The 57671-nt window shown below is 72.3% G+C and carries 48 protein-coding genes and 1 pseudogene (1 of these 49 running past the window's edge); 29 read left to right on the top strand and 20 right to left on the bottom strand.

Features of this window, described 5'->3' with window-relative positions:
- The 3 genes in view from ABZ948_RS23310 to ABZ948_RS23300 are tightly spaced (at most 4 nt apart) and all read left to right on the top strand, a layout consistent with a single transcriptional unit that may run on beyond the window.
- Positions 1-332, top strand: the 3' portion of a protein-coding gene (locus ABZ948_RS23310; RefSeq protein WP_359762437.1) for an RNA polymerase sigma factor. Its footprint begins 316 nt before the window's first position; only the last 332 of its 648 coding nucleotides appear in the window; the start codon falls outside the window, past its left edge; the stop codon is at positions 330-332.
- Positions 329-940 (top strand): hypothetical protein, encoded by a 612-nt coding sequence (locus ABZ948_RS23305; protein ID WP_359762435.1) that lies wholly within the window; start codon positions 329-331, stop codon positions 938-940. Before ABZ948_RS23310 ends, ABZ948_RS23305 begins: the two co-directional genes overlap by 4 nt.
- A 4-nt stretch (positions 941-944) precedes the next feature.
- Positions 945-2276 (top strand): acyltransferase family protein, encoded by a 1332-nt coding sequence (locus tag ABZ948_RS23300; protein WP_359762433.1) that lies wholly within the window; start codon positions 945-947, stop codon positions 2274-2276.
- Here ABZ948_RS23300 and ABZ948_RS23295 read toward each other — a convergent pair.
- Together ABZ948_RS23295 and ABZ948_RS23290 are read right to left on the bottom strand one after the other, a co-directional pair.
- The gene (locus tag ABZ948_RS23295) at positions 2158-3900 is read right to left on the bottom strand and encodes a pyruvate dehydrogenase (RefSeq protein WP_359762431.1); all 1743 of its coding nucleotides are present in this window, start codon (positions 3898-3900) and stop codon (positions 2158-2160) included. The genes ABZ948_RS23300 and ABZ948_RS23295 overlap by 119 nt on opposite strands.
- Before the next feature lie 66 nt (positions 3901-3966).
- On the bottom strand, positions 3967-5748 hold the full coding sequence (locus ABZ948_RS23290; protein WP_359762429.1) for a protein phosphatase 2C domain-containing protein: 1782 nt from the start codon (positions 5746-5748) through the stop codon (positions 3967-3969).
- A gap of 211 nt (positions 5749-5959) precedes the next feature.
- Between ABZ948_RS23290 and ABZ948_RS23285 the strand changes: the two genes are divergently transcribed.
- Positions 5960-6442: a DUF456 domain-containing protein gene (locus ABZ948_RS23285; RefSeq protein ID WP_359762428.1), complete on the top strand. Its 483-nt coding sequence runs from the start codon at positions 5960-5962 to the stop codon at positions 6440-6442.
- 4 nt (positions 6443-6446) lie between these two features.
- Here ABZ948_RS23285 and ABZ948_RS23280 read toward each other — a convergent pair whose 3' ends face one another.
- From ABZ948_RS23280 to ABZ948_RS23255, 6 genes are all read right to left on the bottom strand, one after another.
- Positions 6447-6941, bottom strand: coding sequence for a methylated-DNA--[protein]-cysteine S-methyltransferase (locus ABZ948_RS23280; protein ID WP_359762426.1), 495 nt, complete (start codon positions 6939-6941; stop codon positions 6447-6449).
- Positions 6938-8353: a DNA-3-methyladenine glycosylase 2 family protein gene (locus tag ABZ948_RS23275; protein WP_359762424.1), complete on the bottom strand. Its 1416-nt coding sequence runs from the start codon at positions 8351-8353 to the stop codon at positions 6938-6940. Before ABZ948_RS23275 ends, ABZ948_RS23280 begins: the two co-directional genes overlap by 4 nt.
- Before the next feature lie 72 nt (positions 8354-8425).
- A complete protein-coding gene (rsgA, locus tag ABZ948_RS23270) occupies positions 8426-9532 on the bottom strand; it encodes a ribosome small subunit-dependent GTPase A (RefSeq protein ID WP_359762422.1) in 1107 nt (368 codons plus the stop codon).
- 203 nt (positions 9533-9735) lie between these two features.
- Entirely contained in the window at positions 9736-11229 is a 1494-nt protein-coding gene (locus ABZ948_RS23265) for a cellulose binding domain-containing protein (protein WP_359762421.1), read from the bottom strand.
- Positions 11230-11457: 228 nt separating this feature from the next.
- Positions 11458-12786: a radical SAM protein gene (locus tag ABZ948_RS23260; protein WP_359762419.1), complete on the bottom strand. Its 1329-nt coding sequence runs from the start codon at positions 12784-12786 to the stop codon at positions 11458-11460.
- A gap of 139 nt (positions 12787-12925) precedes the next feature.
- A complete protein-coding gene (locus tag ABZ948_RS23255) occupies positions 12926-13933 on the bottom strand; it encodes a hydroxyacid dehydrogenase (protein WP_359762417.1) in 1008 nt (335 codons plus the stop codon).
- A gap of 159 nt (positions 13934-14092) precedes the next feature.
- Between ABZ948_RS23255 and ABZ948_RS23250 the strand changes: the two genes are divergently transcribed.
- Entirely contained in the window at positions 14093-15349 is a 1257-nt protein-coding gene (locus ABZ948_RS23250) for a D-arabinono-1,4-lactone oxidase (protein ID WP_359762416.1), read from the top strand.
- Positions 15350-15720: 371 nt separating this feature from the next.
- Here ABZ948_RS23250 and ABZ948_RS23245 read toward each other — a convergent pair whose 3' ends face one another.
- Positions 15721-16062, bottom strand: a complete 342-nt coding sequence (locus ABZ948_RS23245) for a helix-turn-helix transcriptional regulator (protein WP_359762414.1) — start codon at positions 16060-16062, stop codon at positions 15721-15723.
- A 225-nt stretch (positions 16063-16287) separates the two neighbouring features.
- Between ABZ948_RS23245 and ABZ948_RS23240 the strand changes: the two genes are divergently transcribed.
- From ABZ948_RS23240 to ABZ948_RS23200, 9 genes are all read left to right on the top strand, one after another.
- Positions 16288-16953 carry an ANTAR domain-containing protein gene (locus tag ABZ948_RS23240; RefSeq protein WP_359762412.1) on the top strand — a complete coding sequence of 222 codons (666 nt, stop codon included), beginning with the start codon at positions 16288-16290 and terminating at the stop codon, positions 16951-16953.
- A gap of 181 nt (positions 16954-17134) precedes the next feature.
- Positions 17135-18394: an ROK family transcriptional regulator gene (locus ABZ948_RS23235; RefSeq protein WP_435857577.1), complete on the top strand. Its 1260-nt coding sequence runs from the start codon at positions 17135-17137 to the stop codon at positions 18392-18394.
- A gap of 220 nt (positions 18395-18614) precedes the next feature.
- Entirely contained in the window at positions 18615-19877 is a 1263-nt protein-coding gene (locus ABZ948_RS23230) for an ABC transporter substrate-binding protein (RefSeq protein ID WP_359762410.1), read from the top strand.
- 20 nt (positions 19878-19897) lie between these two features.
- The gene (locus ABZ948_RS23225; protein ID WP_359762408.1) at positions 19898-20866 is read left to right on the top strand and encodes a carbohydrate ABC transporter permease; all 969 of its coding nucleotides are present in this window, start codon (positions 19898-19900) and stop codon (positions 20864-20866) included.
- Positions 20863-21744, top strand: coding sequence for a carbohydrate ABC transporter permease (locus ABZ948_RS23220; RefSeq protein ID WP_359762406.1), 882 nt, complete (start codon positions 20863-20865; stop codon positions 21742-21744). Before ABZ948_RS23225 ends, ABZ948_RS23220 begins: the two co-directional genes overlap by 4 nt.
- Before the next feature lie 12 nt (positions 21745-21756).
- Positions 21757-24630: a glycoside hydrolase family 2 TIM barrel-domain containing protein gene (locus ABZ948_RS23215; RefSeq protein ID WP_359762404.1), complete on the top strand. Its 2874-nt coding sequence runs from the start codon at positions 21757-21759 to the stop codon at positions 24628-24630.
- 138 nt (positions 24631-24768) lie between these two features.
- A complete protein-coding gene (locus tag ABZ948_RS23210) occupies positions 24769-25764 on the top strand; it encodes an ABC transporter ATP-binding protein (protein WP_359762488.1) in 996 nt (331 codons plus the stop codon).
- 1 nt (position 25765) lies between these two features.
- On the top strand, positions 25766-26569 hold the full coding sequence (locus ABZ948_RS23205; protein ID WP_359762402.1) for an ABC-2 family transporter protein: 804 nt from the start codon (positions 25766-25768) through the stop codon (positions 26567-26569).
- Position 26570: 1 nt separating this feature from the next.
- A complete protein-coding gene (locus tag ABZ948_RS23200; protein WP_359762400.1) occupies positions 26571-27377 on the top strand; it encodes an ABC transporter permease in 807 nt (268 codons plus the stop codon).
- Here ABZ948_RS23200 and ABZ948_RS23195 read toward each other — a convergent pair.
- A complete protein-coding gene (locus ABZ948_RS23195) occupies positions 27367-28659 on the bottom strand; it encodes an MFS transporter (RefSeq protein ID WP_359762397.1) in 1293 nt (430 codons plus the stop codon). The genes ABZ948_RS23200 and ABZ948_RS23195 overlap by 11 nt on opposite strands.
- Positions 28660-28850: 191 nt before the next feature.
- On the opposite strand from ABZ948_RS23195, the gene ABZ948_RS23190 reads away from it, so the two are divergent.
- Positions 28851-29618: a hypothetical protein gene (locus ABZ948_RS23190; protein WP_359762394.1), complete on the top strand. Its 768-nt coding sequence runs from the start codon at positions 28851-28853 to the stop codon at positions 29616-29618.
- 27 nt (positions 29619-29645) lie between these two features.
- Here ABZ948_RS23190 and ABZ948_RS23185 read toward each other — a convergent pair whose 3' ends face one another.
- The gene (locus ABZ948_RS23185; RefSeq protein WP_359762392.1) at positions 29646-30158 is read right to left on the bottom strand and encodes a hypothetical protein; all 513 of its coding nucleotides are present in this window, start codon (positions 30156-30158) and stop codon (positions 29646-29648) included.
- Positions 30155-31855, bottom strand: coding sequence for a PHP domain-containing protein (locus ABZ948_RS23180; RefSeq protein ID WP_359762390.1), 1701 nt, complete (start codon positions 31853-31855; stop codon positions 30155-30157). The genes ABZ948_RS23185 and ABZ948_RS23180 overlap by 4 nt, the downstream gene beginning before the upstream one ends.
- Positions 31856-31961: 106 nt before the next feature.
- Here ABZ948_RS23180 and ABZ948_RS40955 point away from each other — a divergent pair.
- A pseudogene (locus tag ABZ948_RS40955) lies at positions 31962-32732 on the top strand (exonuclease/endonuclease/phosphatase family protein); the annotation flags it as partial.
- 18 nt (positions 32733-32750) lie between these two features.
- Positions 32751-33422, top strand: coding sequence for a jacalin-like lectin (locus tag ABZ948_RS40950; protein WP_435857580.1), 672 nt, complete (start codon positions 32751-32753; stop codon positions 33420-33422).
- 78 nt (positions 33423-33500) lie between these two features.
- Here the strand turns inward: ABZ948_RS40950 and ABZ948_RS23170 are convergent, their stop codons facing one another.
- Positions 33501-34241 (bottom strand): DUF6193 family natural product biosynthesis protein, encoded by a 741-nt coding sequence (locus tag ABZ948_RS23170; protein WP_359762386.1) that lies wholly within the window; start codon positions 34239-34241, stop codon positions 33501-33503.
- 143 nt (positions 34242-34384) lie between these two features.
- Between ABZ948_RS23170 and ABZ948_RS23165 the strand changes: the two genes are divergently transcribed.
- A complete protein-coding gene (locus ABZ948_RS23165; protein ID WP_359762385.1) occupies positions 34385-34972 on the top strand; it encodes a TetR/AcrR family transcriptional regulator in 588 nt (195 codons plus the stop codon).
- Positions 34965-35951: an aminoglycoside phosphotransferase/kinase family protein gene (locus tag ABZ948_RS23160; RefSeq protein ID WP_359762383.1), complete on the top strand. Its 987-nt coding sequence runs from the start codon at positions 34965-34967 to the stop codon at positions 35949-35951. The genes ABZ948_RS23165 and ABZ948_RS23160 overlap by 8 nt, the downstream gene beginning before the upstream one ends.
- 6 nt (positions 35952-35957) lie before the next feature.
- Here the strand turns inward: ABZ948_RS23160 and ABZ948_RS23155 are convergent, their stop codons facing one another.
- Both ABZ948_RS23155 and ABZ948_RS23150 read right to left on the bottom strand, forming a co-directional pair.
- Positions 35958-37649 carry a DUF2264 domain-containing protein gene (locus ABZ948_RS23155; protein ID WP_359762381.1) on the bottom strand — a complete coding sequence of 564 codons (1692 nt, stop codon included), beginning with the start codon at positions 37647-37649 and terminating at the stop codon, positions 35958-35960.
- Between the two features lie 69 nt (positions 37650-37718).
- Entirely contained in the window at positions 37719-38762 is a 1044-nt protein-coding gene (locus ABZ948_RS23150; RefSeq protein ID WP_359762379.1) for a rhamnogalacturonan acetylesterase, read from the bottom strand.
- A gap of 191 nt (positions 38763-38953) precedes the next feature.
- On the opposite strand from ABZ948_RS23150, the gene ABZ948_RS23145 reads away from it, so the two are divergent.
- Positions 38954-40615 carry a rhamnogalacturonan lyase B N-terminal domain-containing protein gene (locus ABZ948_RS23145; protein ID WP_359762377.1) on the top strand — a complete coding sequence of 554 codons (1662 nt, stop codon included), beginning with the start codon at positions 38954-38956 and terminating at the stop codon, positions 40613-40615.
- A gap of 6 nt (positions 40616-40621) precedes the next feature.
- Here the strand turns inward: ABZ948_RS23145 and ABZ948_RS23140 are convergent, their stop codons facing one another.
- Together ABZ948_RS23140 and ABZ948_RS23135 are read right to left on the bottom strand one after the other, a co-directional pair.
- Positions 40622-42034 carry an RICIN domain-containing protein gene (locus ABZ948_RS23140; RefSeq protein WP_359762375.1) on the bottom strand — a complete coding sequence of 471 codons (1413 nt, stop codon included), beginning with the start codon at positions 42032-42034 and terminating at the stop codon, positions 40622-40624.
- Position 42035: 1 nt separating this feature from the next.
- Entirely contained in the window at positions 42036-43127 is a 1092-nt protein-coding gene (locus ABZ948_RS23135; RefSeq protein WP_359762373.1) for a glycoside hydrolase family 43 protein, read from the bottom strand.
- 162 nt (positions 43128-43289) lie between these two features.
- Here ABZ948_RS23135 and ABZ948_RS23130 point away from each other — a divergent pair, with 162 nt between their 5' ends.
- From ABZ948_RS23130 to ABZ948_RS23105, 6 genes are all read left to right on the top strand, one after another.
- Complete coding sequence (locus tag ABZ948_RS23130) at positions 43290-43475, top strand: DUF1737 domain-containing protein (RefSeq protein WP_351334985.1); 186 nt, start codon at positions 43290-43292, stop codon at positions 43473-43475.
- Between the two features lie 45 nt (positions 43476-43520).
- The gene (locus ABZ948_RS23125) at positions 43521-45635 is read left to right on the top strand and encodes an autotransporter-associated beta strand repeat-containing protein (protein WP_359762371.1); all 2115 of its coding nucleotides are present in this window, start codon (positions 43521-43523) and stop codon (positions 45633-45635) included.
- A 99-nt stretch (positions 45636-45734) separates the two neighbouring features.
- Positions 45735-46883 (top strand): Gfo/Idh/MocA family protein, encoded by a 1149-nt coding sequence (locus tag ABZ948_RS23120; RefSeq protein ID WP_359762369.1) that lies wholly within the window; start codon positions 45735-45737, stop codon positions 46881-46883.
- Positions 46849-48381 carry an NUDIX domain-containing protein gene (locus tag ABZ948_RS23115; protein ID WP_359762367.1) on the top strand — a complete coding sequence of 511 codons (1533 nt, stop codon included), beginning with the start codon at positions 46849-46851 and terminating at the stop codon, positions 48379-48381. Before ABZ948_RS23120 ends, ABZ948_RS23115 begins: the two co-directional genes overlap by 35 nt.
- Positions 48378-49613, top strand: a complete 1236-nt coding sequence (locus tag ABZ948_RS23110; protein ID WP_359762365.1) for an aminotransferase class III-fold pyridoxal phosphate-dependent enzyme — start codon at positions 48378-48380, stop codon at positions 49611-49613. Before ABZ948_RS23115 ends, ABZ948_RS23110 begins: the two co-directional genes overlap by 4 nt.
- A 70-nt stretch (positions 49614-49683) precedes the next feature.
- Positions 49684-50328, top strand: coding sequence for a GNAT family N-acetyltransferase (locus ABZ948_RS23105; protein ID WP_359762363.1), 645 nt, complete (start codon positions 49684-49686; stop codon positions 50326-50328).
- A gap of 12 nt (positions 50329-50340) precedes the next feature.
- Here the strand turns inward: ABZ948_RS23105 and ABZ948_RS23100 are convergent, their stop codons facing one another.
- Both ABZ948_RS23100 and ABZ948_RS23095 read right to left on the bottom strand, forming a co-directional pair.
- Entirely contained in the window at positions 50341-51459 is a 1119-nt protein-coding gene (locus ABZ948_RS23100; protein WP_359762361.1) for an aminoglycoside phosphotransferase family protein, read from the bottom strand.
- Between the two features lie 9 nt (positions 51460-51468).
- Positions 51469-52857 (bottom strand): amino acid permease, encoded by a 1389-nt coding sequence (locus ABZ948_RS23095; protein WP_359762359.1) that lies wholly within the window; start codon positions 52855-52857, stop codon positions 51469-51471.
- A gap of 135 nt (positions 52858-52992) precedes the next feature.
- On the opposite strand from ABZ948_RS23095, the gene mmuM reads away from it, so the two are divergent.
- Complete coding sequence (mmuM, locus tag ABZ948_RS23090) at positions 52993-53913, top strand: homocysteine S-methyltransferase (protein WP_359762357.1); 921 nt, start codon at positions 52993-52995, stop codon at positions 53911-53913.
- Positions 53914-54065: 152 nt separating this feature from the next.
- On the top strand, positions 54066-55133 hold the full coding sequence (locus ABZ948_RS23085) for a LacI family DNA-binding transcriptional regulator (protein ID WP_359762355.1): 1068 nt from the start codon (positions 54066-54068) through the stop codon (positions 55131-55133).
- A gap of 24 nt (positions 55134-55157) precedes the next feature.
- Here ABZ948_RS23085 and ABZ948_RS23080 read toward each other — a convergent pair whose 3' ends face one another.
- Positions 55158-56177, bottom strand: a complete 1020-nt coding sequence (locus tag ABZ948_RS23080) for a helix-turn-helix transcriptional regulator (RefSeq protein ID WP_359762353.1) — start codon at positions 56175-56177, stop codon at positions 55158-55160.
- 97 nt (positions 56178-56274) lie between these two features.
- Here ABZ948_RS23080 and ABZ948_RS23075 point away from each other — a divergent pair, with 97 nt between their 5' ends.
- Positions 56275-57510, top strand: coding sequence for an FAD-dependent oxidoreductase (locus ABZ948_RS23075; RefSeq protein WP_359762351.1), 1236 nt, complete (start codon positions 56275-56277; stop codon positions 57508-57510).
- The last annotated feature ends 161 nt before the right edge of the window (positions 57511-57671 follow it).

The following is a 57671-nucleotide window of genomic DNA, read 5'->3' as shown; positions in this document are numbered from 1 at the left end:
TGGAGCCCGACGACATCGCCCGCATCGAGGACCGACTCGACGCGGAGAGCCCCGGGCGGCGCGCCCTGGCCGCCCTGGCGAGACTCCCCGAGGGCGAGCGGGCCGTCGTGGAACTGATCGCGGTGGACCAGCTGACGGTGACCGAAGCGGCGGCCGCGCTGGGCATCCGCCAGGTCACCGCCCGGGTCCGGCTGCACCGCGCGCGCAAGGCGCTGCGGGAGGAGTCCCCGGCCGGCACCGCCCGCAAGCCTCCCCCGGCCGTACCGGCACGTCCCACGGGGCCGGAGACGCCGGACACATCGCTGCTGCACGTCGCAAGGGGAGAAGCATGAGCACGAGGACGACGTTCGAGGACCGGCTGCTGGACGGGCTGAAGTCGGAGATCGAACGGCGCGAGGCCGCAACGCGCCGGGCCCGACCGGCCGCGACCGGAGCCGGCCAGGACAGCCCGGCGGCCTCCCCGCGCCCGCTGTTCCGTCCGCGCCGGATGGCCGTCGTCGCGCTGGCCTGTGCGGCGGCCTGGCTCGCCGCGGTGGTCGTGCCGGGCTCGCCGGCCGACTCGCCCGCGTACGCGGTGGCGCCCCGCGGGGACGGCAGTGTCCGGCTCACGGTCAAGGACCAGGACATGAGTGTCGAGGCGCAGTACGAGCTCGCGCGGAAGGTGAGTTCGTGGGGCGTGCACGTGACGGTCGACGTGCTCCCCGCCGGCCAGGTCTGCGAGCGCAGCAGGGTCACACCGCTCGCGGGGGTCGACCGCCGGGGCGAACGCGTCCTCATCATCCCCATGAAGGCCCGCTGGGACGTCACCCTGCGGCCGGGCAGCGTCCTGGCCTTCGAGAACACCAGGGGCGCGTCCCGGCCGCGCGCGGTCGAGTTCTACCGGACCAGGGCCGAGGCCGTGCCCTGCGTTCCGGTGCGGGTCACGCTGCCGGAGGACTAGCCGCATGACCCTCGCCACGACCGGCCCGGCACGCCTGGGCTGGCTGGACGCGCTGCGCGGCCTCGCGGCTCTCGTCGTGGTGTTCGACCACTCGTCGTACACCTTCCTGGCGGACTTCCGGCGGGAGCTGATGCCGCAGTTCAACACCAGCCGCTACGGCATCATGGTGTTCTTCCTGGTGAGCGGCTACATCATCCCCGCGTCGCTGGAACGCCGGGGCTGCGTCCGGACGTTCTGGATCGGGCGGATCTTCCGCGTGTACCCGCTGTGGGCGGCCGTCGTCACCGTGTACCTCGCCGTCGACCTCCTGGGCCTCGCGGAGGGGCGTGGCCTCGACGGGCAGGGCGCCGCCGCGGTGGCCGTCGCCCACGTCACCCTGCTGCAGGAGCTGCTGGGGACGCCCAACCTCCTGCTCGTCCTGTGGACCCTCTCCTACGAGATGTGCTTCTACCTGCTGGTCGTCGCCCTGTTCACGGTCCGTCTGCACCACAGGTCCGCGTCGGTCGCGGTCGCCCTGGCGGTGCTCGCCGCCGTGAGCGCGGCGGCGGGAGCGGTGCTGCCGGCCTCCGCCCTGTCCGGCAGGACCGGCACCGGCCCGCTCATCGCGTGCGCGTCGGTCGCCATGGTGGTCGCCATCGGCTGCGCGAGCTACGGACCACCCGTACTGCGGGTGTTCGGGGGTGTGCTGGGCGGGGTGCCGGCGCTCGTGCTGGTCCCGTTCAACGGCACGATCCCGCTGTGGGAGGGTCTGGTGATCCTCGCCGTGATGTTCCTCGGCACCGCCGTCCACCGTGCCGAGAACGGCCAGATCACCTGGCGGCGCGCGGCGGGCGCCGCCCTGGTGGTGGTCGCCTGTGCCGTGGCGAGTGCCTGCCGCTACGGCGACGGCGACCACTTCACGCGGCGCGGCTGGATCACGGCGTTCCTGCTGGCCGCGCTCACCTTCGGCGCCGGTCTTGCCGTGCGCCGCCGGGCGATACCGCGTGTGCTGGCCTGGCCGGGAACGATCAGCTACTCGGTCTACCTGGTGCACCCGGTGCTGCTGGCCGTGATCGACAGCACCGCCGGCCGCCGCCGGCAGGACCAGCTCGCGCTGGAGGTGGCGTTCTACGCCGTGCTGCTGCCCCTGTGCGCGCTGACCCACCGGTACGTCGAGGCGCCGGGCCAGAACTGGGGCCGCAGCCTCGCCCGTCGGCTGCGGCCCCGGTACGACACCCCTATGGACGCGGCACGTTCCGCAGGTTGGAGCGGGCCATCTGGAGCATGCGGCCCACGCCGCCGTCCAGGACGATCTTGGAGGCGGAGAGGGCGAAGCCGGTCACCATCTCGGCCTTGATCTTCGGTGGGATGGACAGGGCGTTGGGGTCGGTGACGACGTCGACGAGGGCCGGGCCCTTGTGCTTGAAGGCGTCCTTCAGGGCCCCGGCGAGGTCCTTGGGCTTCTCGACGCGCACGCCGTAGGCGCCGCAGGCGCGGGCGACGGCGGCGAAGTCGGGGTTCTTGTTGGCGGTGCCGTAGGACGGGAGCCCGGCGACCAGCATCTCCAACTCGACCATGCCGAGGGAGGAGTTGTTGAACAGGACGACCTTGACCGGCAGGTCGTACTGCACCAGCGTCAGGAAGTCGCCCATCAGCATGGAGAAGCCGCCGTCGCCGGACATCGACACGACCTGGCGCCCCCGGTCGGTGAACTGCGCGCCGATCGCCATGGGCAGGGCGTTGGCCATCGAGCCGTGGGAGAAGGAACCGATGACGCGGCGGCGGCCGTTGGGTGAGATGTAGCGGGCGGCCCAGACGTTGCACATGCCGGTGTCGACGGTGAACACGGCGTCGTCGGAGGCGACTTCGTCGAGCACGGACGCCACGTACTCGGGGTGGATCGGCGTGTGCTTCTCCACCTTGCGGGTGTACGCCTTCACCACGCCCTCCAGCGCGTCGGCGTGCTTCTTCAGCATCCGGTCGAGGAAGCGGCGGTTCTTCTTCTCCTTCACCCGCGGGATCAGGCAGCGCAGCGTCTCCCGTACGTCGCCCCACACCGCGAGGTCCAGCTTGGAGCGGCGGCCGAGGTGTTCGGGCCGGATGTCGACCTGAACGATCTTGACGTCGTCGGGGAGGAAGGCGTTGTAGGGGAAGTCGGTGCCGAGCAGGATCAGCAGGTCGCACTCGTGGGTGGCCTCGTAGGCGGCGCCGTAGCCGAGCAGCCCGCTCATCCCGACATCGAACGGATTGTCGTACTGGATCCATTCCTTGCCGCGCAGGGCGTGCCCGACCGGTGACTTGATCTTCGCCGCGAACTCCATGACCTCGGCGTGCGCCCCGGCCGTGCCGCTGCCGCAGAAGAGGGTCACCTTGCCGGCCTCGTCGATCATCTCGACGAGCCGGTCGATCTCGGCGTCGCCGGGGCGGACGGTCGGCCGGGAGGTGACGAGGGCGGTCTCGGCGGCCTGCTCCGGGGCGGGCCGGTCGGCGATGTCGCCCGGCAGGGTGACGACGCTGACGCCGCTGCGGCCGACGGCGTTCTGGATGGCGGTCTGCAGCAGCCGCGGCATCTGCTGCGGGCTGGAGATCATCTCGCTGTAGTGGCTGCACTCGGCGAACAGCCGGTCGGGGTGGGTCTCCTGGAAGTAGCCGAGGCCGATCTCGCTGGACGGGATGTGCGAGGCGAGGGCGAGGACCGGGGCCATGGAGCGGTGGGCGTCGTAGAGGCCGTTGATGAGGTGGAGGTTGCCGGGTCCGCAGGAGCCGGCGCATGCGGCGAGACCGCCGGTGATCTGGGCCTCGGCACTGGCGGCGAAGGCGGCGGTCTCCTCGTGCCGGACGTGGATCCAGTCGATGGCGGAGTTGCGGCGGACGGCGTCGACGACGGGGTTGAGGCTGTCACCGACGACGCCGTAGAGGCGCTTGACGCCGGCGCGGGTCAGGATGTCGACGAACTGTTCCGCGACGTTCTGTTTGGCCATGGTTCTCGTCTGCCCCTTCGGTCTCCTGGGATCCCTCCGGGTTCCATCAAGTCACAGCGGGCGCGGTCACGCCTCCCAAACGGCTGCGGCCGTACGGTCGTCGGCGTATCCCTTGACCCGTACTTGGGAGTCGGCGAGGAAGGCCGCGAGACCGGGCGGTTCGGGGCGGGACCACCGGTCGGCGAGGTACTCGCACAGTTCGGGTTCGCCGCGCAACGGGTCGGCGAGGCCGCTGCTGCACATCAGGAGCGTGTCGCCCGGGCGGGCGACGGAGGTGCGGAAGCGGAAGGGTTCGCGGGGTGGTTCCGGGGCCGGTTCGTAGGGGCTCGGCGGGGTCGGGATGCCGAGGTCCATGGTGAGCCGGTCCCCCTCGGAGGTCTCGGAGGGCGGCGAGCCGAAGCCCAGGACCGGTTCGCCCTTGACATCGGTGACCTGCGGTTCGATGTCCTGCCACTCGCCTTCGCGCAGCCGGAACAGTCCGCCGGGTCCGACGCCGAAGAAGACGCGCGTACGGCACTCGGGGTCGGCGGGCAGCAGCAGGCAGCGCAGGCCGGCCGCGTACTCCTCCGGGTCGATGCCCTGCTCGGCGGCGCTGGCGCGGAGTTTGCCGAGGCTGCGGTCGGTGAGGCGGTGCAGGCCGGACTTGAGGTCGCCGCGCCGGCCGGCCCTTATGTCCTCGACGAGCCGGGGGTGACTGCGTCCGACGGCCCGACCGATCCAGTGGCAGGCCTCGGCGGCCGCCCGGTGCGCGCCCGGCGTGGCACGGGCCCCGGTCGCCATCGCCACCAGCAGCAGCGCCTGCTCGCCCGTGCCGAAGCGGGCGGTGAGCAGCGAGTCCCGGCGGGGCTCCCCCCGGTACCGCGCGGAGTCCCCTCGCAGCGAGACGGCGCGCAGGGTGCAGGCCCCGTACCGGGCGCCGTCGAGCACGGTGTCCGCGACGAGGTCGTCGAGATCGTCGGGGTCCGCGGACGGCAGGGCGGTGGGTTCGGCGTCGTAGGTGGGGGGCCGGGAGCCGACGTACCCACGGGGGCGGGGGCCGGTCGCGGGCGGCTCGATCCGGGGGCCGGGGTGGTCGGAGGGGGGCGTGGTGGCGGGCGGAGCCGTGGGGGCCGAGGGCGTGGTGAGGGGCGGAGGCGGCGTGGAGGGCGGGGACGTGGTCGGCGGTGCCGCGGGTGGCGGGCCTGCGGCCACCGGGGACGCGCCCGTGCCGGGCTGAGGCCGGGTGACGTCCGTCGGCGGCGCGGCCTTCTCGGGCGGTTCCTCCACCGCGCTGCCCTCCCGGCGCGGCCAGGAGGGAGGAAGGGCAGGAGGCGGGGGCGGGGGCGTCCGCGGGCGGGGAGGCCGTGAGGGGGCGGGTGGTGGTGGGGCCGTGCCGCTGGTGGGCGGCGGCTCGGGGGGCCGCTCGGCGCGGTCCGGCGGCTTCGTGGGGGTCGGGAAGGTCACGGGGCCCGTGGGACGGGCCGGCGGTGGTTCCCACGGCGCGCGCCACGGATCACGGTCGAGGGCCCGGTCAGGGGCCCGTTCGGTGGCCTGGTCGGCCACCGGGTCGGTGGGGCGCCGGGTGGCCGGCGCGTCCCTCGCGTCGTCGGCCCCGGACCTCGGCGCCGGTACGACCGGATCCGCGTCCCCGCGGTACGGCCGGTCCGTCACCGTGTCCGTGCCGGGGCCCGGCCGCTCGTCGCTCGCCGCGGAAACGCCCTGGTCACCGACCGTCCCCGCCGCCGAGGCGAAACGGTCGTCCAGGGAATCGGGGGCCGGTGCGGGGCCCGTGTCGCCGGTGGAGTCGTCGTACAACTGCCCCCACCAGTCGTCCTCGTGACCGGTGGGCCTTCCCCCCTGCTGGCTCATGCCCCTAATTGTCCACCGCACGAGCCGGATGAAAACGGTGCTTGGGGAAAAACCGGCCCGCCACCCCGCGACGAACGGCACGTCGAGTGAGCCGTAGAACGGCCATGCGATACCGGGGCGCCCCGGGGGCCGCACCCGGCTGACCTGCGGGTCTGGGCCGCTGCCAGGGTCCTGACCTGCGTCTTCTCCCGGCTTCCGGCAGTCTGGTCAGATGGGAGTGTGGGACCTCCTGCTGGTCGGGCTGGTCATCCTGCTCGGTCTGTGCGGAGTGCTGCTGCCCGCGGTGCCGGGGTCGCTGCTGGTGTGGGCCGCGGTGATGTGGTGGGCGCTCAAGGACCCGCAGCCCGTCGCCTGGTGGGTGCTGGTGGGCGCCACGGTCCTGATGTTCGTCTCCCAGGCCGTCCGCTGGGCGCTGCCGCCCCGGCGGCTGCGCGCGAGCGGCGCCAACCGCCGCATGCTGGCGTACGCCGGAGCGGGCTCCACCCTCGGCTTCGTCCTGCTGCCGGTGCTCGGCGCGATCCCCGGCTTCCTGGCCGGCATCTACCTCTACGAGCGGCTCCGCCTCGGCCGTCACACCGACGCGGTCGCCGCCCTGCGCACGGTCATGCGCGCGGGCGGCTCCGGCATCCTGGCCGAACTGTTCACCTGCCAGCTGATCGCGGCGGCCTGGGTGGGCACCGTCTTCTGGGGGTGAGTCCTCAGGGGCGCAGCACGCCCTCGTGCGTCAGCAGCCGCACCTTGCGGTCCAGGCCCCCGGCGTAGCCCGTCAGCGCGCCGTCCGCCCCGATCACCCGGTGGCACGGCCGCACCACCAGCAGCGGATTGGCCCCGATCGCACCGCCGACGGCCCGTACGGCGGCCCGGGGCGCTCCGATCCGCGCGGCGATCTCGCCGTAGGTCGTCGTCGACCCGTAGGGGATGTCGTCGAGCGCGGCCCACACCTTCTCCCGGAAGGCGGTGCCCTCGGTGCGGCAGGTCAGCCGGAACTCCTTCAGGTCCCCGGCGAAGTAGGCGGCGAGCTGCTCCTCGGCCTCGCGGAAGGGCCCGGGGTCCCGCCGCCAGTCGTCCCGCACCTCGCGTCCGCCCTTCTGCCCGGGCACGGACAGCGAGGTCAGCTCGCCGGCCGGGGCGGCGGTGAGGAGCAGCGGCCCGAGGGGGCTGGGCACGCTCGTCCAGTAGGTCGGATGGGTCATCGAAGCTCCCACTCCCCTGCTGCGCGCAGGTGGTTCAGTGCGTACGAGCGCCAGGGGCGCCAGCTCTCGGGGACGTCCGGGCCGGGCGGGGCGACGTCCGGGTCGCCGAGGGCGCGGGTGCGGATCTCGGCGATCGTGCGGGCGTCCAGGCCGGGCACGGCCCGCAGGGCGTCCTGGGCGTCGTCCCGGTCGGCGCCCGGGTCCAGGCGGACGGTGTGGTCGGCGAGGGCGGCGGCGAGCGCGCCGAGGGTGCCGTCGGGCTCGGCCCCGGCGAGGAGGGCCGGCTCGGGGAAGAGATGGGTGAGGCCGCCGCAGGGGGCGTCGAGGGTCTTGCCGTAGCGCCGGACGAGCCGTTCCGCCGCGGTCCGGCCGACCAGGGCCCGCACGGCGAGTTCCTCCGGGTCGGCGGTGCCCGGCGAGCGCAGCCCGGGCCGGGCGGCGACCAGGGGCGCGAGGCGCGGGTCGGCGGCGAGGCGCTCGTCGACGGCGTAGGGGTCGGCGTCCAGGTCGAACAGCCGTCGCAGCCGCTGGACGGCGGTGGTCAGGTCGCGGGGGTCGGTGAGGTGCAGCCGGGCGTCGAGCCAGCCGCCGGGGTGGGCGCCGGGGCCGGTCCGCGCGGTGCCGGGCCGTTCGTCGACGGCGACGATGCCGGTGCCGTACGGCAGGCGGAGCGTACGCCGGTAGGTGCGTGCTCCCGGTGGGCCGTCGATCTCCTCGATGCCGGGTACGGCCTCGCGTTCCAGCAGGTCGAAGACGGGGCCGGCCTGGTAGGGGCCGCGGTGGGCGAGCCGGAGCGGGATGCCGGCGCTCGGGGTGGCCGTACGGCGGCCCCGGCCGTTCTTCGGCGCGGCGGCGCGCAGCTCGCTCGGGGTGGAGGCGTACACGGCGCGGATCGTGTCGTTGAACTGCCGCACGCTGGCGAAGCCGGCGGCGAACGCGATCTCGGTGACCGGCAGCGCGGTGGTCTGGAGCAGGACGCGCGCGGTGTGCGCCCGCTGGGCCCGGGCGAGGGCGACCGGTCCGGCGCCGAGTTCGGCGGTGAGCTGCCGCTGCACCTGCCGGGCGCTGTAGCCGAGCCGTGCGGCGAGTCCGGCGACGCCCTCGCGGTCGACGACGCCGTCGGCGATGAGCCGCATGGCCCGGCCCACCGCGTCCGCCCGGACGTTCCACTCGGCGGAGCCGGGCACGGCGTCCGGGCGGCACCGCCGGCAGGCCCGGAAGCCGGAACCCTGCGCGGCGGCGGCCGTGGCGAAGAACCGCACGTTGGCCCGTTTCGGGGTGATCGCGGGGCAGCTCGGCCGGCAGTAGATGCCGGTCGTCTCGACGGCGAAGAAGAAGGCGCCGTCGAAACGGCCGTCACGGCTGCGTACGGCCTCGTACCTGGGGTCTTCCCCCGTGTCCTCGTCCCTCACGGTGTCCAGTCTCCGCCGTCGGCGGGGATGCCGCTGGCGGAAATCGGACACCGCGCTGCGGGCCGCGGACGGTTACGAACGCCAGTGCGGGCCGCGCTTCGCCTCCATCGCGGCCCTGCCGATCGCCCCCTTCCGCTTCCAGTCCTTGCGGATCTCGGCCCGGAGCCGGGCGTCGGTCTTGGCGACGATGCGCTGGTTCTCCCGCAGCAGCTTGCGGTAGCTGGTCAGCCGCCGTTCCGGCAGCTCACCGGAGTCGACGGCGGCCAGGACGGCGCAGCCCGGCTCGGCCTCGTGGGCGCAGTCGTGGAAGCGGCACCGCTCGGCCAGTTCCTCGATCTCGGAGAACACCTGTCCGACGCCGCTCTCGGCGTCCCACAGGCCCACGCCCCGCAGCCCCGGCGTGTCGATCAGGACACCCCCGCCGGGCAGCGCGAGGAGGTTGCGGGTGGTGGTGGTGTGGCGGCCCTTGCCGTCGACGTCGCGGGTGGCCTGGACGGCCATGACGTCCTCGCCGAGCAGCGCGTTGGCGAGGGTGGACTTGCCCGCGCCGGACTGCCCGAGCAGGACGGACGTACCGCCGCCGACGATCGCCGCGACCACGTCGAGCCCGTCCCCGTCCATGGCGCTGACGGGCACCACCGGCACGCCGGGCGCGCTGGTCTCCACGTCCTGGACGAGGTGCGAGCGGGTGACGGCGTCCGGCACGAGGTCGGCCTTGGTGAGGACGACGACGGGCTGTGCCCCGGACTCCCAGGCGAGCGCGAGGAATCGCTCGATGCGGCCGAGGTCGAGCTCGACGGCGAGGGACACGGCGACGACGGCGTGGTCGACGTTGGCCGCGAGGATCTGCCCCTCGGACCGCTGGGAGGAGGTGGAGCGGACGAAGGCGGTGCGGCGCGGCAGGTAGGCGCGGACGTAGCGCGGGTTCCCGCCGGGCTCGACGGCGACCCAGTCGCCCGTGCAGACGACCCGCATCGGGTCGTGCGGCGTGACGAACGCGGTGTCGGCGCGCAGCACCCCGCCGGCGGTGACGACGTCGCACTGCCCGCGGTCGACCCGGATGACGCGTCCGGGCAGCAGTCCTTCGGTGGCGTACGGGGCGAACTCCGCCGCCCATGCGTCGTCCCAGCCGTAGGGAGCGAGCGCGGAGAAAACGGAGGGAGTGGAGCTGGAAGTCAAGGGTGACCCTTCCCAAGGTCGGCCCCCGGCCCGACGGTCGGTCGGATCAGCCGGTGGCCATGGAGGTGGACGTGATGATCTGGATGCGGGCAGCGCTCATCGCAATGACAGCCATCGGTCGACACCTCCTCGATCCTCGACTCTTCGTGATCCCTCACACTTCTGGAACCGCCGTCACGTTATCCCGGCACGGCGGAGTCGCGTCAACTGGTTTTCGCGCAGTCGTCCCCGTTCAGCGCGAAGTCGTACGGCGGGGAGTTCTTTCCGCGCCAGGAGGCGAGGAAGCCGAAGGCCAGGTTGCCGCCGGCGGGGACCGACTTGTTGTAGTCGGCGGCGGTGGCGGTGACGCGGGAGCCGTCCTGGGAGACGGAGGCGTCCCACATCTGGCCGACGTGCTGGCCGTCCCGGAAGGACCAGGACACCCGCCAGGAGTCGAGCGCCTTGCTGCTGGTGACGGTGACGGTGGCCTGGAAGCCGTCGGGCCACTGGTTGACCAGGTCGTACTCGACCCGGCAGACGGGGTCGGCGCTCTCGTCGGATCCGGACCGGTCGGTGGGCGAGGAGGTGCCCTGCGGTTCGGTCTGGCGGTTGCTGCCCTCCGGCTTGCCGGGCTTGTGCGGCTGCTCCTTCTTCCCGGTGGCCTCGTCGGCCGGCTTCGAGGTCGCGGGCGGCAGGGAGGGGGCGGACGGCAGGGACGGGCCGGGGTCGGCCACGGGCTGGCGGCCGGCGTCGTCGCGTGCGCCGAGGTCGCCGCCGGAGCCGCCGAAGGGCATCAGCGAGACGCCGAGCGCCAGGACGGAGACCAGGACGGCGGCGACGAGCAGGCCGTTGCGGGCGACGCGGGCCTTCTGCGCCTTGTCCTCCTCCTCCGCGGCGGCCTGGTCGGCCTGGCCGGGGCGGCCGGCGCCGAGTCGCACCTCGGCGGCGCGGCGGCGGCGTTCCAGGTAGGCGAGACCGCCCCAGCCGATGACTCCGCCGGCCAGCGCGGCGGGCAGTCCGCCCCCGTGCAGGCGCAGGCAGGCGGCGGCCTCGGCGCACTGCACGCAGGTGGCGAGGTGCCGGGAGAGGTCGCCGGGGGTGTCGGCAGCGGAGGAGCGGGTGACGGCGTCCAGCAGCCGGGCGTAGCTGCGGCAGCCGGACTCCATCGGCGTGTCGAGGTGGTTGCGGTGGCAGCGGTCCCGGAACAGGGTGCGCACCTGCTGGAGTTCCTCGGCGGCGGTGGCCGGGTCGAGGGCCAGGCGGCGGGCGACCAGGGACAGCGGCAGCGCCTCCACCTCGGCGAGCCACAGCAGTTCGGCGTCCGCCTGCTGGAGGTCGCGCAGGCCGCGCAGCGCGAGCGGCCGCCGCAGCGGCGGGCCGGTGTAGCGGGCGGCCTTGTCCGAGTTGAGCCACAGGCGCAGGTCGGGGTCGAGTTTGTGGCCCTGCCCCTCCTCCTCCCAGGCCGCGGCCGTGGTGCGTACGGCGGTCAGCAGCAGGGGTATGCGGGGCAGCCGGGCGGGACGGCGGCCGGCGGCACGGGCCGGACCGGTCTCGGCGGCGCGGGCCTCGCGTATGCCGTGTGCGAACGCCTCGCGGCCGAGCTGTGCGGCGGCGGCGGAACCGGAGGTGCACAGGTCGGCGTAGGCGAGGACGGCGTCCCAGCACTCGGAGAACAGCGCGGCCTCGGTGGCGTCCTGAGGGGTCGGCAGGTCGGGCATGGGTCTCCTGCATCCACACAAGCGAGGTCAACTCACCGAATTGGCAGTGGAGTTGGGGGGAACCTCGGGGCAGGGCCAGAGCTTTTCACGCCTCCCACACAACTGACAAGCGCCCTGTTCAGATATCAGCACAGGGCGGCGCACCCCGTGGGCCTCCGTATGCCGTACGGGCGCGGCCGCCCTGCGACTCAACGCCGTACCGCAATGATGGACGACGTCACCGAAGCGTTATACAAGCGGGGTGGGTTCGTCCGCCGGGAGGCTGTCCATGAAGGAGCTGACCGAGAAGACCGCGTTGCCGGCGCCGGGCGGGCCGTAGCCGGGGGGCGAGGAGAGACCGAAGTCCTCCATGGTCTGCCGGTACGCCTGGAGCAGGCGGATGTGGTACTCCAGGGGCGCGCCCTGCGGGTTGGCCTTGCCGAGCGGGGTCGTGGGCTCCGGGCACCAGGTGGTGAAGCGGGGCGTGATGCCGTGGGACATGAAGAAGCGCAGGCCCTCGGTGGTGGAGTCGATGGCCTCGTCGACCGTCTTGAAGCCGAAGGGCTCGGCCATCTCCACGCCCGCCACGAAGTTGGGGATGACGTTGCGCGCGCCGAAGATCTCGGCGGAGTCCAGGATGCGCTTGTGCCACTCGTCGCGGCCGACGTACCGCTCCTTGCCGGGGCAGTACATCTTGAACAGGTACTCGTCCCACACCTCGTAGTTGGGGTGGTAGATCTGCACGCCGTAGTCCTTGAACCGCTGGACGTCGTCGCGCGGCAGCGCCTGGGCGACGACCTTGCCGATCCAGCGGCCGGGGAAGCGCTCCTCGATGGCCTTGGCGTAGTGGCCGTAGAAGTCGGCCTCGTCGCGCCCGGAGACGGTCTTGGTGATGGCGCCGCCGGTGAGCGTGTAGGCGGTGGAGGCCTTCGCCGTGTCGTACCGGTCGATGATCTCCAGCGCCTCCAGGACCTCCTCGACGTCCTTCACGCCCGTGTACGGCCGCCCGGCGGCCTTGTGCTGGCGCCAGTTGTGGTTGATGTCGCAGTACTGGCACTCCTCCTTGGCGCCGAAGTACTGGCAGACGCGGAAGACCGTGAGGTAGATCAGGTAGCCCCACTGGATGGTCGGGGCGACCTCCATGACCGACTTCCCGTTGGCGAGGGTGTGCCGGTAGTACTCGGGCATCGGCGGCACGCCGACGTCGGAGATCCGCCTGCCGTCGAGGTACAGGCCGAGCACGCCGTCCTCGTTCGCGGCGACGCGGTAGGGCGAGGCGGGGTTCACCCGGACCGAGACGACCGTGCGGCGCAGGTCGTAGGGGCCGCCGGTGAGGATGATCTCCTCCGGGGGCCGGCGCAGTGCGGCCTCGCCCAGCTCGGGCAGGGTGCCGTGGTCGAAGGAGAAGATGAAGTACGACTTCGGCTTGACCTCGCCGCCCTCGTTGTCGCTGAGCGCGGACGGGTCGAAGGCCACGCCGCCCCGGAGCAGGTCCTCCTTGAAGACGGCCTCCCGCGGGACGTGCGGGAACCGCTCCATCAGATCCTCGACCAGCGCGGTACGGCTGCCGCTGCCCATCCCGTCTCTCCTCCCGGCTCGGACGTACGACTCCTCACGGTATGCCCATGGGTGCGCGGGGGCGGTACCGGGTCCCCCCGAGCCGGGGGAATGCCTGGTTTGCGGCGGTTTGCTGGGATCGCACAGGGGGGTCGTCGTGTCAGGCCGCGTGTTCCAGCGCCGCCGGGTCGACGGCGTGCGCCAGTTCTCCTCCGGCCAGCAGCCGTTCGGCCTCCTCCGCGACGGCCAGGCCGAGCCGTGCCAGCTCGTTGCCCTGGGAGCCCGCAAGGTGGGGGGTGACGAAGGCCCCGGGCAGGTCGTAGAGGGGCGAGTCGGCGGGGAGCGGCTCGGGGTCGGTGACGTCGAGGACCGCGGTCAGGCGCCCCGAGCGCAGTTCCGCCACGAGGGCGTCGTGGTCGACCAGCGCGCCGCGGGCCGTGTTGATCAGCACCGCCCCGTCGGGCATCAGGGCCAGTTCGCGGCGGCCGATCATGCGGTGGGTCTCGGGCGTCTCGGGGGCGTGCACGGTGACGATGCCGGACGTGCGCAGCAGTTCCTCCAGCGGCAGCAGGGGGACGCCGAGCGCGGCGGCCTCCTTCTCGTCGACGTACGGGTCGGTGAGCACCGGCCGCAGGTCGAAAGGGCGCAGGAGTTCCAGGACGCGGCGGCCGATGCGGGAGGCGCCGATGACGCCGACGCGGCGGCCGTGGTTGCCGATGCCGGGGATGACGCCCCAGCCCGGGGAGGTGCGGGTCGCGCGCATCCGCTCGCGGGCGGCGAAGACGTCCTTCCCGGCGAGCAGGATCACGGCGAGGGTGTACTCGGCCACCGGCAGCGCGTTGGCGGCGGCGGCCGACGAGACGGCGATGCCGCGCCGCCAGACCCCGGGCGTGGCGAAGGACTTGACCGAGCCGGCCGAGTGCAGCACGGCGCGCAGCCGGGGCGCCGCGTCGAGGACCGCCTCGTCGAGCCGGGGGCAGCCCCAGCCGGTCACCAGGATCTCGGTCCGGGCGAGCGCGTCGAGGACGCGCGGGTCGGTGAAGTCCCCGGCCACGAGGGCGGGATCGATGTCCACGGACGCCCGCAGCCGCGCCAGCACCTCGGGCGGGAAGACCTGCGGCACATGCTCGGCTGCCATGGCGAACAGTGCCTGGGGGCGCTGGCTCAAGGAGGTGGCCTTTCCGGCTCGGCGACATATGTAGAAACCGCTCTCTACAGGGCCTCCACGGTATGCGGCCGGGGCGGCGACGGCAATGGACGGGGGGCCGGGGTAGGTTCCGGCGGGGGCCTCAGCCGGTCCCCGCTGCCTCGGGGAAGGGACGACGCGATGAACGGCACCGTGACCAACTGGGCGGGCAACATCACCTACGCGGCCAAGGAGGTGCACCGGCCGGAGTCGCTCACCGCGCTGCGCGCGCTCGTCGCGGACAGCGGCCGGGTCCGGGTGCTGGGCAGCGGTCACTCGTTCAACGAGATCGCCGAGCCGGGTGCCGACGGCGTCCTGCTGTCGCTGGCCGGCCTGCCGCCGGAGGTGGAGGTCGACACGGCGGCCCGTACGGTCCGGGTCGGCGGCGGTGTGCGCTACGCGGAGCTGGCCCGCCGGGTGCACGCGCACGGTCTCGCGCTGCCCAACATGGCGTCCCTGCCGCACATCTCGGTCGCGGGATCGGTCGCGACCGGCACCCACGGCTCGGGGGTGCTCAACGGCCCGCTCTCGGCGCCCGTGCGCGAGGTGGAGCTGGTCACGGCGGACGGCTCGACGGTGGTCGTGGGCCGGGGCGAGGAGCGGTTCGGCGGGGCCGTCACCTCCCTGGGCGCGCTCGGTGTCGTCACCGCGCTCACCCTCGACCTGGAGCCGGCCTACGAGGTCGAGCAGCACGTCTTCACCGAACTGCCGTTCCAGGGGCTGGACTCCGGCACGTTCGAGACGGTGATGGCGACGGCGTACAGCGTCAGCCTGTTCACCGACTGGCGTGCGCCGGGCTTCCGGCAGGTGTGGCTCAAGCGGCGCACCGACCAGCCGCTGCCCGCCTTCCCCTGGGCCGCCGCGGCCACCGAGAAGCTGCATCCGGTACCGGGCATGCCCGCGGTCAACTGCACCGAGCAGTTCGGGGTGCCGGGGCCGTGGCACGAGCGGCTGCCGCACTTCCGGGCCGAGTTCGTGCCGAGCAGCGGGGCGGAGCTGCAGTCGGAGTACCTGCTGCCGCGCGAGCACGCCGTGGGGATGCTGCACGCGCTCGACGCGATCCGGGAGAGGATCGCCCCGGTCCTGCAGACCTGCGAGGTGCGTACGGTCGCCGGCGACGACCAGTGGCTGAGCCCGTCGCACGGCCGGGACACCGTGGCCGCGCACTTCACCTGGATCGAGGACACGCGGGCGGTGCTGCCGGTGGTGCGGGAGGTGGAGGCGGCGCTGGCGCCGTTCGGGGCGCGGCCGCACTGGGGGAAGGTGTTCACCGTGCCGGCGCCGGTGCTGCGGGGGCTGTATCCGCGGCTGGACGACTTCCGGGCGCTGGCGCGGGAGTTGGACCCGGACGGGACGTTCGCCAACGCGTTCGTGCGGGACATGCTGACCCGGGCGTGAGCGCGAGGCCGGCCGGAGCGGACGGCCGGGCGGTCGGGTCGTGGCATGCGGCCGCCGGAGCGGACGGCCGGGGCCCGGGCGTGGCGTGCGGCCGTCGGCGCGGACGGCCCGGGGGGGGGCAGGGTGTGGTGCGCGGCCACCGGAGCGGACGGCCGGGGGGCCGGGCATGGCGTGCGGCCGTCGGCGCGGACGGCCCGGGGGGCCAGGGTGTGGTGCGCGGCCACCGGAGCGGAAGGCCGGGGGGCCGGGCATGGCGTGCGACCGTCGGCGCGGACGGCCCCGGGGGGCCAGGGTGTGGTGCGCGGCCACCGGAGCGGACGGCCGGGCGGTCAGGGTGAGTTGCGCGGCCGTCGGCGCGGACGGCCGGGCGGTCAGGTCGTGGCGTGCGGCCGGCCGGGGACCGTGGCGCGGTCGGCCTCGTCCTGGACGAGCAGGGAGAGCAGCGCCGCCACCGTGAGACCGGCCTCGGCGGGGTGGCGCAGCACCTTCCCCGGGTCGATCCGGTAGGTGTTCGTGCGCCCCTCCCTGGTGTGGGAGAGATATCCGTCCTGCTCCAGGTCGGCGATGATCTTCTGAACGGCGCGTTCGGTGAGCCGGCAGTGGGCGGCTATGTCCCGGATACGGGCGCTGTGGTTGTCGGCGATGGCCGCCAGCACCCGGGCATGGTTGGTGAGGAACGTCCATCCGGTGTGTGGCTCGGGCACTCCATCCATGCCCCCACTCTAGCGACCGGGCATTCACGCAATCAAAAACACGTACTGCGTTTCATGTATTGGTTGACGTGTGTGGGGTAGAGAGGCAAGGCTTGAACCGGAGGCGGGCCGACAGACAGGGAGATCAGAGCCATGCCGGAGCCTGCGTACTCTGCGCGGTCTCAGACGCAGGAGGGCGCCGCGCCCGCGGTGGAGGACAGCGCGGCACCGGTGATCCCGCCCTGCATGGCAACCCTGGACGTCCTGCCGGACGGTGACCGGATGACCGTGACCCTGTGGGGCGAACTCGACCTGGGCGGCCGACGGCTCCTGCCCGACCTGTACGACATCCTGACCCTGTCGGTCAGCGGCGTCGACCTGTATCTGGACTCGGTCGGGTTCTGCGACTGCTCCGGCGTCAACGTCCTGCTCGACCTGCGCACGCGCGCCCTCGACCAGGGCAAGACCGTCGTGATCCGCTGCGCCGGCCGCGCGGTCGAACGCGTCCTCGACCTGACGGGCACGCGGGAGCTGTTCACGGACGCCGCACGCCCGGACGGCGGCGACCCGCGGGCGGACGCCGACCAGGACGGCCTGCTCACCGAAGTCGCCCAGCTGCGCCGCGCGATGCAGACGCGGCCGACCATCGACCTGGCCCGCGGCATCCTGATGGCCTCCTTCAGCCTGAGCCCCGAGGCGGCCTGGAGCGTGCTGGTGAGGACCTCCCAGAACACCAACACCAAGCTGCACCACCTGGCCCGGGAGCTGGTCGGCGCCGTCCACGGCAGCACACTGCCGGAGCAGGTGCAGCGGCAGCTCGCCGCCGCGGTCGCCGGAGCGGGCACCCGGGGCGGGACGGCGGCGGGCCACCCGGGCGGCGCGGCCGAGGACGGCGCGCCCGGCACAGGCTGACGCGCCCCGCTCACGCGCTCCGGGGCATCATGGTCCGGCCACGGCCGGACACCACCGGCCGCCACCAGCGGCGCACTTTATAAAGCCCCTTTCCTAACCCCTTGTCGAAAGTCCCGGCAGCCCATAGCCTTGCGCCGCGCCGGTGCCGACGTCGACCCGGCCCTGGCCGGCCTGGGAAAGGATGGGCACTCCGGTGAAGCGCACATCACGTGACATCCGCACCGCGAACCGCTACGAGGTGCTGCGCCAGATCATCGCCGCGTCGCCCACCTCCCGGCAGGAGCTGGCCGCCGCCACCGGCCTCAGCCTCGCCACGGTCGCCACCCTCGTGGGCGAGCTGCTCGACCTCCGCATGATCACGGAGGTCGGCTTCGAGGACTCGGCCGGCGGCCGCCCCCGGGGCCTGGTCGCGGTCAACGCCTCGGGCGGCGCGCTGATCGGCGTCGACATCGCCGAGACGTACGTCCACGTCGAGCTGTTCGACCTGGGGCTGAACGTCCTGGCCCGCGCCGAGGAGGACGTCCGGGCCAGCGAGAGCCTGCCCGAGCAGGTGGTCGCCCACGTGGCCACCGCCGTCGGCTCGGTGGTCACCCAGGCCGGGATCGAGGGCGCCCGGGTGCTCGGGGTCGGGGTGAGCGTGCCGGGGCAGGTCGACCGGGCCACCGGCGTCTCCGAGTACGCGCCCAACTGGGACTGGCACGAGGTACCGCTGCTGGACCTGCTCACCGAGCACATCGCCTACCCGCTGTACCTGGACAACCCGCTGCGCGCCAGCGCGGTGGCCGAGCTGTGGTTCGGGGCCGCGCGCGGGCGCGGGAACGCCGTGGTGGTCAACCTCGGGACCGGGGTGGGCGCGGGACTCGTCCTCGGCGGCGGGCTGCACCGCGGGGTGAGCAACAGCGCGGGCGAGTGGGGCCACACGACGATGGTGCTGGACGGGCGGCTGTGCCGCTGCGGCAACCACGGCTGCGTGGAGGCCTACGTCGGCGCGCGCGGCATCATGATGAACCTGCGCGAGGTCAGCCCCGACAGCGCCCTGCTGCACCCCGAGGACCAGACGGCGACCATCGGCGCCCTGGCGCGCGGGATCGCGGCGGGCGACCCGGTGGCGCGCCGGGCCGTCCACGAGACCGCCCGCTACCTGGGCGCGGGCGTGGCCGACCTGGTCAATCTGTTCAACCCCGAGATCGTCGTGCTGAGCAGCTGGGTCGCCCTCGCCCTGGGCGAACCGCTGCTGCACGAGGTGCGCGAGGCCGTGACCCGGCACGCGCTGCCGCGGCCGCTGGCCGCCACCGAGATCGTCCTCTCCCCGATCCCCACCGATCCGGTGTGCCTGGGCGCGGCGACGTTCGCGCTGGAGGGCGCGCTGCAGACCGTCGGGCAGAAGAACGGCAAACGCACCACCCCCATGAGGAGCCGTTCCGCCGCGCCACCCTCGTGACGGCGGAAGCAACTCCTCCGCGAGACCCGTGTGTTCGAAATAGCGAACCGGACACAACGCTTCGAACAGACTTCGTCCAACCCCTTGCCGAAGCCTTAGCCGAAGCTCTAGCGTCCCGCACCGCACCTCTCTTTGAGCCATCCGGCGCGAGCCACCGGGCCACGCGCCCTCAGGCAGTGAGCCGCAGAGCCGCAGCCGCACTCGAGACAAGGACGTCAGCATGTCGGCATCGAGCAACATGAACTGGGACCGCCGAACCGTACTGCGGGCCGCGATGGGCCTGGCCGCCGCCGGCGGGCTGGCCGCGTGCGGCAGCAACACCGGCCGGAGCGGCGGAGGGTCGGGCGACGGCCTCGTCCAGTACTTCCACGCGTACGGCGAGCCCGGCGTCGAGCAGGCCGTGAAGCGCTACGCGAAGGCGTACAAGAAGGCGAATGTCTCCACGCAGTGGATCACCGGCAACAACTTCGAGCAGAAGCTCTTCTCCGCACTGCTCACCAAGAACGCGCCGGACGTCTTCGAGTTCCACCCGCAGATCCAGATGGTGAAGAGCGGTCAGGTGGCGGACCTGACCGACATCATCGAGCCGGTCAAGGACGACTTCAACCCGGCCGACATCAAGTCGCACACGGTCGACGGCAAGATATACGGCGTCCGGATGATCGACGACCCGCAGTTCCTCTTCTACCGGCCCTCGCTGTTCGAGAAGGCGAAGATCGAGGTGCCCACCACGCTGGAGGAGCTGATCGAGGCCGCCGACAAGCTGACCACCAGCAAGGTCAAGGGCATCTTCCTCGGCAACGACCTGACCTCGATCGACCGCCCGCTGATTTGGTCGGCCGGCGCCGACACGCTGACCGCGGACAACAAGCCGGCGTTCAACACCGACGCGGTCGCCGATGGTCTCAAGCAGCTGCGCGGTCTGTTCACCAGCGGCAATCTGCTCCTCGACGCCCCCGCCGACTCGTGGGACCCGTCGGCCCTGATCCAGGGCCTCACCGCGATGCAGTGGTGCGGCATGTGGGCCATGCCGGCCATGCAGAAGGCGCTCGGTGACGACATCGGCATCTTCCCCTTCCCGAAGGTCGGCTCGGCCGGCAAGCAGTCGGTCTACAACGGCGGCTGGTCGATGTTCGTCAACGCCAAGGGCAAGAACGTCGAGGCGGCCAAGGAATACGTCAAGTGGCTGTGGATCGACCAGAAGCAGTACCAGGAGGACTTCGCCACCTCCTACGGCTTCCACATCCCGCCGCGCACCTCCCTCGCCCAGTCGGCCGACAAGCTGAAGTCGGGCCTGCCGGCCGAGGGCGTGAAGCTGTTCAACGAGTTCGGCCACTTCGACAACATCGGCTGGACGCAGGCCATGATCGCCGCGTTCTGGGACGTGATCGCCAACACGGTCCGCAAGAACGGCGACCCGAAGGCCGCCCTCGACGCGTGTGAGAAGAAGGTCGACGCCGAGCTCAAGAAGCTCTTCGGATAGGCCGCCGGACGGATCTCGACATGTCGACCACCACCACATCCGGGGTCGCCGAGAGCCCCGCCCCGGCCAAGGTCTCCAAGGACCGGCCGCGGCGGGGCCTCAGGGCGAACAGCACCTTCAACTTCTGGCTCTTCACCGGGCCGTTCCTGATCGGCCTGGTGATCTTCGTCTTCGTGCCCATCGGCTGGAGCATCTGGCTCAGCTTCTTCGAGGCACGCTTCACCGTCACACCGAGCGAGTTCGTCGGCTTGGAGAACTACAAGTCGATCCTGACGAACGAGGACTTCCTGAACTCGCTCGTCACGTTCACCGTGTTCGCCGCGTTCATCGTGCCCGCCACCTGGGCGATGTCGCTGGGACTCGCCCTGCTGGTGAACCGGCTGCGGTTCATGCGGGCGTTCTTCCGGTCGGTGTTCTTCCTGCCGACCGCGGTCAGCTATGTCGCCGCCGCGCTCATCTGGAAGATGTCCATCTTCAACGGCGTCCGCTTCGGCATGGCCAACACCTTCCTCGGTTGGTTCGGCATCGACAACATCGCCTGGCTGGCCAACCCCGACCCACCCTGGTACTGGCTGGTCATCGTGACCGTCCGCCTCTGGCTCCAGTCGGGCTTCTACATGATCCTGTTCCTCGCGGCGCTGCAGAACATCCCGCGGGAGCTGTACGAGGCCGCCGCGATCGACGGCGCCAAGCCGGGCTGGCAGACCTTCCGGCACATCACCCTGCCCCAGCTGCGAGCCACGTCCACAGCGGTGATCCTTCTCCTGCTCATCGCCGCCTACCAGGCCTTCGACGAGTTCTGGAACCTGCTGCCCAAGGCCACCTGGGGGCAGCCGCCACTGGTCGAGCTGTACAAGATGGCCCTCGGCGAGAACCAGAACTACGGCGTGGGCAGCGCGGGCGCGGTCGTGCTGACCCTGCTCATCTGCGTCGTCACCCTGTTCCAGGGCAAGATCATGGGCTTCGGAAGGGGTGAGGAGTCCAAGTGACCACCACAGCACCCGACCTCGGGAAGGTCACGGAGCCGGCCAAGGCCAAGCGCGGCGGCGTCATGAGCAGCACCGGCCTGTACATCGCGACCGGCATCGCGGCCGTCCTCTTCCTGATCCCCTTCTACCTCATCGTCCGCAACGCGCTGATGACGGACCCGGAGATCACCGGGGAGAACTGGAAGTGGTTCCCCACCACCATCCAGTGGAGCAATTTCAGCGAGCCCTTCAATGACGTCACCGTCGACTTCGCCCGTTCCCTGTGGAACTCCGTGGTCGTCGCCGTCCTGCACACCGCCGGCATCCTGCTGATCTGCTCGATGGCGGGATACGGTCTGGCGCGCATCCCGTACAAGCACGCCAACAAGGTCTTCTACGCCGTCCTGGCGACCCTGATGGTTCCCACGGCGGTCACCTTCGTGCCGAGCTTCGTCCTGGTGTCGTCCCTCGGCTGGGTCGACAGTTACCGGGGTCTCATCATCCCGGGCCTCTTCAGTGGTTTCACCTGCTTCCTGTTCCGGCAGTACTTCCTCGGGTTCCCGAAGGAGCTGGAGGAGGCTGCGCGCGTGGACGGGCTCGGCTACTGGGGCGCGTACTGGCGCATCGTCGTACCCAACTCGCTGAACTTCTTCGCGGCGATGGCCACGATCACCTTCATCAACGGCTGGAACTCCTTCCTGTGGCCCCTGGTCATCGGCCAGGATCCCAGTGCCTGGACCGTCCAGGTGGCGCTGTCGTCGTACATGACGAACCAGACCGTCAACTACCACCTGATCTTCATGGCCACCGCCATCTCGATCCTGCCCCTGATCTTCGTCTTCCTCTTCCTCCAGCGCTGGCTGGTGCAGGGGATCGCGCAGACCGGTATCAAGGGCTGAGCTAGGAGACCGATGTCTTTCCGCACCTCCCCATCCGCCGACTACGTCGAGGACGTCTCGCCGGGCCGCGGGACGCTCCCGCCGCGCGCCTGGTACGCGGCCTCGGACGCGCAGTCCCTGTCGCTGAACGGCAACTGGCGCTTCCGGCTGTCGGCGACGGCCGACGCCGAGGACGACTCGTTCGCCGAGGAGGGCTACGACGCCGGGGGCTGGGCCGAGGTCGCGGTCCCCGGCCACTGGGTCCTCCAGGGCGACGGGGCGTTCGGCTCCCCCATCTACACCAACCACCTCTACCCCTTCCCGGTGGATCCGCCGCACGTCCCGACGGAGAACCCGACCGGTGACCACCTGCGCGTCTTCGACCTGCCGTCCGACTGGCCGTCGGACGGCGGGGCGGTGCTGCGCTTCGACGGGGTCGAGTCCTGCGCGCGGGTGTGGCTCAACGGCACGGAGCTCGGCGAGTTCAAGGGCTCCCGGCTGCCGCACGAGTTCGCGGTCGGGCACCTGCTGAAGCCGGGCGGCAACACCCTCGCGGTCCGGGTCCACCAGTGGTCGGCCGGGTCGTACCTGGAGGACCAGGACCAGTGGTGGCTGCCGGGCATCTTCCGTGACGTCACCCTGCTGCACCGCCCGGCGGGCGGCGTGGGCGACTTCTTCGTGCACGCCTCCTACGACCACACCACCGGCGAGGGCACCCTGCGCGTCGACTCCGACGTCGACGGGCGGGTGACCGTCCCGGCCCTGGACATCGATGTCGCCACCGGCGAGTCGGTGACGGTAGCGGTCGAGCCGTGGACGGCCGAGACGCCGAGGCTCTACGACGGCGTGCTGGCCACCGAGGGCGAGCGGGTGCCGCTGCGGATCGGGTTCCGCACGGTCGTCCTGGAGGACGGGCTCGTCAAGGTCAACGGCAGGGCCGTCCTCTTCAAGGGCGTCAACCGGCACGAGTGGCACCACGAGCAGGGCCGCGCGCTCGACCTGGAGACCATGCGCGAGGACGTGCTGCTGATGAAGCGGCACAACCTCAACGCCGTGCGCACCTCGCACTACCCGCCGCACCCGGCCTTCCTGGACCTGTGCGACGAGTACGGCCTGTGGGTCATCGACGAGTGCGACCTGGAGACCCACGGCTTCACCGAGCAGGACTGGCGGGACAACCCGGTCGACGACGACCGCTGGACCCCGGCCCTGCTGGACCGCGCCGCCCGCATGGTCGAGCGGGACAAGAACCACCCGTCGATCGTGTTCTGGTCGCTGGGCAACGAGGCCGGCACCGGCCGCGGGCTCACCGCCATGGCCGAGTGGATCCACGGCCGCGACCCCGAGCGGCTGGTCCACTACGAGGGCGACTGGAACTGCCGCGACACGGACGTGTACTCGCGGATGTACGCCTTCCACGACGAGGTCGAGAAGATCGGGCAGCGGCTCGACGGCGGTACGCGGGGGCGCCGGGAGCTGCCGTTCATCCAGTGCGAGTACGGCCACGCCATGGGCAACGGCCCGGGCGGGATCGCCGACTACCAGGAGCTGTTCGAGAAGTACGAGCGGCTCCAGGGCGGGTTCATCTGGGAGTGGATCGACCACGGCGTCAAGCACCCCGAGCTGGGCTACGCCTACGGCGGCGACTTCGGCGAGGAGCTGCACGACGGCAACTTCGTCTGCGACGGCCTGGTCTTCCCGGACCGCACGCCGTCGCCGGGCCTGATCGAGTACAAGAAGGTCATCGAGCCGGTCCACATCGAGGGCGACGGCGCGAACGGCACCGTGCACGTCACCAACAAGCAGGACTTCGCGGACCTGTCCGCGCTGGCCTTCGAGTGGTCCTGCCAGGTGGACGGCGAGACCGTCGAGTCGGGTTCGCTCGCGGTGCCGGCGCTGGCGCCGGGCGAGAGCGCCGAGGTGAAGCTGCCCGAGCCGCCCGCGGACGGCCGGGGCGGCGAACGGCAGTGGACGGTGCGGGCACTGCTCGCCGACGACACGTCGTGGGCGCCGAAGGGCCACGTCGTGGCCTGGGGGCAGTTCGCCGCGGGGGCACGGCCGCTGCCGTCCTTCCCCGCGACCGACCGTCCCGTGCGCGAGGCCGGCCGGATCACGCTCGGCCCGGCCGCGTTCGACGCCCGGACCGGGGCGCTCCTCTCGATCGGCGGGGTGCCGGTCGGCGCGACGCCGCGGCTGGACGTGTGGCGGGCGCCGACCGACAACGACGAGGGTGCCGAGTGGCAGACCGACACCCGCTACGGGACGCTGTGGCGCACGCTCGGCCTGCACCGCATGCGGCACCGCCTGGTCTCGGTCGAGGCCGGTGACGACGCGCTGACGGTCCGCACCCGGGTGGCGCCCGCCGCCCGCGAGGTCGGCCTGGACACGGTGTACCGCTGGACGTCCGACGGGGAGCGGCTGCGGCTGTCCGTGTCGGTGACGCCGCAGGGCGACTGGACGGTGCCGCTGCCCCGGCTCGGCGTCCGCTTCGGGCTGCCCGAGGCCGACGCGGTCGAGTGGTTCGGCGGCGGTCCCGGCGAGGCCTACCCGGACACCAGGGCGGCCTCCATGGTCGGCCGCTGGCGGTCGACGGTGGACGGGCTGCAGACGCCGTACCTCCGCCCGCAGGAGAACGGCGCCCGTGCCGACGTCCGCTGGGTGGAGCTCGGCGGGCTCCGGATCGAGGGCGACCCGGAGTTCTGGTTCACCGCGCGGCGCTGGACGACCGAGCAGCTGGACGCGGCCCGGCACCGCACCGACCTCACGCCCGGCGACACGGTGTGGGTCAACCTCGACCACGGGCAGCACGGCATCGGCTCGCAGTCCTGCGGCCCGGGCCCGCTGCCGAAGTACTTCCTGAAGGCCGAGCCGGCGGAGTTCGCGTTCGTGTTCTCGACCACCGGGTGAGACAGCGAGGTAAGAACTCGATTAATCGATTGACCAATTGATCGACATTCCGACAGGGTCGGGACGTCATCCGCGGCCGGTCGGCCCCTCACAGCCGACCGGCCGCACTGCGTTCACCACAGAAAGCCGGTGAGTCGGTTGAGTGTCGCCATCGAGGTCCGCGGCCTGTCCCGCACCTTCCACACCACCGTCCGCCGCCCCGGGTTCCTGGGCGCCGTCCGCTCCCTGGTCAACCCCGAGCGAGTCGCCAAGCACGCGGTCACCGACATCACCTTCGACGTGGCCCCGGGCGAACTCCTCGCCCTGCTCGGCCCGAACGGCGCCGGCAAGTCCACCACCATCAAGATCCTGACCGGCATCCTCACGCCCACCTCCGGCGAGGCCCGGGTCGCGGGCGTGGTGCCCTACCGGGAGCGCGAGCGCAACGCCCGCAACGTCGGCGCGGTGTTCGGGCAGCGCACCCAGCTGTGGTGGGACCTGCCGGTGCGCGAGTCGTTCGCGATCCTGCGGGACATCTACGAGGTGCCGAAGGCCGAACACGCCGCCCGGCTGAAGGAGTTCGACGGCATCCTGGACCTGTCGTCCTTCTGGGACACCCGGGTCCGCCACCTCTCCCTCGGCCAGCGCGTGCGCAGCGATCTGGCCGCCGCCCTGCTGCACGACCCGCCGGTGGTGTTCCTCGACGAGCCGACGATCGGCATGGACGTGGTCGTGAAGGAGCAGGTGCGGGAGTTCCTGCGCCACCAGGTGGAGCAGCGCGGCCGTACGGTGCTGCTGACCACGCACGACATGACGGAGGTCGAGCGGCTGGCGGAGCGGGTGGTGCTGGTCAACCACGGGCGACTGGTGCTGGACGGCACCCTCGACGAGATCCGCCGGAAGTTCGGCTCGACCTGGCAGGTGCGGGCCACGCTCGCCGACGCGCACGCCGAGGTCGTGCCGCCGCCCGGCACGACGCTGCTGCGGCACACCGGCGCGCAGGTCGTCTTCGGCCCCGACGGGGCGGACGCCCCCACCGTCCACCAGGCGCTGAAGGCGGTCATCGAGCGGTTCGAGGTGACCGACATCGCCCTGGAGGAGGCGGACCTGGAGGACGTGATGCGGGCCGCGTACGTGCATTCCGGGGAGGCCTGACGTGGCCGTCCTGCACGCCTGGCGCGCGGCCCGCGTCACCCCGCTGGGCGAGCTGAACGCCCCGCCCCGCATGACCGCCGTCGCGCTGCGGCTGACCGTTCAGGTGGTGCTGGTCTGGTCGCTGTGGCGCGGGCTGTACTCCCACACCGGCACGACCGCCGGGCTGAGCCGCGACCAGGCCGTCACGTACGCCGTGCTGGCCGTGCTGGCCTCCCGCCTGCGGGAGCTGGACCAGTACGCGGGCCGGGACACGGTCCTGCAGCACATGCACTTCGGCACCATCGTCTACTGGTACCTGCGCCCGCTGCCGCCGCAGCGCTATTACGCCCTGCGGGCGGCCGGCGAGCAGCTGTACGGGCTCGCGTGGGCGCTGACCGGGTACGTGGTCTGCCTGGTCGCGGGGGTCGTCGAGCCGCCCCGTTCGGCCGCGGTGGCCGGGGTGTTCGCGCTCAGCATGCTGCTGGGTCAGTGGGTGCTGTACTACGTGATGCTGGTGCTCGACCAGTTGTGTTTCTGGACGGTCCGCAACACCGCCGCGATGCTGATCCTGATGTTCGCGCAGAACCTGCTGTCCGGGGTGTACGCGCCGCTGTGGTTCTTCCCGGACTGGTTCGTGACGATGAGCGCCTTCCTGCCGTTCCAGGCGACGCTGAGCGTGCCGCTGTCGCTGTACGTGGGGCGGATCCCGCTGTCCGACGCGGCGTTCCAGCTGTCCGTCCAGGCCGCGTGGGTCGTGGTGCTGGCGCTGTTCACCCGGCTGCTGTGGCGGCGGGCCGCCCGGCGCGTGATCTCGCAGGGAGGCTGAGATGTCGTTGAAGGCACTGCGGATCGTGTGGCGCGTGACGGCGCTCAACTTCCGCGCGCAGATGGAGTACCGCACCGAGTTCCTGCTGATGATCGCGATCGGGGCGATCTGGCAGGTGTCGGTGATCGTGTTCGCGACGGTGCTGCTGTCCCGGTTCGCCGGGATGGGCGGCTGGGACAGCTCGGACGTGCTGCTGATCCCGGCGACGCGGATGCTGGCGCACGGGCTGTTCGTGCTGTTCCTGGGGCGGATGCACTGGGCCGGCCGGCAGATCCAGGAGGGCCGGGTCGACATCTACCTGATGCGTCCGATGCCGGTCCACCGCCAGATCCAGCTGGCGTTCTTCCCCACCAACGCGATCGGGGACCTGACGGTCGCGGCGGGCCTGATGGTGGGCGCGCTGTCCCGCAGCGACCTGGACTGGACGGCGGGCCGGATCTCGTACCTGGTCGCGGCCGTCCTCGGCGGCATGCTGCTGGAGGCTGCCCTGTTCACGCTGGTGGCCTCCGCGGGTCTGCGGTTCCCCGCCGCCGACTACTGGGGCCGCTGGCTGGAGGAACTCCTCGGCACGTTCGGCAGTTACCCGCTGAACGTCCTGCCGCGGGCCGTGGGCGGCTTCCTGACGTACGGCCTCCCCCTCGCGTTCGTCGCCTACTTCCCGGCGGCGGTCCTGACCGGCCACGGCCACACCACCGGCGTGCCGTACTGGCTGGCGGCGTCGGCGCCGCTGCTGGGGCTGCTGGCGTACCTGGGGGCGCGGCTGGTGTGGCGGTGGAGTCTGCGGCACTACACCGGGATCAACGGCTGACCGGCCGGCCCGACCCGCGGATCGGGGTGAACAGGGCGGCCACGGCGAGCAGGACACAGGTCGCCCCGGCGGCCAGGGCGACCGGTGCCGTGCCCCGTTCCTCGGCGGCCCAGGTGAGCACGGCCGCGCCGACCGGTGCCGCCGCGTACTGAAGGGTCCAGAAGGCGGAGGTGACCCGGCCCAGGAGGGGTTCGGGGGTGACCTCCTGGCGCAGGGACATCGAGCAGGTGCCGGCCATGCCGGCGCAGGCGAGGAAGGCGGCGCTCAGGGCCGCGACTACGGGGACGTCGCGGGCCCAGCCGAGCCCGGCGAAGGCGAGGCCGCACACCGCGACCGAGCCGGTCCACGTCGGTCCGAAGCCGAGGCGGCGGCGGACCCGGGCCACCAGCAGGGCGCCGGTGATGGTGCCGAGCGCGCCCACCGCCATGACGGTGCCGACCGTGCCGTCGTCGTGGCCGAGGTCGTGCTTGAGGTGGTAGATGACCAGGTCGTTCAGGCCGAGGGTGAGGAAGCTGAACCCGAACAGCAGGGCGGTCAGGGAGCGCAGCACGGGGTGGCCGAGGAGGAAGGCGACGCCGGTGCGCAGGTCCTGCCACAGTCCGGCGCGCGGGCCCGGCCGCTCGTCGCCCGGGCGGGCGCGGAACCGGACGAAGAGCAGGCAGACGGCCGACACCCCGAAGCTCGCCGCGTCCACGCCGACCGCGGCGGCCGGGCCGGACCAGGCGGCGACCAGCCCCGCGCACAGCGGCCCGAGGACGCCCGCCGCCGCGGCGGTGGCGTTGAGGCGCCCGTTGGCCTCGGTGAGCCGCTCGGTCCCGACCAGGCCGCGCACGACCGTGACGTAGCCGACCGCGAAGAGCATGCCGACGGCCTCGCACAGCGGCAGCACCACGTACAGCAGCCAGATCTGCGGGCCGAACAGCCACACCAGCGGGATCGCCCCGTAGAGCAGCATGCGCGCCAGGTCGCAGCCGATGAGCAGCCGGCGCCGGTCCACCCGGTCCACCACCGCCCCGGCGAAGACGGCCGCCACGACCGCGGCCGCCCCGCCCACGGCCGTGAGCAGGCCCATGCGGGCGACCGAGCCCGTGGCCTGGAGGACGAGCAGGGGCAGGGCGATGAGCGCGAAGGAGTCGCCGAGCACGGAGAGGGTCTGCGCGACCCAGAAGACGCCGAAGTCGCGCTGCCGCCACAGTGGCCGGGCGCCGGGTAACTCCCCGTCGGCTGCCGCGGCGGCACTGCCGCCCGGCTCGTCCTCACGCCGCGCCGCCTCGTGGGTCATGCCGCCTCCCCCGCATCCCGAGTCCCGCGTCCCGCGTCCCCGGCAACCCTATGGCTCCCGGCGAAAACCGTTACCGCAGGGCGGTGTCGGCGGAGTAGCGTCCGCAGCGTGAGGTGATCTCCCCCGCGGTGCCCGCACACCGCAGACGCGAACCCGACCCGCACCCTGCCGTCGCGCACGGAGAGATCAGCATGCACCTCACCCTGGGCAGCACCCCTGACGAGACCCTGGCCGCCTTCACCGCACGGGCGGCCGCCGATCCCGGTGTCGTCGGGCTGGTCCTCAGCGGCTCCCGCGTCCACGCGGGCATGCCGACCGTCCACTCCGACTACGACCTGCACGTGATCCTGCGGGACCGGCACGCCTCGCCGATCGCAGAGCTGGACTGGTTCCGCTCCGCCCACCTGGACCTCGTGGTCGTCCCGCTGGCGGAGTTCCGCACGCGGGGCATGCCGGGCCGCCCGGACAGTTTCGCGCGGTACTCGTACGTCTACGCCGAGGTGCTGCTCGACCGGCTGGACGGAGCGATCGCCCGGATCCTCGACGAGAAGCGGACGCTGGGCGCCGAGGAGGCCCGGACCGCCGTCGACGGCCGGCTCGACGCCTATGTGAACCAGGCCTACCGCTCGTTGAAGAGCTACCGCGACGGCCGCCCCGCCATGGGCCACCTGGACGCCGCCGAGACCGTCCCGTACGCCCTGGAGGTGCTCTTCGCCCTGCACCGCCGGGTGCGGCCGTACAACAAGTACCTCCAGTGGGAGCTGGAGCGGCAGCCGCTCGGCGCCGCCCGGTGGGACGCGGAGCGGCTCCTGCCGGTGCTGCGCCGCATCCTGGCCGAGGGCGACCCGGCGACCCAGCGCGCCCTCTTCACCGGCATCGAGGAGGCGGCGCGGCGGGCCGGTCACGACCGGGTCCTCGACTCCTGGGGCACGGACCTGGAGCTGCTGCGACAGCCCTGAGCGGCGGGGGCGGTCCGCCGGACGGTGTCAGTGGTCCGCGCAGCAGGGTGTCGGGTCCGGTACCTCGAAGGGGACGAGGGTGCCGCCCGCGGCGGGCATCGCCGTCAGGACGAGCGCGCCGTCCCGCCACTGCGGGCGTACGTGGTCGCGTGTCGTCAGCGGCGTGTCCGGGGCGGGTGGCTCCGGCGTGCCGAGGACGGTCACGCGGTCGATCGCGGACCGGGACAGCACGTCCGAGACGGTCAGCGTGCCGGTGAGGGACGCGGCGCCCGGGTAGAGCACCGCGCGCCCCACCGCGTCCGGCACGCCGTGCGTCACGGCGTGTCCCCCGGCCGTGAGCCGCTCCAGGGCGGTGCTCAGGGGCGGCTCCGACGGCAGGGTGAGGGACAGGACGACACGGGGGCGTTCGCCGCGCACCAGGTGCGTGCAGGCGAACGCGTCCTCGGGCAGGGCGAGTTCGGCGGCCAGGGTGCGCAGCAGGTGGTCGGCCGCCCGCAGTTCCCTGGTCCCCGCGTCGACGGTGAGGGCGTACGGCGTCACGAGGGCAGGACCCAGACGGGGTTGGTGTAGAACCACAGGTCGCGCCACGGGTCGGCGTCGCCGGCGAGGTCGAGGGCGGGGCCCGCCGGGTCGACGGCCGCGCCCAGCGCGCCGACGGCGGAGCGGTTGCCGTCGGTGCCGCGCAGCCGGACATAGACGGGCTTCTCCACCCGGCCGAGGTCGAAGGTGAGGCGGGTGACGCCGGTGGCGTCGCTGACGTCGTACGCCTTGACGACCTTCGCGGTGGGTGCCGTGAACGTGTCCGGGTCCGCGACGGGGCCCGTCACATCGCCCTGGATGACGTCGACACGGGCCAGTTCCGGCACGAACCCGGCCCAGTTGGGGCCGCCGGCCGGGGTCACGTCGACGGTCAGGGTGACCTGGGTGCCCTTCCTCACGTGCAGGGCGCCGCCGAGCGTGGCCCAGCGGCCGCCGCCGGTGACACGGACGTCCAGGGCGTCGACGAGCTGCCCGTGGTCGACCCAGAGGCGGCCGGCGCGGATGCCGTCCATGACGGCGGCGTACGAGAAGCCGTCCGCGCCCACGTGGGTGCGGCTGTACTGGCCGGGCCAGTAGTCGCCCTGGGTGAGGTCGATCCTCCCGCCGTAGACCGGGTCGGTGTGCCTGCCGCCCGCCGCGTAGTCGCTGTCGGGGCCGCCGCGCACGGCGGTGTCGGCGTAGACCTGGTGGGAGTCGGAGTTGGCGGTGATCCACCAGGGCTTGCCCTCGGCGAGGAGGCTGTCCCACAGGCCGCCGACGGTGGCGGTCATCCAGTCGAATCCGCCCCAGGTGCGGTAGCTCTCCGGCGGGTAGCCGGGGAAGGAGTTGGGGCCGGGGTTGTTGTCGTAGAGGCCGCGGGAGCGGGCCATGCCGAGCGGGGCGGGGAGGCCGGCGGCCTGGTGGCCGGGGGCGCCCTCGAATCCGACGGCGATCCGGTGCCGGGTGCCGGTGGCGTCGCGCCAGGCGCGGATCTCGTGGGGCGAGTCGACGCCGCGCCGCGCCGGGTGGTTGGCGAGCATCAGGGCGTCCTTGACCTTGCGCCGCCGGACCTGGTCGGCGAGGAAGTTCAGGCCCGCGACGGCCAGCGCCTCGTTGGCGGGCGTGGAGTCGGAGGCGCCCTTCACACTGCCGTCGTAGTCGGTCTCGAACTGCTTGAGGACGGCGACCTCGTTCCTGCCGGGGTGCACGAAGACCGTGCCGTGCTCGGCGGCCGGGATGTTCCACTCCAGGCCCTGGAAGACGAGGGTGTCCTCGTGGGCGGCCCGGGCCTCCTTGATGTCCGGGTTGACCTTCTCGACGCCGATCTTCGCGTGGGTGGCGTTGCCGTGGTCGGTGATGACCAGCCAGTCCATGCCGTGCCGGGCGCCCTGGCGGACCTGGTCGACGACGCGGTACTTGCCGTCGTTGCTGTACTGGGTGTGGATGTGGTGGTCGCCGGCCAGCCAGAGGAAGCCGGTGCGGCGCCGGCCGGCGGAGGCGGCGGCAGGCGTCGCCGCGCCGAGGACGCTCCCGGCCGCCAGGCCCGCGCCGAGCAGTCCGGCGCGGCGCAGCAGCGAGCGGCGCGAGCGCTGTTCGGGGCTGAGGGCCTCGTCCGGGACGGCGGGGTCGAAGGCGGCGGGCAGGGCCGGCGCGGTCTCGTGCTCGTGGTCGTGCCCGTGGTGGCCGTGGTGGTGACCGTGTGCGTGCCCGTGTCCCATGAAGCGCCTCCTGTGTGCCGCCGGTGCCGGCGGCTGCCTTCTACGGCGCGTGAGCGCGCCGCGTGTGGAGGATCGAGGCGAAACATGAACGTTGAACGACCAGGGGATGATCGGCGGACGACCCGGGCGCGGCGGCTCGCCTCATCTCTCACTGTTTCCTCAACTGCTCTTGTCCGTCACACTCGTTGACAACGAACCTGAGCACCGTTCACATTCTTCGCTGCCTCCCCCGACCGGAGACACCCCCATGAGACGACTCCTCGGCACCCTCACCGCCGCCGCCCTGACCCTCACCGGCCTGACCGCCGCCTCCTCGGCCCCCGCGGCGGCCGCGGACTCCGGCTCCTTCGACGTCCTCACCTACAACGTCGCGGGCCTGCCGCTCGGCCTCGGCGACAGCGACCCCGAGACCAACACCCCGCTGATCGGGCAGCGGCTCGGGCCGTACGACATCGTCAACGTGCAGGAGGACTTCAACTACCACGCCTCGCTGTACGCCAACGACAAGCACCCGTACCGCACGGCGACCAGCGGCGGCGCGGCCTTCGGCGACGGCCTCAACACCCTCTCGAACCACTCCTTCGAGGACTTCCAGCGGGTCAGGTGGAACCAGTGCACCGGCACCAACTGCCTGACGCCGAAGGGCTTCTCGCTGGCCCGGGTGCGCCTGGCCGAGGGCGTGTTCGTCGACCTCTACAACGTCCACACCAACGCCGACTCGGACGACGCGGCCCTCGCCGCACGCCGCGCCAACATCGAGCAGCTGTCCGACTTCATCCAGGCCAACTCCGCGGGCAACGCGGTGATCGTCATGGGCGACACCAACACCCGGTACACGCGCGCCGGCGACAACATCCGCACCCTGCTGTCGGAGAACGGCCTGAAGGACCCCTGGGTGGACCTGGTCAGGGGCGGCACACCCCCGGCCCAGGGCAGCGACGCGCTGGTCTGCGACGCGGCCGCGCCGACGAACGACTGCGAGGTGGTGGACAAGGTCCTCTACCGGGGCAGCAGGCTGGTGAAGCTCACCGCCACCCGCTACAACAACGACTGGGGGTCCTTCCTCCGCTCCGACGGGAAGCACCTCTCCGACCACTTCCCGCACCGGGTCGACTTCTCCTACACGCTCGACTCCGCCCTGCGCGCCAGCGACTTCTTCGGCGGCCCGCACGGCACGGCGTTCAACGACGCGGACGACCTGCCGGCGACCCCCTCGCCCCGCACGCTCACCCTGCGCGGCAGCGCCCGCCTGGACGGGGTTTCCCTCACCCACGACGGCGGCCCGGCCCTGACCCACGGCGGCACGGGCGGCACGGCGACGTCCCTCACGCTGGCCCCCGGCGAGCACCTGACGTCGGTGAAACTGACGCAGGGCCAGAAGGACGGCCGCACCCGGATCTTCTCGGCGTCCTTCACGACGGACCAGGGCCGCACCCTGTCCGCCGGCACGGCCACGTCCGACACGAAGACCTTCACGGCCCCCGCCGGCCATCACATCGTGGGCTTCACGGGCCGCGCGGGCACCGAGATCGACAAGCTGGGGGTGGTGTACGCGCCGATCCGCTGAGCGGTGGGACGTCTCCGGCCAGGCCGCTTGTCAGGAGGGGAATCCCCCCGTCCCGCTCCGGCGGCTGACCGGACGGGATCATCCGCCCGGCCTGGTCGGTCCGATGTCGGGCGGCAGCCGGTGCACCGCCGCCGCCACGGCTTCCCGCGCTGTGGCGAATCGGCCGAGGTCCTGGCTGATGATGCCCGTCCCCATTCCGAACGTGCCGTCGCCGTTCGCGCTCAGGCAGGGTCCGACGATGGTCAGGCCGGGGCGGGTGGTGCTCGAGAACCGCAGTGCCCAGTGGCTGGTGAACGGGTAGAGGGCGCGCAGCGCCGGCTCGGCGTGTGCCGCCTCGATCAACTCGCGGTACGTCTGCGCCCAGGCGTATTCCAGTTCGGCCGCCTCCTGACGCATGCCCTGCCATTCGGATTCCGTCAGGCGCCCGGGATCGCGGTCGGGCACTTCGAAGCGGCCGGTCAGGTGTACGAAGGGCGCCGTCTGCCGGACGTCGCCGAGGGGCGCCCCGTCGTGCCAGGCCCGGGCGGCCCTGGCGACCTGTGCCAGGTCGTCCGTCCTGCCGTCGATGAGGGCCAGGCCCTGGAAGGAGTCCTCGCCACGAATCGACCAACGCCGTTCGTGCGACCAGGCGGTGATCTGGAGGGGCTCGCGGTGGGGCAGCGCGCTGTCGACAGCGGCGGAGAGCAGCAGGTCGGAGAGCGGGGCCGTGACGGGGACGGTGGCGAGGCAGCCTCCCGCCACAGACCGGAGTGCGGTGGCGAGACTGCCGTACGCCGCGACGTCGGGATAGAGCTCGGCGGGATCAGGTGGAGTGGGCACGGGCGCTGATTCTGCCCGAGCCTCCCGCACCGCGCAGGGCAGATCCCGGTCCCGCCCGTATGGACCGCGGGCTACGATCACTCCGTCCCAGCCTCGTCTGCCCCGCTCCCCTTCCCCTGGTCGTCACGGAAGCCCGAGACCCCTTGCCCAGAGCCGGCCTCACCCCCGAGCGCCTCGTCGCGGCCGCGGCCGAACTCGCCGACGAGGCCGGCTTCGAGCACGTCACCCTGTCCGCCCTGGCACGTCGCTTCGGGGTGAAGGACGCGAGCCTGTACTCGCACGTCAGGAACCTGCGGGACCTGCGCACGCGGCTGGCACTGTTCGCGGGCGGCGAGATGATCGACCGGATCGCGGCGGCGGTCGCCGGCCGCACCGGCAAGGACGCGCTCGCCGCCTTCGCCGGCGCCTACCGGGCCTACGCCCTGGAGCACCCCGGCCGGTACGCGGCGACGCAGATCCCCGTCGACCCGGCCCTGGCCGCCGACTCCCCCGCGATGCGCCGCACCGCCGAGATCACCTACGGCATGCTCCGCGCCTACGGCCTGGAGGAACCGGACCTGACCGACGCCGTCCGCCTGCTGCGCAGCAGCTTCCACGGCTACTGCGCCCTGGAGTCGACCGGCGCCTTCGGTGCGCCCCGTGACGTGCAGGCGTCCTGGGACCGGGCGATCGACGCCCTGCACGTCCTGCTGCAGAACTGGCCCCACGACACGAGGACTTCCGATGCCTGACCCCGCACGTCCCGACGACACGGCCCGCGCCATAGCGGAGGCCTACGCGCTCGGCTCCGGCCCCTGGACCATGGCGCCCGTCGCCCGGGGCGCGCTGGGCCAGATCTGGAAGCTCTCCGGGAGCGGCTCCTCCTGGGCCGTGAAGGAACTCCTCTTCGGCTGCGACGAGGCCCAGGTCGGCCGCGAGGCCGCGTTACGGGACTCCGCGGCCGACCTGGGCATCGCCTCCCCCCGCCTCTTCCGCGACCGGCACGGCGCGCCCGTGTGCCGTCCCCTCCCGGGCGGCACCTGGGTGAAGCTGTACGACTGGGTCGACGGCACCCGTGCGGACGCCTCCGATCCGAAGATCCTGGACTGGTTCGGCCGGACCGTGGCGCTGCTGCACCAGGCCGGCGAGGGGGCGGCCGGGACGCCGGGCGACTGGTACGAGCGGTGCCCCGACGAGGCCGACTGGGAGGACGTGCTCAAGCAGGTGCGGGACGCCGGCCTGCCGTGGGCCGGCGAACTGGGCCGGTTCGTCGCCACGGCCGCGCCGCGGCTCGCGCACTGGGTGTCCCCGTCCCCGCCGGGCGGCCTGGTGACCTCGCACCTCGACCTCCAGCCCCAGAACGTCCTGGTCGGCCCCGACGGCCCGGTCCTGCTCGACTGGGACAACGCCGGGCCGGTCGCGGCGGAACGGGAGTTCGCGCGGGCCCTCTACGTCTGGTCGGGCGGCGACGAGGTGAACGTCGATGCGGCCCGGCGCCTGGCACGGGCCTACCGCGACGCGGGAGGCCCGGCCGTCGTCATGGGCCCCGAGTCGTTCTCGATGCTCTTCGCCACGGCCCTCAACTACATCCACGTGCAGGCCGAGACGGCGGTCGATCCCACCGTGACCGCCGCGCAACGCGCCTTCGCGGGCGACGAGACCGTCAGGTTCCTGCGCACCGCGCCGGACCTGACCGCCGTCGCCCTGCTGGTGGCGGCGCTCGACACCTAGGGCCCGTCACTCCCCCGTCGTCACGTCCACGCCCGAAGCATCCACCCGGACCCGCGCTCCGCCCCCGTCGCTCCAGCGGACCTCCAGCTCCCCGGCCCCCGTCGCCCGGACGGACACCAGGTCCCCGAGCGGGGCCGGGTCCGGCTCCGCCGTCAGGCGGGCCAGGGCGGCGAACACGGTCGGGCCCGGGGTGGTGACGCCGGTGAGGTCGTCCCCGAGACCGACGGCGGGCAGCAGTTCGGTGCGGAGGCCCTCCGCCGCGCTCCACCCGGTCACCCGCACCCGCGTCCCGGGCTCGGCCCCGGACACCAGATGGACCCGCACCTCCACCGCGCCGCGCGCCAGCACGGCACTCGTCACCCGCGCTCCCCCGCCCGCCGCGTGCCGCGAGGCCACCCAGCCCTCGCCCGCGCCCAGCGGCTCGATGCCGGTGCGGCTCGGGTCGTCGCCCACGATCACGCTGTTGTCGTACGACGGGGCGGGCGCCGTGACCGTCGAGTAGGCGAGGCGGGTGTAGTACGGGTCGTAGCGGACGTCCTCGCTGCCGTGGTTGTGGAGGCGCACCACACCGTCGGAACGGGTGGACTGCAGCAGCCAGTTGGGCGGGCCGAGGGGCGTGACGGCGTCGGCGCGCTCGGCCGGTCCGGGCTCCTCCGGCGCCGTCCACACCTCGTGGTCCGGCGGCAGCAGCAGGCCGAGGAAGCCCTTGCTCGCCCAGTACGGGGAGGCGGGGCCCGAGTAGCCCTGGAGGACGGACTCGTCGGGGCCGTGCCAGCCCAGGGACAGCAGGCCCCGGTCGTCGACCGCGCCCCGGTCGAGGAAGTACCGCAGGGCCCCGGAGGCCAGGCGCCGCGTCTCCCCGGGCGACAGCGGCGTACGGCCGGTCAGCGCGCCGAGCCACAGCGGGGCCGTCGTCGCGAAGCGGTAGGTCAGGGAACGCCCCTGGTGCATGGGGGCCCCGTCGCCGCCGAAGAGGCGGGCGTAGTCGGCGAGGTGCCGTTCGAGGCGGCCCCCGTACAGCTCCAGCAGCCGCTCGTCCCGCTCCAGCCAGGCGTGCAGCACCGGGTAGAGGTGCATCGCCCAGCCGTTGTAGTAGTCGTACTTGCGGCCGTCGCCGTCGGTGTACCAGCCGTCGCCGACGTACCACTGCTCGATGCGTTCCAGGCCGCGGTCGACGGCCGCGCGGGACGCTTCCGGCTCGTAGCCGGCCTCGGCGAGGAAACCGCCCACGGTGACCGGGAACAGCTCCCAGTTGCAGGGCCAGGGTTCGGCCGTGAGGGCGTCGGCCAGCCAGGCCGCCGCGCGCTGCCGCACGGCGTCGTCCAGGCGGTCCCACAGCAGCTCCCGCGTCAGCCGCAGGGCCAGGGCGATGGACGCCGCCTCGACCAGGGGCTGGCCACGGTCCTCGATGCGGGGCCAGACGCCCGAGACACCGGCGGCGAGCCCGGCCGCGTACCGGTCCAGGGCCTTCTCGTCACGGCGGAAGGCGGCCAGCAGCAGGGTGCGGGCGTAGCCCTCCAGCCCGTCGGAGAGGCGGCCCGACCAGCTGGCCCGGTCCCCGGGCAGGTGGTAGAGCGCGCGGTCCTCGGTCGCGTACGGCTCGACGGCGCCGAGCAGGACATCGGCCGCCGCCTCCCAGTGGGCGCGGGTGTAGCCGGTGAAGCGACTGGTCGTGCGGTCGGCGGGCGGCAGCTGCATCGGGTCTCTTTCGTACTCGGACGGTTCGGACCTGAGGCGCCCCGGTTCCGGTCGGGGCGCCCCAGGGGCTCATCCCACCCGCACCTTGCCCTTCGGCACCAGATGCCGGGTGACGAGTTCGTCGCGGACCAGGCCCGCGTAGAGCGTCGCACCGCGCACGGACGTGTGCGTGTTGTCGCGCGCCTCGTTGGTGAGGTACAGCGCCTTGGAGGCTTCCACGCCGAGGGACTCCACGAGCGCCTTGGTCTTCGCCGTGAGGTCGATCAACGGGACGTCCCGCGCGGCGGCGACGGAGCGGATGACCGCCGGGTGGTCGACGCCCAGGCCGTTGACCAGAAGCGCGGTTCCGTTGTTCAGCGTGCCGTCGGGGCTGAACCAGCGTCGCACGATCGGAGTGACAAGGACCGGCTGTCCGCCCTGCTCCCGGACGCCCGCGACCAGGGCCTCCAGGTTGGCCCGGTAGGTGGCCTCGTCCGTGGTCTTGTCGTTGTGGGCGAGCTGGACGAGGACCAGGTCGCCGGGGCGGATCAGGGGCCGTACGGTGGCCCACAGCCGCGGGTTCCCCAGATACGAGACCGTACTCTCGCCGGAATCGGCGTAGTTGGCGACGGACAGGCCCTTGCCGAGGTACTGGGGCAGCTGCTGGCCCCAGCCGGAGTAGGGGTCGCCGGGCTGGTCGCAGACGGTGGAGTCGCCGACCAGGAAGATCTGGCGGGCGTGCCGCGCCGGGGTGACCCGGATGCCGGCGAGGGCGGGCTCGGAGCCGCCGATGCGCAGGTCCAGGCCGGGGGTTCCGTCGGGGCCGGTGGGTTCGCCCTCGGGGGTGCGGACGTTCACGGTGAAGCTGCGGGTGACCCTCTCACCCGCAGGTGCGGCCGTCTCGGGGAGCAGGGACCGGCGGCTCTCGCCGCTGACGCTCGTGCTGGACGCGGCCGGCCCGCCGAGCGTGACCCGGACGTCGTACGTGCCGGGCGGCACGTCGAAGTGGCAGATGCCGTCGGCGCAGTGGGCGAGGCCCGCGGCCGGGCGGCCCTGGTGTGCCTGGGCCGGCACGGACGACAACGCGGTGGCCAGGGACACCGCCGCCACGACGGCGATGCTGAAACGTCTCACTCCGGGCTCCTCCCAGCGGACGACAAGACCTGGAGGGGGACCGTACCGCCCCGGACAAGCGCTTTCTAGTCCTCCAGCAGCATTCACCAGATCTCCCACCGCACATTGGTGAAAGCTCTTTCGCGAAATCGATTCAACTGTCACTCTCGCTCCCACCCCGTTCCCCCCACCCTCGGCAGGAGGGCACCCCCATGCCCCGACCCACGACCAGACCCGTCGGCCGCCGCGCCGTCGTACTCGGCGCCACCGTCGCCGTCGGCACGGCCCTCACCGGCACGGCGCGCGCCGCCGGCTTCGGCTGGACCGACGACGGGTCGAACTACGTCATCGACACCGGCGCCCAACTGGTGTTCAAGGTGAGCAAGTCCACCGGCGACCTGACGTCCCTGACCTACCGGGGCACGGAGTACCAGGGCTACGGCGGCATGAACTCGCACATCGAGTCCGGCCTCGGCGCCTCCGCGGTGAGCATCAGGCAGTCCGGCTCCACGATCCTCGTCTCCGTCACGCACGGCACGCTGCGGCACTACTACGCGGCCCGCGGCGGCGAGAACAACGTCTACCTGTGGACGAACAAGGCCGACACGTCCGTCTCCGCGACCCGGTACATCGTGCGCGTGAAGAAGGGCGCCTTCCTCAACGACGAGCCGGACTCCTACACATACGCGCCCACCGCCATCGAGGCCTCGGACGTGTTCCGGAAGTCCGACGGCCAGACCCGCTCGAAGCACTTCTCGAAGCGGCGCATCATGGACTACGACTACGTCGGCTGGTCGGCGGGCGGCGTCGGCCTGTGGATGGTGCGCAGCAACCACGAGAAGGCCTCCGGCGGCCCCTTCTACCGCTCGCTGCTGCGCCACCAGAGCGCCGACGGCGGCGGCCTGTACGAGATCCTCCACTACGGCCAGAACCAGACCGAGGACCAGCGCTTCGGCCTTCAGGGCCCGTACGTCATCGCCTTCACGGACGGCGGGGCGCCCTCCTCGGCCCTCTACCCGGGCACGCTGACCACGCCGTGGGCCGACGCGCTCGGCATCGCCGGATACGTGCCGGCGAGCGGCCGGGGCAAGGTGGCCGGCGTGGGGATCTCCGGGCGGGACACGGCGTATCCGTACACGGTCGGGCTCGCGAACCCCGCCGCCCAGTACTGGGGCGCGGCACGTTCCTCGGACGGCTGGTTCTCCCTCGCCGGTGTGCTGCCGGGGACGTACACGCTCACCGTCCACAAGGGCGAACTGGCCGTGTACACCACCTCGGTCAACGTGTCGGCGGGTGCCACCACCACCCTGAACACGATCGCGATCCCGTCCTCCAACGACCCGTCGAAGGCGAGCGCGATCTGGCGGATCGGCGACTGGAACGGCACACCGGCCGGGTTCAAGAACGCGGACCTGATGACGTACGCGCATCCCTCCGACGTGCGGGCCGCGTCCTGGACCGGGAACGTCGTCATCGGCGACGGCGAGACGGCGGCCTTCCCCTGCTACCTGTGGAAGGACGTCAACAGCGGCATCCTCGTGTACTTCCGGCTGACCGCCGCGCAGGCCGCCGCCGCGCACACCCTGCGCATCGGCGTGACGACGGCGTACGCGAACGGCCGGCCCCAGGTCACCGTCAACGACACCTGGACCTCGGCCGTCCCCTCCCCGCCCGCCCAGCCGAACACCCGGTCGCTGACCAACGGTTCCTACCGCGGCAACAACCACACGTTCACGTACAGCGTCCCCGCGTCCGCCTGGAAGACGGACACGGGGCAGTACAACGTGCTCAGGATCGACGTGGTGAGCGGGTCGGGCACGACAGGGTTCCTCAGCGCGGGGACCGCGATCGACGCGATCGACCTGCTGGCCTAGCGCCGGTCAGGTCCCGCGCGTCCACTGCTGGTTGGTGCCGCCGTTGCACGTGTACGTGATGACGGCGGCGCCGTTGGCGGTGGACCCGCCGTTGACGTCCAGGCACTCGCCGCTCGCGCGCGACTTGACGTTCACGTACGAGCCGGTGGTGGTCAGCGACCACTGCTGGCTCGTGGCGGAGGCGTTGCAGTTCTCCTGCGTGACCGTGCTCGCGTTCTCCTGCACGCACAGCGAGCTGTTCCTGACCATCAGCTGGTAGTAACCGCTTCCGACGGACTTGAACCAGTACTTCTGGTTGTTGCCGCCGTTGCAGTCGTACTGCTTGATCTGGGCGCCCTGCCAGAGCGACTGGCTGGTCACGTCCGCGCACCGGGCGGAGTGGCGGGCGATCAGGGTGTTGTAGGTGGCGCTGGTGCCGGAGACGGTCCCGGCGGCCGTGTCAACGGTCACCTCGGGCGACCAGGACATGGACATCGTGGTCGCGTTGGAGAAGGTCAGCGGCAGCCACACGTACCGGGAGTCGTTGACGGTGCCGCCGAAGGAGTTGCCCCAGCGGTCGCCCATGTACAGGTACGAGGTGCCCGAACTGCCCTGCACGGGAAGCACGTAGGCGGTCTGCGAGCCGTACGTCGTCGCGTCGCCGATGTTCTTCATGGCCGACCAGGGCCCGGCGATGTTCGTGGCGGTGGCGTACTGCTGCTGGTTGGGGTTCCAGCCCGTGGCGCCCGAGGTCAGCATGAAGTACACGCCGTTGCGCTTGAACAGCGCGGGGGCCTCCCGGTGGCCGCCGGGCCAGGGGTTGGCGACCAGGCTCGCGATGCCGGTGTAGTCGGCGGTGAGGCGGTAGATCTGCAGGTCGTAGTTCTCGCGGGCGGCGGAGATCATGTAGCCGGCGCCGTCGGTGTCGGTGAAGACCGTGATGTCACGGGACATGTGCTGGCCGAGCGGCCGGAAGCTGCCCTTCCAGGTGTAGTTCCCGTCGACGGTGTCGGAGACGGCGACGGCCGCGCGGGCCTCGCTGTAGTCGGTGCCGTTCTCCTTGTGCATCCACATCACGAACTTGCCGGTGGACGCGTTGTACATGACCTTCGGCCGCTCGATGTTGGCGGTCGCCAGCTCCGGGTCGCTGGCCTCGGTCAGGACGTGGTTGCGGAACTCCCAGTTCTTCAGGTCGGTCGAGCGGTAGGCGTCGACGTACCGGAAGGTGTTGTCGGCGTTGCGGTGCTCACCGAACCAGTAGTAGTAGGAGCCCACCTTGAGGACCCCGCCGCCGTGGGCGTGGACGGGGCTGCCCGAGGCGTCCGTGAACTGGGTGCCGTTGGTGATCGTCTGGGGCGCGGCCTGGGCGGGGCCGGCGGTGGCGAGGGCCCCGAACAGGGCGAGGCACAGGGCGAGGAGGGTGGCGTACGCGCGTCTCATGTCATTCACCTGCCGTGGCCGTGTCGGCGACCGGTATGCCGAAGTCGGGGGTGCCGTCCGCCTTCCAGCCGAGCTTCTGGACGCGGGTGTGGCGGTTGGGGTCGTTCAGCGGGTCGCCGTTGATCTCCTTGTACTGCCGGGCGTGGTAGACGAGGACGTCGGTGCGGCCGTCCTCGGCGACCGTGAAGCAGTTGTGGCCGGGGCCGTACTGCTTGGTGGTGTCGTTGCTGGTGAAGACCGGGACCGGCGACTTGGTCCAGCTCATGGGGTCCAGCAGGTGGCTGTCCGCGTCTGCGGTCAGCAGGCCCATGCAGTAGTTGGAGTCGGTGGCGCTGGCCGAGTAGGTCATGAAGAGGCGGCCGTTGCGCTTGAGGACGTACGGGCCCTCGTTGACCTTGAAGCCGATGCACTCCCAGTCGTACTCGGGGGTGGAGAGCCGCACCTGCGGGCCCTTCAGGGTCCAGGGGTTCGCCATCTCGGACAGGAAGATGCCGGTGTTGTTGTCCATGCCGGGCTCGTGCTGCGCCCAGGCGAGGTAGCGGGTGCCGCGGTGGGTGAAGGTGGTGGCGTCCAGGGAGAACGTCTCCCAGGCCGTCTTGACCTGGCCCCGCTCCACCCAGGTGCCCTTGAAGGGGTTGGGATGGGCGTTCTCCAGCACCCAGATGCGGATGGCCCAGACGTCCTCGGCGGGCGCGGAGGCGAAGTAGATGTACCACTTGCCGCCGATGCGGTGCAGCTCGGGCGCCCAGATGTGGGCTCCCATCGGGCCCGTCGGGTGGGCGCGCCAGATGACCGACTCGGCCGCCGTGCCCAGGCCGTTCAGGGTGCGGGAGCGGCGCAGGATGATGCGGTCGTACTCGGGGGCGGTGGCGGTGAAGTAGTAGAAGCCGTCCTTGTGCCGGTGGATGTGCGGGTCGGCGCGGTTGCGGACGAGCGGGTTCACGAAGGGGGCCGGCTTCGGGGGCCCGGCCGGGGCGGCCGCCTGGGCCACGCCCGGGACGGCGGGGACGGCGGCGAGGGCACCGGCGGCTGCGGCGCCCTTCAGCAGCAGTCTGCGACTGGGGGGTTCGGGCAGAGCGTGGTCGCGGCTCATGCGGAGGGGCCTGCCTCTCACTGGGGGACACACGGCGTTGTCTGATGTGTCGTCTGACATTTCGAACACCATCTGTCATTACGAACGCCGAAAAGGTAAGGGGGTGACACGAGGAGGTCAACGGGTCTGACGGGACCAACGGAGTCTGAGATCCTGCTCCTTGTGAGCACACCACCCGACGATCTGCCCCGTTACCGGGTCCTGACCGGACCGGACGACGCCGCGTTCTGCCGCCGTGTGAGCGAGGCGCTCGACCTCGGCTACGAACTGCACGGCGGCCCCGCCGTCACCTTCGACGGTGAGCGCGTCATCGTCGCCCAGGCGCTGCTCCGGCCGAGGCGGCCGTAGGAACTTTTCTGTTATCGGCGTGCGCCGCGATCCGTCTCCGGTCACGTGCACAGCCTCACCCACACCACAGCAGCGGCCGCGGGCGTCCTCGCGGCGGTCGCGTCCCTGCTCACCGCTCCCCCGGCGGTGGCCGCCGGGCCCCGGGACGCCACCGCCGACGTGCTGGCCGGCCGGGACGTGACGCTCACCGGTGACACGGTCGTCACCGTGCCGCCCGGGACGACGACCTACGACGGCGTGTTCCGGGGCGAGGGCACGCTCACCGTGCGCGGCACCGGGACGCTGGTCCTCACCAGGGACAGCGACTTCACGCTCCCCCGGTCGCGGCAGCGGCAGCAGGTGCGGACCCGGGGCGGCAACCACCCGTACGTCACCGTCACCCGCCCCGACCCGCCCGCGGTCACCGTCGCGCACGGCGCGACGCTCCAGTACGGCGACGGCGGTACGGCCGGCCTGATCGGCCACTTCCCGTACGACACCCCGGCGTTCCGCCTCAACCAGGACAACATCCGGGTCGACGGCACCCTCCGGCTGTCCCTCACGAGCGCCTACAACCTCGGCACCATCAGCGGCTCGGGGCTGATCACCCAGCCGAGGTTCCTGTGGGGCACCTGGGACCTGTCGGGCACCCACTCCTTCTCCGGCGTCATCGACAACGGCACCCAGCTGAACGCCGGCCGCCCGGAGTACGCCACCGCCCTGCCCCGCGTCCGCAAGGTCCTCAACCAGGGCACCTGGACCGTCGACACCCCGCTGGGGCAGACCGTCACCCTGGGCATGGACTTCTACCAGCGCGAGTACGGCAGCGACATCAACGTCCAGTCCAGGCCGGGCGGCAAGGTGATCCTGACCGGGCAGTACAGCTGGTCGGACCGGGGCGGCGACACCGACCCGTCGCTCAGCGACCCCGCCCTCAACTGGACGCCCGCCCGCAAGAACGTCAACAAGCGCGGCACCAACATCAAGGGCGCGAACGTCCAGTGGGGCGACGGCACCACGAACCGGATCTTCATGCCGGGCACCGCCGACACGGTCTACATCAACCTGCTGGCGGCCCGCTCCCGTTCCCGCCTCACCCTCGACTACAACGGCCCGGTCACCCTGGGCGCCCCCATCGGCGGCGGCAGGTTCCACGACACCCTGGCGGCCCCCGGCGCCGGGGACGTCGTCGTCGCCGGCACCCCCGGCAACGACGTGACCTTCGCGGCTGTCCAGTACTACGACGGCTCGACGACGGTCGAGAAGGGCGCGGTGCTGCGGCTGGGCAGCGGGAAGCGGGGCGGCGACAGCGGGCTGTACACCCGCGGCCCCCACCACGAGGTCGTCAACCACGGCTCCCTCGTGCTGCGCAACGCGAGCCGGCCCCTCACCCTGTCCCGTGTCAGGGGCAGCGGCTCGCTCACCCAGTCGGGAGCCGCCACGACGACACTGACGGGCCGCGCGGTGACGTACACCGGGACGACCACCGTCACCCGGGGCACGCTGGCCCTGCGCCGGGGCGCCACGCTCGACCGCAGCGAGGCGATCCGGCTCACGTCGGCCGCGGCCCGGCTGGACACGGGCGGGGCGGGCCTGCACGTGGCGAGGTCCCTCACCGGCCGGGGCACGGTGCGCGGCCCGGTCAGCAGCGACGGCACGGTCACGACCGGCCTCACGGTGGACGGCTCCTACACGCAGAGCGCGCGGGGCTCGCTGGTGCTGCGGGACAGGCCGTTGAAGGTGACGGGGGCGGTCCGGCTGGCCGGGGACCTCGACCTGTCGGCCGCCGGGGACCCCGGGCGGAAGCGACCCGCCCGTGAGATCACCGTGATCGACCACACGGGCCGCGGCGCACCGGCGGGAACCTTCACCGGCCTGGCGGAGGGCGCCCGCCTGAAACTGGCCGACACCACCTACCGCATCAGCTACCGGGCCGGCGACGGCAACGACGTCGCCCTGACGGCCGTCACCGCCCCGAGCCCCTCCCCCACCGCACGCGCGGCGGCCGGATCCGGAGGGCTTCCTCCCGGCACCGCCGGCGCGTCGGAGACCGTCGGCTTCGGCTGGTGGCCCTACGCACTCGGCCTCGCCCTCGCGGTCAGCCTCGCCGTACCGGTGGCGACCCGGCGGGGCCGGGGCAGGCGACGGGGCGGACGCCACGCGGTCCGGGCCCGGCGGTGAACCTCCGGAAATCCCGCCACCGGGAACGCGTGATTCCGATATTCGGCGAATCGCCATTGTGCAGGGGCGCAGTTTGACGATCACCCTTCCCGCGCATCAATGAAGTCACGGATGCGCCGACGTGGGGGGATGTGCATGAGCGCTGAAAGTCTGCGTGTGGGACTCGTGGGATGTGGCGAACACGGCGCGGGGACTCTTCTTCCCACTCTGGCCTCGCTGGGGCGCACTCCTGTGGCGGTATGCGACCTGGACCGGGAAAAAGCGCACACAGCGGCGGAGTTATTCCGCATACCCGCGGCATATGACTCGACGTCGGCCATGTTCCGCGCGGAAGACCTGGATGCCGTCGTCCTCGCGGGCCCGCCGTCGATGCACGTGGAAGCCCTGTCCCTGGCCGCCGACCACCGCGTGCACACATTCGTCGAGAAACCGCCGGCGGTCTCCCTGCACCAGGTCGAGTGGCTCGCCGAGCGTTTCCGGGACGCCGGGCTGGTGAGCATGGTCGGACACAACCTGCGGCACTCGGACGCCTGGATCGGCCTCCAGGCGCTGCTCATGCGCCCGGAATTCGGCTCCGTGATCTCGATGTCCCTGTCCTACACGGCCTCCGGGCCGCGGGGCGGACGCTGGGGGCTGGGCACTCTCGATGCTCTGCTGCTGACCCACGCCATCCACGCTCTGGACCTGGTGTCCACCTGTTTCGAGAAGCTGTCCCTCACCCACGCGGTCTTCCACCAACTCTGCGACGGGTCGGCCGTGCTGTCACTGACGCTGTCCGCTCCCGGTGACCGGTCCGCGCACGTCATCGTCGCCACCGGCTCGCCACGCTTCGAACTGAACGCGTGTCTCGTGACGGACGCCGGCCGGGTGATCCGCGTGGAGTCGGCGCGCACGCTGCGCTACAGCGCGGACGCGGGCACGCGGACCGGCCATCCGGAAGGCCTGCGCCTGGAGGAACAGTGGATACCGCGCACGCTCGACGGCGGATTCCGCGCCGCAGGTTACGAGCGGGAACTCCACGCCTTCCTCTCCGCTGCCGCCGGGGTACGGGAGATCGGTCCGTCACTCGACGACGAACTCACCGTGTACCGGCTTTTCGACGGCATCCGGGACTTCGTCGACCCGCAAGCGGGCGTTGCGCATATCAATGGGGGGCCACGTGCGAATCGTTCACCTCTCGGATCTTCACTTCGGAAGCCGGGAGACCGCAACCATGTGGTTCAACCAGTTAGCGGAGGACCTCAGTAGGGAGCTGGCCTACGAGGCCATAGACTGTCTGGTCCTCTCCGGCGACATCGCGGAAAAGGCGCAGGAAGGCGAATACGACGCCGCTTTGCTCTTTCTGAACCGACTGATCGGTGAATTCGGCATCGATCGGCGTCATCTGCTGATCACGCCGGGAAATCACGACGTGGACTGGATGACGTCCCAGGACGCCTACCAGGTGATGAAGGCGGCGGACGCGCCCGCACGGTACGTTTCCGCCTACCGGGAGAATCCCCGTTACGTCGAGGTGGTGACGGACGAAGCCGCCTACGCCCGGCGGTTCGCACGGTTCGCCGACTTCTTCCACCAGGCCACGGGGAGCCCCTACCCCACGGACCCGGATCAGCAGGTGCAGGTGGTCTCGCCGCCCAACGTCGGAGTGACGCTCGTCGGTCTCAACTCGGCCTACACGACGGACCACCATCACCCGGACCGGAGCAGCATCCGGCCGGGGGCGATCGACAGCGCCCTGCATCTGCTGCGCACCCGTCCCGAGATCCGCGACACCGTGAAGCTGGCCGTGTGGCACCACCCGGTGCGGGGCGACGGGTGCATCCAGGACCCGTCGGTGCTGGAGCGCATGGCCGTGGCGGGTTTCCGGGCACTGCTGCACGGCCACGTCCACAAGGCTCACTCCGACAGTTTCCGCTACGACATCGCGCCCGACGGACGGCACATCAGCATCGTCGGGGCCGGCACGTTCGGCTCCCCCGACGTCCACCGCGGCTACCCGTGGCAGTACAACATCCTCACCCTGTCCGACACCGGCATGCGGGTGCAGAGCAGGGCGAAGTCGGAACCCTCCGGCGCCTGGCACGCCGACGCGCGTTTCGTCGAGTCCAAGGGAGCGCAGCCCGTCGACCACTACGCGGTCACCTGGACCCGTCCCGTCGCCGCCCAGGTGGCGGCAGCGGCACCCGCACAGCCCGTCCGGCACGCACCGCACCTCATCCGGACCCTCACCGCGTTGAAGGCGCACCTGCGGGACCTGGAGTACGACCCCACGGGGTACCGGATCGCCGTCGAAGCACTGATCTTCGACCGCAAGGGCCGGATGCTGCTCCAGCGCAGGGGCCCGGCGAGCCGCGACGAGGTCGGCAAACTCGAGGGCGTGGGAGGCCAGATCGGCGCCTACGAGGATCTGATCGCCTGCTTGCAGGCCCACATCGGCAAGGAGATCGGCGGCCGGGTGCGGGTCAGCGTCGACTATCTGCTGGAAGCCCGTCCCGTCCGGTTCGTCGAACGGGACGTGGAGCCGCAGGACTGGATCGTCGTCTCGTATCTCTGCCGTCTGACGGCCGGCCGTCCGACCCCGACCGATCTGCAGCGCACCGAGAGCCTGCACTGGATCAGCCTGGACGAACTGCACCACATCCCCGACGAGGAGTTGAGCAAGTCCACCAGCCGCGCCCGGGACCTCTACCGCGTCAAATTCGGGACGCGTCCCTTCTTCCGTGAGATCGGAGACCTGTGGCTGTGACGCGAGACCCTTTCCACCCGGCGACACCCCGTTCACTGCCCTCGCTGGAGGAGATCGTCTTCACGCGGGGAAGCGGCGCGGACCTGTGGGACCTCCAGGGACGGCGCTACACCGACTTCGTGTGCGGATACGGGCCGGTCGTCCTGGGCCACGGCCATCCGGTCGTGGCCGAGGAGGTGTACCGGCAGCTCCGGTCCGGAACGCTCTACCCGGCGGCGGGCCGGCCCCTGCGCGACTTCCTGGACACGCTGTCCGGCTTGTTCCCCGAGCAGTCGGGGGCGCTGCTGCTCAAGACCGGCTCGGAGGCGGTCGGCGCGGCGATGCGGCTCGCCCGGCACCGCACCGGCCGGGACCTGGTCCTGCGGCTGGGTTTCCACGGCTGGCACGACCAGGTGATCAGCCCCCACGTGAACTGGCACCGCTTCGACCACTCCCAGCGGCGCTCGGCCCGGCCCCTCGGTGTTCCCGGCATCTACGGATCGGCCGTACGCGTGTGGCACGGCGACGAGGTGGACGACCTGGTGGAGACCGTCCGGTCCACGCCGGACCTGGCCGCGGTCGTGGTGGATCCGGTGGAACTCCCGCTGCCGCTGGCCGACAGCGCGAAACGGGTGCTCGAAGCGGCGCACGAGGTGGGGGCGCTGCTGGTCCTGGACGAGTCGAAGACCTGTCTGCGGCTGGGCCCCGGGGGTGCGCAGGAGCGGCTCGGGGTGACCGCGGACGTCCTGGTCCTCGGGAAGGCGATAGCCAACGGGCTGCCGCTCGCGGTGGTGCTGGCGGACCCCAGCCTGACCGCCCAGTCCCGGCGGCTGCGCATCCGTGGCACGTTCAGCAACGAACTGACGTCCGTCGCCGCCGCGTCGGCGACCCTGCGTGTGCTGCGCGAGGAGAAGGTGCACGAACGGCTCGAACGCACGGGAACGGCCTTGATCGACGCGGTCAACGCGGCGCTGCGGAGCGACGGGCTCGACGACCGGATCGCCGCCGTTCCCTACCACTGGCCCTGCATGCCGTACCTGCACTTCCGGAACGTCGCGGAAACCGAGCGCACGGACTTCTACGCGCGCCTCGTGCGGCACGGCGTCCTCCTGCTGCCCAACCACATGAACTTCGTCTCCGCCGCGCACGGGGAAGCCCATGTCCAGCACGCCGTGCGGGCCATCCGCGCGACCGTACAGGACATGCGCGGTGAGGGACTGCTGGAACCCCATGGAGGTACTGGAAATGAGTGAGCGCGGCGCTTCCCAGCGGGTGCGCCCCGACGGAACGGGCCAGTCGCGGCCGCCCTGACTGGTACAACTCGTGACCCACACCGCAGCCGCCCGGACCGCCGGGCTGTTCGTCGAGCGCGAGGGGAAATCTGTCATGGATCTGGTGACCAGCCGTCTGCTTCTGCGTCAGTGGAGGTCCGAGGACCGGCAGGCGTACGCGGATATCTGCTCCGATCCCCTCGTCATGCGCTACATGCCGGAGGGAAAGCCCCTGAGCACGGCCGAGAGCTCGGCGAAGATCGAGCGCATGCGACATCACTGGCTGGTGCACGGATACGGCTGGTGGGCGGTCGAGGAGCGGTCGTCCGGCCGGCTGATCGGCAGGGTGGGCTTGCGCCACTGCGACGAGGGGACGTCCCTGCGGAAGGTGGAGATCGGCTGGCTCCTCGCTCGGGAGCACTGGGGCAGGGGCCTGGCGACCGAGGCGGCGCGCGCGTGCCGGGACTTCGCCTTCACCGACGTCGGCACCGATGTCCTGTTCGCCGTGGCGCAGCAGGAGAACCACCAGTCCTTCCGCGTGATGGAACGGCTCGGCATGACGAAGACCGGCCGCAGCGAGAGCCGGGGCCACGCGGTCGTCAGCTACGAACTCGACCGGCGGCAGTGGGCCGCGGCGGCCGAGGACCGCGCCGAGTCGTACGTCCGGTGCGCGGTGGACGTCCCGACGCAGGTGTGAACCGCGGCAGCCTCAGCGGCCGCTCGGTGCCTCCGGGAAGCCGAGTTGCGGGGCCAGCAGCCGTGCCTCGGCCGCCCATTCGGCGAGGAAGGCGAGGGTCAGGCCCCGTTCGCGGTAGCGTACGGCGGCGGCGACCGTGCCCGTGCCGCCGTAGCCGACCGGTTCCTCGTCCGCCCGGGCCAGCATCAGCGCGGTGAGCCAGTCGTACTTCACCGCGGAGGCGCACACGGCCAGCCGTACGAGGCGCTCGTCGCCGTGCCAGCCGCTCTCGCGCAGGCCGTGCACGTACGCGTCGTAGGCCGACTTCGCGAGGCCGTGCAGCTCGGCGGCGGGGACGAAGTGGTCGAAGACGGTGTCGGGGAGGTAGTTGCCGAGGTCCTCGCCGAGGGCGCCGTCGCCGGCGAAGGCCCAGTCGAGCAGGACGCCGGTGCCGTGGCCGCCGGAGCGGAGGTTCGCCGGCCACTGGTCGAGGTGGCTCAAGGCGCGCGGCAGGGACTCCATGACCGTGAGGAACCACTCGCGGTCGTGGTGGAGCCGGACCATGTCCTCGCGCAGGCCGGGCGGGAAGTGGGAGCGGACCAGGGGGTGCCGCCAGGCCTCGTCGTCGTCGAGCAGGGCCGCGCCCGTCGTCCTCCCCGCCGTGTAGTCGCGCAGGAAGCGCCGGGACAGCCACGGCAGGTCCTCCCCCGCGCCGGTCTCGCCCTGTGCCGCGCCGAGGCGCCGGGCGTGCTCGACGTGCCGGGCCAGGGGCCAGGTCGTCGCCGGTTCGCCCGGCACGTCCTCCAGCCACAGCGCCACGTCGCCGCCGGGGCGTTCGGCGCACTCCAGCAGCCGGGGCGCGCGGATGCCGTGCCGTTCCCAGACCCGGGCGAGCCCGGACCGGTAGACGTACGCCTCGCGGCGCCAGAAGTTCCAGTGGCGGGGGTCGTTGGACGCCGCCCAGGAGACGCCGGTCTCCTTCGTCCGCGTCAGCACCTTCAGCACGGCCGAGCGCCCGCCGCCGGTGACGCGCCACACCCCGGCCGTGACCCCGTTCAGCGGGTTGTGCGGGAGCGGGTCGAACACCGCCTCGTCCGCCGGGACTCCCAGGACCTCACGTACTTCGGCTTGCGGGGCAGCGACCTCGGGCATCCCCCGATGCTATGCCGACGCCTCGCTCCTGTCCCCGCGCCCCCGCAGCCACACGTACACCGGGATCCCGGCGAACAGGAACAGCACGCCCTGGTAGACGGCCGCGTACCCGGCGCCCGCGATCAGCCAGAACGAGAAGCCGAACGACAGGACGGCGACGGTCAGGTCGCGGGCGAGTCCGGCGGGGCGGACCCGGTCGCGGGTGCCGCGGGCCAGCCAGTACAGCTGGGCCGCCGCCGACAGCAGGTACGGCACGCAGCCGGTGAACGTGGTGATCAGGACGAGGACGCGGAAGGTGGTGTCCGGGCCGGCCGTGTAGTTGAGGGCGATGAGCAGCGTGCCGAGGACCGCGCAGGCCCACACGCCGAAGCCGGGGACGCCGCCCTTGCCGACGCGGGCGAACGGCGCGGGGAAGAGGCCGTCGCGGGCGGCGGCGTACGGCATCTGCGCGGCCATGAGGATCCAGCCGTTGAGGCAGCCGGTGATGGAGGCGACCGCGACCAGGGCGATGGCGGTGCCGCCCCAGCCGCCGCCGGTGATGGCGTTGACGGCGTCGGCGAACGGGGCGCCGGAGTCGACGAGTTCGCGGTGCGGGACGAGGCCGAAGACGGCGACCGTGCCGAGGACGTAGACCAGGGCCGAGGCGAGGGTGCCGAGGACGCTCGCCCGGCCGACCGTGCGCTCCGGGTCGCGGACCTCGCCCGCGCTGACCGCCGCCGACTCCACCCCGAGGAAGCTGTAGAGCAGCAGCGCGGCGGAGGCGGCCAGCGCGCCGGTGACGCTCTGCCCGGAGGCGTTGAACGGGCCGAAGTTGTCCGTGTCGACGAAGAACAGGCCGACCGTGGCGAGCAGCAGCAGCGGCACGAACTTCAGCACCGTCGAGACCACCTGCACCGCGCCGACCCACCGCGTCCCCGCGAAGTTCGCGGCGGCCGGCAGCCACAGGGCGGCCAGGGCGACGGCGGCCTGGAGGGTGTGGTCGCCGTGCAGGGGTATGAGGACGTCGACGTAGCCGACGACCGCCACGGCCAGGGCGGCGATGCTGACCCAGCACATCGTCCAGTACGACCAGGCCGACAGGAACCCGGCGAACTCGCCGAAGGCGTCCCGCGGGTAGACGTACAGCCCGCCGGTGACCGGGCTGCGCCGGGCCAGCCTGCCGAAGAGCAGCGCGAGCAGCACGGCGCCGACGGAGAGCACGAGGAAGGCGAGCAGGCTGACCGTGCCGTAGGGGGCGACGGTGGCGGGCAGGGCGAAGATGCCGCCGCCGATGATGTTGCCCATGACGAGGGCCGTGGCGGCGGCGAGGCCGAAGGTGCGGCGGGGAGCGGGCGCGGCGGCCGGGGCGGCGGCCGGCCCGGCGGGTTCGGCGGCCTCGGCGGGGCTGGGGACGGTCATGAGCGTTCCTGTACGGGCGGGAGGGGAGGGGGAGGCCGTGATCGTAACCCGCCGTCCCACATGTTGGGCGACCTGTTCATGTACTGGACACAATCGGCTGGGGTCCGCCACCGGATGTCGACTACCGTCACCCGTATGACGAGCACCCTCACCCTCGCCGAAGCCCTCGCCGCCGGGACGGTCGTCCTGGACGGCGGCATGTCCAACCAGCTCGAGTCGGCCGGGCACGACCTGAGCGACGAGCTGTGGTCGGCGCGGCTGCTCGCCGAACAGCCGGAGGCGGTCACCGAGGCGCACCTCGCCTACTTCCGGGCGGGCGCCGACGTGGCGATCACCTCCAGCTACCAGGCCACGTTCGAGGGCTTCGCGAAGCACGGGATCGACCACGACCGGGCGGCCGAACTCATGGCGCTGAGCGTGGAGCTGGCCCGGGAGGCGGCCCGCCGCGCCCGCGTCGCCCGGCCCCTGTGGGTGGCGGCGTCGGCCGGCCCGTACGGGGCGATGCTCGCGGACGGCTCGGAGTACCGGGGCCGCTACGGGCTGACGGTGGACGAGCTGGAGCGTTTCCACCGGCCCCGCCTGGAGGTGCTGGCCTCGGCCCGCCCCGACGTCCTCGCCCTGGAGACGGTCCCGGACGCCGACGAGGCCACGGCCCTGCTGCGGGCGGTGCGCGGGCTCGGGGTGCCGGCCTGGCTGACGTACTCCGTGGCGGGCGGCCGCACCCGGGCCGGGCAGCCGCTGGAGGAGGCCTTCGCCCTGGCGGCCGACGCGGACGAGGTGATCGCGGTGGGCGTGAACTGCTGCGCGCCCGAGGACGTGGACGCCGCCGCGGCGACCGCGGCGCGGGTCACCGGCAAGCCGGTCGTCGTCTACCCCAACAGCGGCGAGACCTGGGACGCCGGGGCGCGCGCCTGGACCGGCCGCTCCTCCTTCACCGCCGGCCAGGTGCGCGGCTGGCAGCAGGCGGGGGCCCGGCTGATCGGCGGCTGCTGCCGGGTAGGCCCGGAGGCGATCGCGGGGATCGCCGGGATCACCGGGGCGCAGGGGGCGGCGTAGGGCGGCGCCGACGGGCGGCACCAGTCTGCGCACACCCCTCCTCCCCTCCCCTCCGCGCTGCTAGCCTCCGTGATGGGAACCGGTTGCTACGGCGTTGCCGCAGTTCCCGAGGGGGTGGGCGCGGACCGGTGCCCGGGAGGGACGAGACAGGCATGACGAGGAAGAGCGGCGACGCGAGCCGCAGCACCATCCGGGACGTGGCGGCCCGCGCGGGGGTCTCGGCGTCGACGGTGTCCCGGGTGCTCGGCGGGGTCTATCCGGTGAGCGCGGCGACCCGCGGCCGGGTGATGCGGGCGGTCCGGGACCTGGACTACGTGGCCGACGCGCGGGCGAAGGCGATCGCGGGCGTCGGCACGCCCACCCTCGCCTTCGTCCTGGAGGACATCACCGGACCGTCGTTCGCGCACATGGCGCACGGCGTGGAGCGCGAGGCGACCCGGCTCGGCCACCTCTGCCTGGTGTGCAGCACGGAGGGCGACGTCCGGCACGAGCTGGAGTTCGTCGACATGATGCGGGCCCAGCGGGCCGCCGCCGTGATCCTGGTCGGCGGCACGGCCGACACCCCCGAGTACCGCGAACGCACCCACCGCATGGCCGACTCCCTCGCCTCGGCCGGTTCCCGCCTGGTCCTGTGCGGCCGGCCACCGCTGGACCCGGGCGCGCCGGTGACGGTCATCGAGTACGACAACGAGGGCGGCGCCTACACGCTCGTCGCGCACGTCCTCGCCCAGGGCCACCGCCGGGTGCTGTTCCTCGGCGGCCGGGCGGACCACACCACGGCCCTGGGCCGTGAGCGCGGCTACCTCGCGGCCCACCGGGCCCGTGGCATCGCCCCCGACCCGTCGCTGCTCCTGCACGGCGACTTCACGCGCGACGCCGGTCACCGTCTGATGCAGCAAGCCCTCAAGGACGGCCTGGAGTTCACGGCGGTGGTGGCCGCGACGGACATGGTCGCGGCGGGCGCCCTCACCGCCCTGCACGAGGCGGGCCTGACGGTGCCGGGCGACGTCTCCCTCGCCGGCTACGACGACATCCCCTTCGCCCGCGACCTGCACCCCGCCCTGACGACGGTCCACGTCCCCTACGAGGAACTGGGCCGCCTCGCCGTCCGCACGGCCCTGGAGCGCACGCCGGGCGCCGCGGACGAGCATTTGCTGCTGGGCACGCACGTCGTCGTACGCGACTCGGTGGGGCCGCCGCCGTCGCGATCGCCTCGGTGACCTGGCACCTGGCCGGCCGCCGCATCAGGGATCGCACTGGCGGCCTTCTTGAGCGGTGTCGACGATGGTGGTCCATCGGTGTGCGAGACGTCGGAACGCCTGGACGAGTTCCGGCGGGCGGAGGTCGGTGAGTTCGGTGTCGAAGGTCGCGAGGATCCCGGCGATGCCGGCCCAGGACCAGGCGCCGAGAGTGAGCCGGCAGTAGTCGGTGTCGAGGTGTTCGACGACGGAGCCGCCTGGTGCCCAGCGGGCCACGACGTGAGCGGGCAGGTTGAGCCGAGCGGTGCCGGTGCACGGCCAGGCGGCGAGGGTGTCGCCGCGGTCGTGGCTGCTCATCACGAAGTGGGCGAGGTCGTCGTCGGGAAGCTTGCGGGCGGCGAAGCTCTGCGTGGTGGGGCGGGGGCGAAGCCGGTCGACGCGGTGCACACGCCATTGGCCGTCGGTGAGGTCGTAGGCGACGAGGTACCACCGCGCGGCCCAGACGACCAGGTGGTGGGGCTCGATGCGGTGCGCGGGCAGGAAGTCGGGGTCGCCGGATTCGGGACGGGTGCCGTCGGGGCGCAGTGTCTCGGTGACGAGTAGGTGCCGGTGGCGTACCGCGGTTCCGACGGCGGTGAGGTCGGCCGGGTCGATGGGGGGCGCTGGGAACTCCCAGTAGTTCGGTAGCCGCGTCAGGCGCAGGGATTCCATGGAGGCCCGCAGCGCGGGTGGCATGACCTGGTGCAGCGTGGCCAGTGCCCGCGCCGCGTCGACTCCGAGGCCGAACGTCGTGCTGGGCGCGGTCTGCAGGGCCACCGCGACCGCGAGGGCCTGATCGTGGTCGAACCGCAGTGGCGGCAGGGTGTGCCCGGCGCCGAGCCGGTAGCCGCCGTCGGGGCCGTGGACGGTGGCGATCGGGTAGTCGAGCCGGCGCAGGGTTTCGATGTCGCGGCGGACGGTGCGTTCGCTGGCCCCGAGCCGGGCGGCGAGCTCGCGCAGCGGCCACAGCCGTCCTGATCCGAGCAGGGACAACAGTTTTATCGCCCGGTGTGAGGTGTTGGCCATCGTCCCACCCTGGCACCGGTGGTGGCCACTCGGTGTCCACTACCGATGACAGGGTCGGCTCTGTTCGGGGGAGCAGCGGCGGAAAGGACGGTCGGGGATGCGTGTGGTCGTGGTCGGCGGCGGGATCGGCGGGCTCGCACTGGGGGCGGGGCTGCGTCGTCGGGGGTTCGAGGTGGCGGTGTTCGACCGCGACACCGATGTGGCGGCGACGGGCGGCTACCACATCACCCTGGACGAGCGGGCGCAGTCGGCGCTGAGAGATCTGGTGGAACCGACGATCATGCGGCGGTTGCTGGCATCGGGTTCGGCGCTGCGGCTGCGCGAGCGTGACGCGTTCTGGGACCGCCGCGGCCGGCTGCTCGGCCATGGGCCCGACCTCAGCGGCAGCGGCAGTGTCGACGTCGATCGGATCACCCTGCGGATGCTGCTGGCCGAAGCGGTCGGTGACGGTCTGCACCTGGGATGCAGCGTGTCCGGCGTCGGCCTGGACGACGACGGCGCGCCCCGGGTGCTGTTCACCGACCGCGCGCCGGTCTCGGCGGATCTGGTGGTGGGCGCGGACGGCACCCACTCGGTGGTCGCCCGCCACCTGGCGGGAGGCCCGACCAGCAGCCCGGCGGGCATCATCGGGTTCTCCGGCCGTACCCTCCTGCGCGATCTGAGCCCCGGCGAGCAGCGGCGGCTGAGGCCACGATCGGGGCTGGCGGTCGGCCCTCGCGGAGCAGCGCTCTACGTCGGCTTCCTCGACCCGGTCGGCAACGCCGCGCTCGTCGCCCCCGAGCTGCGGATGTCGGTGACGACCGGACCCACCTACATCTGGGGCGCCATGTTCCCCGAGTCCGCTGCGACTGATTCCCTGCGTGACCTGCGCGGGGGCGAGTTGAAGACCGCGCTGCTGGGCCGGTTCCGCGAGCGGGGCTGGGCCGAGCACACGCTCGAGGTCATCACCCGTGCCGATCCGCACAGCGTGGCCGGGTTCCGCTTCAACGCCGCCTCCACCCGCGCGGAAGATCTCGCGCCCTGGCCCGCGGGCCGCATCACCGCGCTCGGCGACGCCGTCCACGCCACACCACCCACCGCCGGAATGGGAGCCGGGGCGGCCATCCGCGACGCCGCCAGCCTGCTCGAGCACGTCGGCGACGCCACCGGCGGCACCACCCTCACCGACGCCGTCGGCCAGTTCGAGGCCGGCATGCGCCGGCGCGGCAGCGAAGTCCTCACCCTGGCCATGAAGACCGTCCGATGGATTCTGGCCACCGACACCACGCTCGGCGCCGCAGCCACCGTCGTGGGCACCCCGATTCTGGCCGCAGCCGCCCGGTTACGTCGCTGACGGGCCTGCCCGGTGGATCGGGGGCTCAGGGATCCACGTCCTCGATCGAGCTAAGGCCTGTCGTTTGGATCAGGTCGCAGGGAACCGACGGCACCTCATCAGCGCCGGTGAGCGGGGCCATGGGGGTACCTCCCTGCTCGAGCGCAGCCGAGAGCTTGGGG

This window comes from Streptomyces olindensis (genome assembly GCF_040645895.1).
Classification (GTDB): domain Bacteria; phylum Actinomycetota; class Actinomycetes; order Streptomycetales; family Streptomycetaceae; genus Streptomyces; species Streptomyces olindensis.
This window is presented reverse-complemented; position numbering and strand designations above follow the sequence as displayed.

Excerpts from the sequence above, each read along its gene's own strand:
- ABZ948_RS23305 (WP_359762435.1), top strand. The coding sequence starts at position 329 with ATGAGCACGAGGACGACGTTCGAGGACCGGCTGCTGGACGGGCTGAAG.
- ABZ948_RS23300 (WP_359762433.1), top strand. The coding sequence starts at position 945 with ATGACCCTCGCCACGACCGGCCCGGCACGCCTGGGCTGGCTGGACGCG.
- ABZ948_RS23295 (WP_359762431.1), bottom strand. The coding sequence starts at position 3,900 with ATGGCCAAACAGAACGTCGCGGAACAGTTCGTCGACATCCTGACCCGC.
- ABZ948_RS23290 (WP_359762429.1), bottom strand. The coding sequence starts at position 5,748 with ATGAGCCAGCAGGGGGGAAGGCCCACCGGTCACGAGGACGACTGGTGG.
- ABZ948_RS23285 (WP_359762428.1), top strand. The coding sequence starts at position 5,960 with ATGGGAGTGTGGGACCTCCTGCTGGTCGGGCTGGTCATCCTGCTCGGT.
- ABZ948_RS23280 (WP_359762426.1), bottom strand. The coding sequence starts at position 6,941 with ATGACCCATCCGACCTACTGGACGAGCGTGCCCAGCCCCCTCGGGCCG.
- ABZ948_RS23265 (WP_359762421.1), bottom strand. The coding sequence starts at position 11,229 with ATGCCCGACCTGCCGACCCCTCAGGACGCCACCGAGGCCGCGCTGTTC.
- ABZ948_RS23260 (WP_359762419.1), bottom strand. The coding sequence starts at position 12,786 with ATGGGCAGCGGCAGCCGTACCGCGCTGGTCGAGGATCTGATGGAGCGG.
- ABZ948_RS23250 (WP_359762416.1), top strand. The coding sequence starts at position 14,093 with ATGAACGGCACCGTGACCAACTGGGCGGGCAACATCACCTACGCGGCC.
- ABZ948_RS23245 (WP_359762414.1), bottom strand. The coding sequence starts at position 16,062 with ATGGATGGAGTGCCCGAGCCACACACCGGATGGACGTTCCTCACCAAC.
- ABZ948_RS23240 (WP_359762412.1), top strand. The coding sequence starts at position 16,288 with ATGGCAACCCTGGACGTCCTGCCGGACGGTGACCGGATGACCGTGACC.
- ABZ948_RS23235 (WP_435857577.1), top strand. The coding sequence starts at position 17,135 with ATGGGCACTCCGGTGAAGCGCACATCACGTGACATCCGCACCGCGAAC.
- ABZ948_RS23230 (WP_359762410.1), top strand. The coding sequence starts at position 18,615 with ATGTCGGCATCGAGCAACATGAACTGGGACCGCCGAACCGTACTGCGG.
- ABZ948_RS23225 (WP_359762408.1), top strand. The coding sequence starts at position 19,898 with ATGTCGACCACCACCACATCCGGGGTCGCCGAGAGCCCCGCCCCGGCC.
- ABZ948_RS23215 (WP_359762404.1), top strand. The coding sequence starts at position 21,757 with ATGTCTTTCCGCACCTCCCCATCCGCCGACTACGTCGAGGACGTCTCG.
- ABZ948_RS23200 (WP_359762400.1), top strand. The coding sequence starts at position 26,571 with ATGTCGTTGAAGGCACTGCGGATCGTGTGGCGCGTGACGGCGCTCAAC.
- ABZ948_RS23195 (WP_359762397.1), bottom strand. The coding sequence starts at position 28,659 with ATGACCCACGAGGCGGCGCGGCGTGAGGACGAGCCGGGCGGCAGTGCC.
- ABZ948_RS23190 (WP_359762394.1), top strand. The coding sequence starts at position 28,851 with ATGCACCTCACCCTGGGCAGCACCCCTGACGAGACCCTGGCCGCCTTC.
- ABZ948_RS23180 (WP_359762390.1), bottom strand. The coding sequence starts at position 31,855 with ATGGGACACGGGCACGCACACGGTCACCACCACGGCCACCACGGGCAC.
- ABZ948_RS23160 (WP_359762383.1), top strand. The coding sequence starts at position 34,965 with ATGCCTGACCCCGCACGTCCCGACGACACGGCCCGCGCCATAGCGGAG.
- ABZ948_RS23155 (WP_359762381.1), bottom strand. The coding sequence starts at position 37,649 with ATGCAGCTGCCGCCCGCCGACCGCACGACCAGTCGCTTCACCGGCTAC.
- ABZ948_RS23145 (WP_359762377.1), top strand. The coding sequence starts at position 38,954 with ATGCCCCGACCCACGACCAGACCCGTCGGCCGCCGCGCCGTCGTACTC.
- ABZ948_RS23140 (WP_359762375.1), bottom strand. The coding sequence starts at position 42,034 with ATGAGACGCGCGTACGCCACCCTCCTCGCCCTGTGCCTCGCCCTGTTC.
- ABZ948_RS23135 (WP_359762373.1), bottom strand. The coding sequence starts at position 43,127 with ATGAGCCGCGACCACGCTCTGCCCGAACCCCCCAGTCGCAGACTGCTG.
- ABZ948_RS23120 (WP_359762369.1), top strand. The coding sequence starts at position 45,735 with ATGAAGTCACGGATGCGCCGACGTGGGGGGATGTGCATGAGCGCTGAA.
- ABZ948_RS23115 (WP_359762367.1), top strand. The coding sequence starts at position 46,849 with ATGTGGTTCAACCAGTTAGCGGAGGACCTCAGTAGGGAGCTGGCCTAC.
- ABZ948_RS23100 (WP_359762361.1), bottom strand. The coding sequence starts at position 51,459 with ATGCCCGAGGTCGCTGCCCCGCAAGCCGAAGTACGTGAGGTCCTGGGA.
- ABZ948_RS23095 (WP_359762359.1), bottom strand. The coding sequence starts at position 52,857 with ATGACCGTCCCCAGCCCCGCCGAGGCCGCCGAACCCGCCGGGCCGGCC.
- mmuM (WP_359762357.1), top strand. The coding sequence starts at position 52,993 with ATGACGAGCACCCTCACCCTCGCCGAAGCCCTCGCCGCCGGGACGGTC.
- ABZ948_RS23085 (WP_359762355.1), top strand. The coding sequence starts at position 54,066 with ATGACGAGGAAGAGCGGCGACGCGAGCCGCAGCACCATCCGGGACGTG.
- ABZ948_RS23080 (WP_359762353.1), bottom strand. The coding sequence starts at position 56,177 with ATGGCCAACACCTCACACCGGGCGATAAAACTGTTGTCCCTGCTCGGA.
- ABZ948_RS23075 (WP_359762351.1), top strand. The coding sequence starts at position 56,275 with ATGCGTGTGGTCGTGGTCGGCGGCGGGATCGGCGGGCTCGCACTGGGG.